General features: G+C 72.2%; 53 protein-coding genes and 1 tRNA gene (2 of these 54 only partly in view). 25 read left to right on the top strand and 29 right to left on the bottom strand.

Features of this window, described 5'->3' with window-relative positions; translation table 11 throughout:
* On the bottom strand, nucleotides 1-538 hold the 5' end (the start) of the coding sequence (locus KME80_RS13835) for a hypothetical protein (protein ID WP_219505015.1). The gene continues 614 nt to the left of window position 1, outside the view; the window shows 538 of its 1152 coding nt (coding positions 1-538); the start codon lies at nucleotides 536-538; its stop codon lies off the left edge, out of view.
* An 85-nt stretch (nucleotides 539-623) separates the two neighbouring features.
* Here KME80_RS13835 and KME80_RS13840 point away from each other — a divergent pair, with 85 nt between their 5' ends.
* A complete protein-coding gene (locus KME80_RS13840) occupies nucleotides 624-2588 on the top strand; it encodes a thioredoxin domain-containing protein (RefSeq protein ID WP_219505016.1) in 1965 nt (654 codons plus the stop codon).
* Nucleotides 2589-2735: 147 nt separating this feature from the next.
* Here KME80_RS13840 and KME80_RS13845 read toward each other — a convergent pair whose 3' ends face one another.
* Together KME80_RS13845 and KME80_RS13850 are read right to left on the bottom strand one after the other, a co-directional pair.
* On the bottom strand, nucleotides 2736-4847 hold the full coding sequence (locus tag KME80_RS13845; RefSeq protein WP_219505017.1) for a transglycosylase domain-containing protein: 2112 nt from the start codon (nucleotides 4845-4847) through the stop codon (nucleotides 2736-2738).
* A 77-nt stretch (nucleotides 4848-4924) separates the two neighbouring features.
* Nucleotides 4925-5410: an Lrp/AsnC family transcriptional regulator gene (locus tag KME80_RS13850; RefSeq protein WP_219505018.1), complete on the bottom strand. Its 486-nt coding sequence runs from the start codon at nucleotides 5408-5410 to the stop codon at nucleotides 4925-4927.
* A gap of 96 nt (nucleotides 5411-5506) precedes the next feature.
* Here KME80_RS13850 and hppD point away from each other — a divergent pair, with 96 nt between their 5' ends.
* The 5 genes from hppD (at nucleotide 5507) to KME80_RS13875 (ending at nucleotide 10181) form a co-directional block, all read left to right on the top strand.
* Nucleotides 5507-6616 (top strand): 4-hydroxyphenylpyruvate dioxygenase, encoded by a 1110-nt coding sequence (gene hppD, locus KME80_RS13855; protein WP_219505019.1) that lies wholly within the window; start codon nucleotides 5507-5509, stop codon nucleotides 6614-6616.
* Between the two features lie 74 nt (nucleotides 6617-6690).
* Nucleotides 6691-8094, top strand: a complete 1404-nt coding sequence (locus KME80_RS13860; RefSeq protein ID WP_219505020.1) for a M1 family metallopeptidase — start codon at nucleotides 6691-6693, stop codon at nucleotides 8092-8094.
* A 40-nt stretch (nucleotides 8095-8134) separates the two neighbouring features.
* The gene (locus tag KME80_RS13865) at nucleotides 8135-8470 is read left to right on the top strand and encodes a PadR family transcriptional regulator (RefSeq protein ID WP_219505021.1); all 336 of its coding nucleotides are present in this window, start codon (nucleotides 8135-8137) and stop codon (nucleotides 8468-8470) included.
* Nucleotides 8467-9357 carry a hypothetical protein gene (locus KME80_RS13870; protein WP_219505023.1) on the top strand — a complete coding sequence of 297 codons (891 nt, stop codon included), beginning with the start codon at nucleotides 8467-8469 and terminating at the stop codon, nucleotides 9355-9357. Before KME80_RS13865 ends, KME80_RS13870 begins: the two co-directional genes overlap by 4 nt.
* Nucleotides 9354-10181, top strand: coding sequence for a hypothetical protein (locus tag KME80_RS13875; protein WP_219505025.1), 828 nt, complete (start codon nucleotides 9354-9356; stop codon nucleotides 10179-10181). The genes KME80_RS13870 and KME80_RS13875 overlap by 4 nt, the downstream gene beginning before the upstream one ends.
* Here KME80_RS13875 and KME80_RS13880 read toward each other — a convergent pair.
* Both KME80_RS13880 and KME80_RS13885 read right to left on the bottom strand, forming a co-directional pair.
* Nucleotides 10178-11116: an ROK family protein gene (locus tag KME80_RS13880; protein WP_219505027.1), complete on the bottom strand. Its 939-nt coding sequence runs from the start codon at nucleotides 11114-11116 to the stop codon at nucleotides 10178-10180. The two genes, KME80_RS13875 and KME80_RS13880, sit on opposite strands and share 4 nt — an antisense overlap.
* Entirely contained in the window at nucleotides 11113-12285 is a 1173-nt protein-coding gene (locus tag KME80_RS13885) for an FIST signal transduction protein (RefSeq protein ID WP_219505112.1), read from the bottom strand. The genes KME80_RS13880 and KME80_RS13885 overlap by 4 nt, the downstream gene beginning before the upstream one ends.
* Before the next feature lie 122 nt (nucleotides 12286-12407).
* Here KME80_RS13885 and KME80_RS13890 point away from each other — a divergent pair, with 122 nt between their 5' ends.
* The 3 genes from KME80_RS13890 to KME80_RS13900 all read left to right on the top strand — a co-directional run bounded on the left by KME80_RS13890 (nucleotide 12408) and on the right by KME80_RS13900 (nucleotide 16652).
* Entirely contained in the window at nucleotides 12408-13847 is a 1440-nt protein-coding gene (locus KME80_RS13890) for a sigma 54-interacting transcriptional regulator (RefSeq protein ID WP_219505029.1), read from the top strand.
* 63 nt (nucleotides 13848-13910) lie between these two features.
* The gene (locus tag KME80_RS13895; RefSeq protein WP_219505031.1) at nucleotides 13911-14651 is read left to right on the top strand and encodes a hypothetical protein; all 741 of its coding nucleotides are present in this window, start codon (nucleotides 13911-13913) and stop codon (nucleotides 14649-14651) included.
* 27 nt (nucleotides 14652-14678) lie between these two features.
* Nucleotides 14679-16652: a vWA domain-containing protein gene (locus tag KME80_RS13900; protein WP_219505033.1), complete on the top strand. Its 1974-nt coding sequence runs from the start codon at nucleotides 14679-14681 to the stop codon at nucleotides 16650-16652.
* On the opposite strand, the gene KME80_RS13905 is transcribed toward KME80_RS13900, so the two are convergent.
* The gene (locus tag KME80_RS13905) at nucleotides 16649-17071 is read right to left on the bottom strand and encodes a DUF6292 family protein (protein ID WP_308125750.1); all 423 of its coding nucleotides are present in this window, start codon (nucleotides 17069-17071) and stop codon (nucleotides 16649-16651) included. The genes KME80_RS13900 and KME80_RS13905 overlap by 4 nt on opposite strands.
* 156 nt (nucleotides 17072-17227) lie before the next feature.
* On the opposite strand from KME80_RS13905, the gene KME80_RS51800 reads away from it, so the two are divergent.
* Both KME80_RS51800 and KME80_RS13910 read left to right on the top strand, forming a co-directional pair.
* Nucleotides 17228-17353 carry a hypothetical protein gene (locus KME80_RS51800; RefSeq protein WP_281426989.1) on the top strand — a complete coding sequence of 42 codons (126 nt, stop codon included), beginning with the start codon at nucleotides 17228-17230 and terminating at the stop codon, nucleotides 17351-17353.
* Nucleotides 17354-17363: 10 nt separating this feature from the next.
* Entirely contained in the window at nucleotides 17364-17798 is a 435-nt protein-coding gene (locus tag KME80_RS13910; protein ID WP_219505036.1) for a DUF2269 family protein, read from the top strand.
* On the opposite strand, the gene KME80_RS13915 is transcribed toward KME80_RS13910, so the two are convergent.
* On the bottom strand, nucleotides 17795-18934 hold the full coding sequence (locus KME80_RS13915) for a cystathionine gamma-synthase (RefSeq protein WP_219505038.1): 1140 nt from the start codon (nucleotides 18932-18934) through the stop codon (nucleotides 17795-17797). The two genes, KME80_RS13910 and KME80_RS13915, sit on opposite strands and share 4 nt — an antisense overlap.
* Complete coding sequence (locus tag KME80_RS13920) at nucleotides 18931-19125, bottom strand: hypothetical protein (RefSeq protein WP_219505040.1); 195 nt, start codon at nucleotides 19123-19125, stop codon at nucleotides 18931-18933. Before KME80_RS13920 ends, KME80_RS13915 begins: the two co-directional genes overlap by 4 nt.
* A gap of 119 nt (nucleotides 19126-19244) precedes the next feature.
* On the opposite strand from KME80_RS13920, the gene KME80_RS13925 reads away from it, so the two are divergent.
* Complete coding sequence (locus KME80_RS13925) at nucleotides 19245-20381, top strand: sensor histidine kinase (protein ID WP_219505042.1); 1137 nt, start codon at nucleotides 19245-19247, stop codon at nucleotides 20379-20381.
* Between the two features lie 11 nt (nucleotides 20382-20392).
* Here KME80_RS13925 and KME80_RS13930 read toward each other — a convergent pair whose 3' ends face one another.
* Entirely contained in the window at nucleotides 20393-23458 is a 3066-nt protein-coding gene (locus KME80_RS13930; protein WP_308125751.1) for an AfsR/SARP family transcriptional regulator, read from the bottom strand.
* 62 nt (nucleotides 23459-23520) lie between these two features.
* Between KME80_RS13930 and KME80_RS13935 the strand changes: the two genes are divergently transcribed.
* On the top strand, nucleotides 23521-24378 hold the full coding sequence (locus KME80_RS13935) for an NAD(P)-dependent oxidoreductase (RefSeq protein WP_219505044.1): 858 nt from the start codon (nucleotides 23521-23523) through the stop codon (nucleotides 24376-24378).
* On the opposite strand, the gene KME80_RS13940 is transcribed toward KME80_RS13935, so the two are convergent.
* Nucleotides 24375-25745, bottom strand: a complete 1371-nt coding sequence (locus KME80_RS13940) for a cystathionine beta-synthase (RefSeq protein WP_219505045.1) — start codon at nucleotides 25743-25745, stop codon at nucleotides 24375-24377. The genes KME80_RS13935 and KME80_RS13940 overlap by 4 nt on opposite strands.
* 124 nt (nucleotides 25746-25869) lie before the next feature.
* Between KME80_RS13940 and KME80_RS13945 the strand changes: the two genes are divergently transcribed.
* The 3 genes from KME80_RS13945 to KME80_RS13955 all read left to right on the top strand — a co-directional run bounded on the left by KME80_RS13945 (nucleotide 25870) and on the right by KME80_RS13955 (nucleotide 29619).
* Complete coding sequence (locus tag KME80_RS13945) at nucleotides 25870-26853, top strand: SGNH/GDSL hydrolase family protein (protein WP_308125752.1); 984 nt, start codon at nucleotides 25870-25872, stop codon at nucleotides 26851-26853.
* Nucleotides 26854-26913: 60 nt separating this feature from the next.
* Nucleotides 26914-28254: an outer membrane protein assembly factor BamB family protein gene (locus KME80_RS13950; RefSeq protein ID WP_308125753.1), complete on the top strand. Its 1341-nt coding sequence runs from the start codon at nucleotides 26914-26916 to the stop codon at nucleotides 28252-28254.
* A gap of 147 nt (nucleotides 28255-28401) precedes the next feature.
* The gene (locus KME80_RS13955; protein ID WP_219505047.1) at nucleotides 28402-29619 is read left to right on the top strand and encodes an acetyl-CoA C-acetyltransferase; all 1218 of its coding nucleotides are present in this window, start codon (nucleotides 28402-28404) and stop codon (nucleotides 29617-29619) included.
* A gap of 52 nt (nucleotides 29620-29671) precedes the next feature.
* On the opposite strand, the gene KME80_RS13960 is transcribed toward KME80_RS13955, so the two are convergent.
* The 18 genes from KME80_RS13960 to mfd form a co-directional block, all read right to left on the bottom strand.
* Nucleotides 29672-30082 (bottom strand): PPOX class F420-dependent oxidoreductase, encoded by a 411-nt coding sequence (locus KME80_RS13960; RefSeq protein WP_219505048.1) that lies wholly within the window; start codon nucleotides 30080-30082, stop codon nucleotides 29672-29674.
* A gap of 101 nt (nucleotides 30083-30183) precedes the next feature.
* Complete coding sequence (locus tag KME80_RS13965) at nucleotides 30184-30417, bottom strand: DUF4287 domain-containing protein (RefSeq protein WP_101788372.1); 234 nt, start codon at nucleotides 30415-30417, stop codon at nucleotides 30184-30186.
* 164 nt (nucleotides 30418-30581) lie between these two features.
* Nucleotides 30582-31370 (bottom strand): Bax inhibitor-1/YccA family protein, encoded by a 789-nt coding sequence (locus KME80_RS13970; protein ID WP_219505050.1) that lies wholly within the window; start codon nucleotides 31368-31370, stop codon nucleotides 30582-30584.
* A gap of 168 nt (nucleotides 31371-31538) precedes the next feature.
* A tRNA-Leu gene (locus tag KME80_RS13975) sits at nucleotides 31539-31611 on the bottom strand.
* 49 nt (nucleotides 31612-31660) lie between these two features.
* The gene (locus KME80_RS13980) at nucleotides 31661-32185 is read right to left on the bottom strand and encodes a peptide deformylase (RefSeq protein WP_219505052.1); all 525 of its coding nucleotides are present in this window, start codon (nucleotides 32183-32185) and stop codon (nucleotides 31661-31663) included.
* Nucleotides 32182-32694 (bottom strand): glycine cleavage system transcriptional repressor, encoded by a 513-nt coding sequence (locus tag KME80_RS13985; protein ID WP_219505053.1) that lies wholly within the window; start codon nucleotides 32692-32694, stop codon nucleotides 32182-32184. The genes KME80_RS13980 and KME80_RS13985 overlap by 4 nt, the downstream gene beginning before the upstream one ends.
* A 78-nt stretch (nucleotides 32695-32772) precedes the next feature.
* A complete protein-coding gene (locus KME80_RS13990; RefSeq protein WP_219505055.1) occupies nucleotides 32773-34089 on the bottom strand; it encodes an NAD(P)/FAD-dependent oxidoreductase in 1317 nt (438 codons plus the stop codon).
* 91 nt (nucleotides 34090-34180) lie between these two features.
* Entirely contained in the window at nucleotides 34181-34975 is a 795-nt protein-coding gene (locus tag KME80_RS13995) for a uracil-DNA glycosylase (RefSeq protein ID WP_219505057.1), read from the bottom strand.
* 18 nt (nucleotides 34976-34993) lie between these two features.
* Complete coding sequence (locus tag KME80_RS14000; RefSeq protein WP_219505058.1) at nucleotides 34994-35902, bottom strand: serine/threonine-protein kinase; 909 nt, start codon at nucleotides 35900-35902, stop codon at nucleotides 34994-34996.
* On the bottom strand, nucleotides 35895-36224 hold the full coding sequence (locus KME80_RS14005) for a PadR family transcriptional regulator (RefSeq protein ID WP_219505061.1): 330 nt from the start codon (nucleotides 36222-36224) through the stop codon (nucleotides 35895-35897). Before KME80_RS14005 ends, KME80_RS14000 begins: the two co-directional genes overlap by 8 nt.
* A gap of 80 nt (nucleotides 36225-36304) precedes the next feature.
* A complete protein-coding gene (locus tag KME80_RS14010) occupies nucleotides 36305-37708 on the bottom strand; it encodes a hypothetical protein (RefSeq protein ID WP_219505063.1) in 1404 nt (467 codons plus the stop codon).
* 175 nt (nucleotides 37709-37883) lie between these two features.
* Nucleotides 37884-38828, bottom strand: coding sequence for a Ppx/GppA phosphatase family protein (locus KME80_RS14015; RefSeq protein ID WP_219505065.1), 945 nt, complete (start codon nucleotides 38826-38828; stop codon nucleotides 37884-37886).
* Entirely contained in the window at nucleotides 38819-39307 is a 489-nt protein-coding gene (locus KME80_RS14020) for a DUF501 domain-containing protein (RefSeq protein WP_219505067.1), read from the bottom strand. The genes KME80_RS14015 and KME80_RS14020 overlap by 10 nt, the downstream gene beginning before the upstream one ends.
* Before the next feature lie 7 nt (nucleotides 39308-39314).
* Entirely contained in the window at nucleotides 39315-39806 is a 492-nt protein-coding gene (locus KME80_RS14025) for an FtsB family cell division protein (RefSeq protein WP_219505069.1), read from the bottom strand.
* Between the two features lie 67 nt (nucleotides 39807-39873).
* Nucleotides 39874-41151, bottom strand: a complete 1278-nt coding sequence (gene eno, locus KME80_RS14030) for a phosphopyruvate hydratase (RefSeq protein ID WP_219505077.1) — start codon at nucleotides 41149-41151, stop codon at nucleotides 39874-39876.
* 41 nt (nucleotides 41152-41192) lie between these two features.
* Nucleotides 41193-42131, bottom strand: a complete 939-nt coding sequence (locus KME80_RS14035; RefSeq protein ID WP_219505079.1) for a nucleoside triphosphate pyrophosphohydrolase — start codon at nucleotides 42129-42131, stop codon at nucleotides 41193-41195.
* Nucleotides 42132-42133: 2 nt separating this feature from the next.
* Nucleotides 42134-42739 carry a SurA N-terminal domain-containing protein gene (locus tag KME80_RS14040; protein ID WP_219505081.1) on the bottom strand — a complete coding sequence of 202 codons (606 nt, stop codon included), beginning with the start codon at nucleotides 42737-42739 and terminating at the stop codon, nucleotides 42134-42136.
* A 26-nt stretch (nucleotides 42740-42765) separates the two neighbouring features.
* Nucleotides 42766-46254: a transcription-repair coupling factor gene (gene mfd / locus KME80_RS14045; RefSeq protein WP_219505083.1), complete on the bottom strand. Its 3489-nt coding sequence runs from the start codon at nucleotides 46252-46254 to the stop codon at nucleotides 42766-42768.
* Nucleotides 46255-46425: 171 nt separating this feature from the next.
* Between mfd and KME80_RS14050 the strand changes: the two genes are divergently transcribed.
* The 3 genes from KME80_RS14050 to KME80_RS14060 all read left to right on the top strand — a co-directional run bounded on the left by KME80_RS14050 (nucleotide 46426) and on the right by KME80_RS14060 (nucleotide 49301).
* Nucleotides 46426-47142 (top strand): class I SAM-dependent methyltransferase, encoded by a 717-nt coding sequence (locus tag KME80_RS14050; RefSeq protein ID WP_219505085.1) that lies wholly within the window; start codon nucleotides 46426-46428, stop codon nucleotides 47140-47142.
* 66 nt (nucleotides 47143-47208) lie between these two features.
* Nucleotides 47209-48423 carry an adenylyl-sulfate kinase gene (gene cysC / locus KME80_RS14055; RefSeq protein ID WP_219505087.1) on the top strand — a complete coding sequence of 405 codons (1215 nt, stop codon included), beginning with the start codon at nucleotides 47209-47211 and terminating at the stop codon, nucleotides 48421-48423.
* Entirely contained in the window at nucleotides 48420-49301 is an 882-nt protein-coding gene (locus tag KME80_RS14060) for a sulfite exporter TauE/SafE family protein (RefSeq protein ID WP_219505090.1), read from the top strand. Before cysC ends, KME80_RS14060 begins: the two co-directional genes overlap by 4 nt.
* Here KME80_RS14060 and KME80_RS14065 read toward each other — a convergent pair.
* Nucleotides 49246-50277: a glycoside hydrolase family 26 protein gene (locus tag KME80_RS14065; RefSeq protein ID WP_308125754.1), complete on the bottom strand. Its 1032-nt coding sequence runs from the start codon at nucleotides 50275-50277 to the stop codon at nucleotides 49246-49248. The two genes, KME80_RS14060 and KME80_RS14065, sit on opposite strands and share 56 nt — an antisense overlap.
* Before the next feature lie 323 nt (nucleotides 50278-50600).
* On the opposite strand from KME80_RS14065, the gene KME80_RS14070 reads away from it, so the two are divergent.
* The 6 genes in view from KME80_RS14070 to KME80_RS14095 are tightly spaced (at most 5 nt apart) and all read left to right on the top strand, a layout consistent with a single transcriptional unit that may run on beyond the window.
* A complete protein-coding gene (locus tag KME80_RS14070; RefSeq protein ID WP_219505092.1) occupies nucleotides 50601-51923 on the top strand; it encodes a Wzz/FepE/Etk N-terminal domain-containing protein in 1323 nt (440 codons plus the stop codon).
* Nucleotides 51920-53197 carry a hypothetical protein gene (locus tag KME80_RS14075; protein ID WP_219505094.1) on the top strand — a complete coding sequence of 426 codons (1278 nt, stop codon included), beginning with the start codon at nucleotides 51920-51922 and terminating at the stop codon, nucleotides 53195-53197. The genes KME80_RS14070 and KME80_RS14075 overlap by 4 nt, the downstream gene beginning before the upstream one ends.
* Nucleotides 53184-54074 (top strand): hypothetical protein, encoded by an 891-nt coding sequence (locus tag KME80_RS14080; RefSeq protein WP_219505096.1) that lies wholly within the window; start codon nucleotides 53184-53186, stop codon nucleotides 54072-54074. The genes KME80_RS14075 and KME80_RS14080 overlap by 14 nt, the downstream gene beginning before the upstream one ends.
* Before the next feature lie 5 nt (nucleotides 54075-54079).
* Nucleotides 54080-54922, top strand: coding sequence for a sulfotransferase family protein (locus tag KME80_RS14085; protein WP_219505118.1), 843 nt, complete (start codon nucleotides 54080-54082; stop codon nucleotides 54920-54922).
* Nucleotides 54913-56160: a lipopolysaccharide biosynthesis protein gene (locus tag KME80_RS14090; RefSeq protein ID WP_308125755.1), complete on the top strand. Its 1248-nt coding sequence runs from the start codon at nucleotides 54913-54915 to the stop codon at nucleotides 56158-56160. The genes KME80_RS14085 and KME80_RS14090 overlap by 10 nt, the downstream gene beginning before the upstream one ends.
* Nucleotides 56157-56674 carry the 5' portion of a sulfotransferase gene (locus KME80_RS14095; protein WP_219505098.1) on the top strand. It continues 376 nt past the right edge of the window, so the window shows 518 of its 894 coding nt (coding positions 1-518); the start codon lies at nucleotides 56157-56159; the stop codon falls past the right edge of the window. The genes KME80_RS14090 and KME80_RS14095 overlap by 4 nt, the downstream gene beginning before the upstream one ends.

Consider the following 56674-nt stretch of genomic DNA (forward strand, 5'->3'; position numbering starts at 1 on the left):
CGTCGAACGCCGCGAACAGCTCCTCGTCCTGCTCGTCGCTGACCGCGAACCCGGGCACCCGCCCGTCGGCCAGCGGCGTGGCCAGCCACCGCTCCTGAAGCTCCTCGTACGCGCGCCGCGCGCCCTGGTCGCCGGCCGCCAGCGCGTCGGGGTCGATCTCGCCCGAGCGCACCCGCTCCTCCAGGTAGGCCACCAGCCGCCCGAACATCTCCTGCGCCACCGGCCCGCGCTCGTCCTCCTCCGGCCACACGAAGTAGCTCGGCGTCATGAGGATCGGCTCGGTGCCCGTCGACTCGACCCAGCGCTGCACGTCGCCCACCGTGGCGGCGCCCGACTCGATGGAGCTCAGCGCCGATCTGGCCGAGTCCCAGAACCGCGCGGACAGCGGGTTGCCCGCGGCCATCATCGCCCGCCGCAGGTCGGGCAGCGCCACCAGCGCCACCCCGGAGGCCACGGCCAGCAGGGCGCGGGCGACGTCGCGCCGGGTGAGCGCGGCCGGGGCGCGGCCGGCGTGCGCGCAGACGAAGTCGAGATCCACGATCCGTAAACTACGCCCCCGCCGCCTTCGCAAACACCGGTCCGCCGATAACGGGTGGGTCCCGGGCGTGTGAGAGCCTGGCTGTGTGAACAGGCTCGCCGGCTCGACCTCCCCTTATCTGCTGCAGCATGCCGCCAATCCGGTCGATTGGTGGCCGTGGGGAGAGGAGGCGATGAGCGAGGCCCGGCGCCGCGACGTCCCGTTGCTGATCAGCGTCGGCTATTCGGCGTGTCACTGGTGTCACGTGATGGCGCACGAGAGCTTCGAGGACGAGGCCACCGCCCGGCTGATGAACGAGCACTACGTCAACGTCAAGGTCGACCGCGAGGAGCGGCCCGACGTCGACGCCGTCTACATGAGCGCCACGCAGGCCATGACGCAGCAGGGCGGCTGGCCGATGACGGTGTTCGCGACCCCCGAGGGGCATCCTTTCTACTGCGGCACCTACTTCCCGCGCCCGCAGTTCCAGCGGCTGCTGCTGGGGCTGCACCAGGCCTGGACCGAGGACCGGCAGACCGTGCTCCAGCAGGGCGCGAAGGTCGTCGAGGTGCTCGGCTCCGGCACCACGCTGCCCAGCGGCCCGCTGCCGACGGCGCGGACGCTGGAGCAGGCCGTGGCCAACCTGCGCGAGTCGTACGACCCGGTCCGCGGCGGCTTCGGCGGCGCGCCGAAGTTCCCGCCGTCGATGGTGCTGGAGTTCCTGCTGCGCTCGGGCGAGCGCGAGATGAGCGGCCGCACGCTGGAGGCGATGGCCAGGGGCGGCCTGTACGACCAGCTCGGCGGCGGGTTCGCCCGCTACAGCGTCGACGCCGGCTGGGTGGTGCCGCACTTCGAGAAGATGCTCTACGACAACGCGCTGCTGCTGCGCGTCTACACCCACTGGTGGGTCGCCGGCGGCGGCCCACTGGCCCGGCGGATCGCGCTGGAGACGGCCGACTGGCTGCTGCGCGAGATGCGCACGCCCGAGGGCGGGTTCGCCTCGGCGCTCGACGCCGACAGCGAGGGCGAGGAGGGCAAGTTCTACGTCTGGACCCCCGACCAGCTCCGGGAGGTGCTCGGCGACGACGACGGCGCCTGGGCGGCCGGGGTGTTCGAGGTGACGGGCACGTTCGAGCACGGCACGTCGGTGCTGCAACTGCTGTCCGACCCCGCCGACACGGCCCGGCTCGACAGCGTGCGGGCCCGGCTGCTGGCCGCCCGCGAGGAGCGCGTACGGCCGGGCCGCGACGACAAGGTGGTGGCCGGCTGGACCGGGCTGGCGATCGCCGCGCTGGCCGAGACCGGGATCGTGTTCGACCGGCCCGACCTGGTCGAGGCCGCCACCTCGGCTGCCGTGCTGCTCCACGAGGTGCACGTCGAGGGCGACAGGCTGCTGCGCACCTCCCGCGACGGGCGGGCGGGGGCCAACGCGGGCGTGCTGGAGGACTACGCGAACCTGGCCGAGGGCCTGATCGCGCTGCACGGCGTGACCGGTGAGACGCGCTGGTTCCGGCTGGCGGAGACGCTGCTCGGCACCGTGCTCGACAGGTTCGGCGACGGGACGGGCGGCTTCTACGACACCGCCGACGACGCCGAGCGGCTGTTCCAGCGGCCCCAGGACCCGACCGACAACGCCACCCCGTCCGGCCAGTACGCGGCGGCGGGCGCGCTGCTGTCCTACGCCGCGCTGACCGGCTCGGCCCGGCACCGCGAGGCGGCCCACGCCGCGCTAGGCACCGTGTCGGTCCTGGCCGGCAAGCACGCCCGGTTCGCCGGGTGGGGGCTGGCCGTGGCGCGGGCGGCGCTCGACGGGCCGGTCGAGGTGGCGGTCGTCGGTCCGCCGGACGACCCGCGCACCGCCGAGCTGCACAAGGCGGCCTACCTGGCGGGGGCGCCGGGCGCCGTCGTGGCGCTGGGCTCCGGGTCGACGCCTGACGCCGTGCCGCTGCTCCAGGAGCGCGGGCTGGTCGCCGGGGCGCCGGCCGCGTACGTGTGCGAGGGCTTCGCCTGCAAGCTGCCGGTCACCACGGCCGCCGACCTGCGGGCGCAGCTGGACCGCTCCGGGGGCTGACCGGGCACCAACAGGTTCCCAACACGCGCTCTCTAACGTCGGGGTGAAACGCACCGACGGGGAGAGGCAGCGGATGAGCCGCAGAACGTTCCACAGCGGCCGGAGGGACGCCGGTCCCCACACGATCAGGGCGTGTGGGCGGCCCGGCTAGAGGACGGGTTCCGGGCGGCCGCCGTCGTCGGGCGGGCCGCCCGTGGGCTCGGCCGGCGCCTGCGTCGGCGGGCCCTGCTGCTCGTCCGGGACGGTCGGCGACTGCTCGTCGGGCGTGTCGGGCTCGGTGGTGGGCTCGGGGATCGGCGGCTCGGTGGCGTCGGGCGAGTCGGGCGTCTCCGTCCACTCCTGCTCCGGCCCGTCGGTGGGCAGCGTCTCGGGCCGCCGCTGGTCGTGCCGGGGCTCGCCGTAGTCGGGCTGGTAGCCGTAGCGCGACGGCTCGGGGAAGCGCTCGACCGGCTCGCCCTCCATCGCCTCGGCCACGAACGCCCGCCAGATCCGCGCCGGGAGCTGGCCGCCGAACTGCACGCCGTAGCCGGGGATGCTCACGGTCTTGTTGTCGTCGCGGAACATGTCGACGGCCACGGCGAGCTGCGGCGTGAAGCCGTTGAACCACACCGCGCGGGAGTCGTCGGTGGTGCCCGTCTTGCCCGCGACCGGCCGGTCGTACAGCCGCGCCGCGGTGCCCGTGCCGTACTGGACGACCTGCTGCATCGCATAGGCGGCGTCGGCGGCGGCCTGCTCGTTGACGGCGCGGGTGGCCTCGGGCTTGACGACGTCCTTCATGCCGTCGGCGTCGGTGACGCTCCTGACGACGTGCGTCTCCATGTGGACGCCGCCGTTGGCGAAGGTGGCGAAGCCGGAGGCGTTCTGCACGGCGCTGACCGAGGCCACGCCCAGCGGGAACGTGGCGGCCTGGACGTGCGGGGCGAGCTGGGCGGCCGGGATGCCCATCGCTTCGGCGGTGGCGGCGACCTTCTCGGGGCCGACCTTCTGCGCGAGGTCCACGAACGCGGTGTTGACCGAGTTCTGCGTGGCGGAGACCAGGTCGATCCGGCCGTAGGAGCGGCCGCTGTCGTTGGGGATGGGGTTGTCCGGGTCGGACGCCACCCGCATCGGCGAGTTGCCGTTGACCCTGGTCGACAGGCCGAACCCGTTGTCGAGCGCGGCGGCCAGCGTGTAGGGCTTGAACGTGGAGCCGGCCATCACCTTGGCCGAGAACGCGTTGTCGTACTTGGACTTGCTGGGGCTGCCGCCGTAGAAGGCGACGACCTCGCCGGTGGCCGGGTCGACGGCGGCCAGGCCGGTGCGCAGCTTCTTGGGCAGGTTGTCCGGCAGCGTCTCCTTGACGGCGCGTTCGGCGGCCGCCATGAGGTCCTTGTCGAACGTGGTGACGATCTTCAGGCCGCCGCCGTTGATGTCCTCGTCGGTGTAGCCGCGCCGGTTGAGCTCGGCGGTGACCTGCTCCAGCATGTACTGGGCCTGGCCCTTGAGCTGGAACGGCTTCTTGGGTGCCTTGAGCTTGGGGAACTTCTGCTCGGCGGCCTGGGCCGGGGTGAGCGCGCGGGTCTCCACCATGGCGTCGACGATCGCGCGCCAGCGGGCCTCGGCGGCGTCGAGGTCGGGGCCCTCGGGGTCGGCGAAGCGGCTCGGCTGCTGGATCACCGCGGCCAGGTAGGCGCCCTGGGCGATGCTCAGGTCCTCGACGTCCTTGCCGAAGTACGCCTGGGCGGCGGCCTGGACGCCGTTGGCGCCGCGCCCGAAGTAGATGGTGTTGAGGTACTGCTCCAGCACCCAGTCCTTGGACTTGGACTGGTCGACCTTCAGCGAGATCATGATCTCTTTGAACTTGCGGGTGACCGACCGTTCCTGGCTCAGGCCGCTGTAGTAGTTGCGGACGAGCTGCTGGGTGATGGTCGAGCCGCCCTGGAGCTGCTGCCCGGTGAGCGTGGACCACAGCGCCCTGGTCGTGCCCTTGACCGAGACGCCGCCGTCCTCGTAGAAGGAGCGGTTCTCGGCGGCGATGACGGCGTCGCGCACGTGCTCGGGCACCTTGTCCAGGGTGACGACCCGGCGGTTCATGCCCTGGCGGGCGATGACGCTCTTGCCGTCGCGGTAGTAGATGACCGAGCCCTGGGCGGTGGCGTCCTTCTGCGTGCTGTCGGGAATGGGCGTCATCGCCCACGCGATGCCGAACAGCGCGGCCAGCACGACGAGGCCGGCACCGGCCGTGATCAGCAGGAATCGCAGCAACCGCCGCTTTCGCATCGTGCCGCCCTCCCCTGGTCCTCGGCGCGAACGTCAAGGGTAAACGATCGATAACGGTGCATCGTCCTGAGCCGATGCTACGACCGTTGACCCTCCCTGCGCGGGACATCGGCCACCAAAGGCAGCACTCGGTACGGAACAGGGGTGTCCAGGGCGATGATCGAAGAAGTCCGGAGAACTCCCTGCACACCGACGATCTGGTCGATGACGCGCTGCAGGTCGGAGTTGGTCCGGGCGACCACTCGGCAGAGCAGGTCGCTGCCTCCGGTGATGGTGTGCACCTCCAGCACCTCGGGGATGAGCGCCAGCCGGTCGGCCACCGGGTCGTGCCCGGCGACCTGCCGGATCTCCATCAGCACGAACGCGGTGACGTCGTAGCCCAGCCCCACGGTCGACACGTCGGGGCCGAACCCGGTGATGACGCCCCGGGCGATCAGCCGGTCGAGCCGGGCCTGCACGGTGCCGCGGGCGACCCCGAGCCGGCGCGAGCACTCCAGCACCCCCAGCCTCGGCTCGGCGGCGAGGAGAGCGATGAGGCGCGCGTCGAGGTGGTCAATAGTCACAGGTTCTCCGGTGCTTCACACCCAGGATTGGGCAGATTGTCCACTCATCTACGTAACTCTTGCACAACTCGCCCAGGTAAATCGAGAGTTAGTGGCATGAGTGATGTCTTTCCGGTCAACGGCATGGATGCAGTGGTCTTCGCCGTAGGCAACGCCAAGCAGGCCGCCCACTACTACTCCACGGCGTTCGGCATGAAGCTGACCGCCTACCGAGGGCCCGAGAACGGCAGCCGGGACGAGGTGGCCTACGTGCTGACCTCGGGCAGCGCCACGTTCGAGTTCCGGGGCGCCGTACGGGCGGGCACCGGGGTGTCCGCGCACGTGGCCGCGCACGGTGACGGAGTCATCGACCTGGCCATCCAGGTGCCGGACGTCGAGGCGGCCTACCAGCACGCCGTCTCGCACGGCGCCCGCGGCCTCGACGAGCCGTACACGGTGGAGGACGAGCACGGCAAGGTCGTGCTCGCGGCGATCGCCACCTACGGCGAGACCCGCCACACGCTCGTCGACAGGTCCAACTACGGCGGCCCCTACCTGCCCGGTTACGTCGCCGCCGAGCCGCTGGTCGCCCCGCCCGCCACCAAGTCCGGCCGGCTCTTCCAGGCCGTCGACCACTGCGTCGGCAACGTGGAGCTCGGCAAGATGGACGAGTGGGTGGAGTTCTACCGCAACGTCATGGGCTTCACGAACATGGCCGAGTTCGTCGGCGACGACATCGCCACCGAATACTCGGCGCTGATGTCCAAGGTCGTGGCCGACGGCACCCGCAAGGTCAAGTTCCCGCTCAACGAGCCGGCCGTCAGCCGCAGGAAGTCGCAGATCGACGAGTACCTGGAGTTCTACGGCGGCCCCGGCGTGCAGCACATCGCGCTGGCCACCAACGACATCCTGACCACCGTCGACCACATGCGGGCGGCCGGGGTGGAGTTCCTCGACACCCCCGACTCCTACTACGAGGACCCGGAGCTGCGGGCCCGCATCGGCAACGTGCGTGCGCCGATCGAGGAGCTGCACAAGCGCAAGATCCTCGTCGACCGCGACGAGGACGGCTACCTGCTGCAGATCTTCACCAAGCCGGTGCAGGACCGCCCGACGGTATTCTTCGAGCTCATCGAGCGCCACGGCTCGCTCGGTTTCGGCAAGGGCAACTTCAAGGCGCTGTTCGAGGCCATCGAGCGCGAGCAGGAGCGCAGGGGCAACCTCTGAACCGGTGGTGATCAGCGGCTCCTTCGTGGATGCTTACGTTACGTAAGTTGACGATCACGAAGGGGAGCCGCGTCATGAGGCACACCAGGAGGCGGGCCGCGGCGCTGGCCGCCCTGATGAGCGTGCTCGCGTGCGGGCCGTCCGACGGGGCGGCCCGCGACGAGGGCCCGGCGGGGGCCCGGGCGGGCGCGGCGGGCATCGGCGACGCCGACTTCCCCACCGACGGCAACGGCGGCTACGACGTCGCCCACTACGCGCTCAAGCTCGGCTACACGCCCGCGAGCAAGCAGCTCGACGGCGAGGCCACGATCCGCGCCACGGCCACGGCGCCGCTGTCGCGGTTCAACCTCGACCTCAGGGGCCTCACCGTGCACGGGGTCTGGGTCGACGGGACCGCCGCCACGTTCACCCGGGCCGGCGACGAGCTCACGGTCGTCCCGGCCCGCCCGCTGGCCCGCGGCGTGCCGTTCATCGCCAGGGTCTCCTACTCCGGAGTGCCCGAGCCGGTGCGCAACTCCACCAACCTGGGCACCTACGGCTTCGTCCCGACCCCCGACGGGGCGTTCGTGGCGTGCGAGCCCAACGGCGCCAAGACCTGGTTCCCCGGCAACGACCACCCCGCCGACAAGGCGGCCTTCGACTTCGAGATCACCGTGCCCGAGGGCGTGACCGCGCTGGCCAACGGCGAGCTGCGCGGCGAGCCGCGCACCAGCGAGGGCAGGACGACGTTCCGGTGGCGCGAGACGCACCCGATGACCACCTACCTGGCCACCGCCACCATCGGGAAGTTCCACCTCAAGAAGGGCACCACGACGGGCGGCATCCCCAACCTGGCGGCCGTCGACCCCAGGTTCCGCTCCACGCTGGAGAAGTTCCACCGGGTCTCGGGCGAGATCACCGACTACTGGAGCACGGTCTTCGGCCCCTACCCGTTCGGCTCGACCGGGGGCGTGGTCGACGACTTCTCCGCCGGCTACGCGCTGGAGAACCAGACCAAGCCGATCTACGGCGGCTTCGAGCCCGACGACGGCATCATCGCGCACGAGCTGGCCCACCAGTGGTTCGGCAACAGCCTCAGCATCAAGCGGTGGAAGGACCTGTGGCTCAACGAGGGCTTCGCCACCTACGCCGAGTGGCTGTGGTCGGAACACAAGGGCCGGCGCACCGCCGACGCCCTGTTCGCCTCCTACCACGCCCGCCCGGCCACCGACCCGATCTGGTCCTACCCGCCCGGCCGGGCCAGGCCCGCCGACCTGTTCAACGAGTCCGTCTACACGCGGGGCGGCATGACGCTGCACGCGCTGCGCCGGGCCATCGGCGACCGGACGTTCTTCACCCTGCTCAAGACCTGGGCCGCCGAGCACCGCTACGGCAGCGTCACCACCGAGCAGTTCGTGGCGCTGGCCGAACGCCTGTCGGGCAAGCAGCTCGACGCGCTCTTCGACGCCTGGCTCTTCCAGCCGCGCCGCCCGGCATGATCTTCTTGCCGCACTTCGGGCATCGAAGTATGGTGCCCGCATGCCGAAGGGATCGACGGGCCTGAGCGAGCAGGCTTACTTCGTGCTCGCCTCGCTCCTCGACGGGCCGCTCCACGGGCACGCGATTCTCAAGCGGGTGGTGGAGCTGTCCGACGGCCGGATCACGCTGGCGGTCGGCACCCTCTACGGCGCGCTCGACCGGCTCGCGGCCAACGGCGTCATCGAGGTCGAGCGCGAGGAGATCGTCAACGGCCGCAAGCGCCGCTACTTCCGCATCACCGACGACGGCACCGGCCTGGTCCAGGCCGAGGCCCGGCGCATGCAGCAGGCCGCCGCCGTGGTGACCCGGCGGCACCTGGGGGCGACGGCGGGATGAGCCCGCTGGAGCGGCACTACCGGTTACTCCTGCGGGCCTACCCTTCCGGCTACCGCTCCGACCACGGCGACGAGCTGCTCGACGTGCTCCTCGACGCCGCCGGACCGGGCCGGGCCCGCCCGCCGGCGCGCGAGGCGGGCGCCCTGCTGCTGGGCGGGATGCGCGCCCGGCTCACCGAGTCGGCCGTCGGCCCGGCCTGGGCCGACGGCCTGCATCTCGGCGTGCTGGCGCTGTCGCTGGTCAACCTGGCCGCGCTGATCCCGTACACGGCCGAGACCGGCCTGTGGACGGCGCTGGCGGCGCTCGGCTTCCTCGCCGTCCTGCGCGGCCGCGTCGGGCTCGCGCTGCCGGTCATGATGCTCACCGGCAGCAAGGCCGTGGCGGTCACGCTCGGGCAGCCCTGGCTCGACCGCACGCTCCTGCCGGTCTTCCCGGGCGGCCCGTGGGCGGACGGCCCCGCCCTGTACGGCAACGCCGGGCCGGTCGCCACGGCCACCTCCGGCGCGCTGGTGGTGCTGGGGCTGCTCGTGCTGGCCGCACGAGGCGAACGGCCACGGCCGCGGTCGTGGTGGTGGCTGGCCGTCCTGCCGGTGGCCGCCGGGCTGGACCCCGGCTGGGACGACCTGGCGAGCCCGAGCGCGCAGACCGTCGTCCGGGTCGTCCTGGAGACGGCCCTGCTGGTGACCGCCGTCTACGCGGGCCGCCTGACACGCGACGGCCGCTGGGCGATCGCCGCCGCCGTCTACCTGCTGCCGGCCACGGCGGTGCTCGGCGAGCACCTGTCCCTGGCCTCCCGCCAGGAGATCGCCCACTGGGCGCTGCTGGCCGTCCTCACCGCGGCCTCGGCGGTCGCCCCGGCGACCGCGCGGCGAAGGCTCGTCCTGTGAGGGTCCTCGCGCTCGTCGTGCTCCTCGCCCTGGCCGGCTGTGCGGTCTCCAGCGCCGAGGCCGGCGGCACCGGCAAGCGGTGGCGCTGGGAGAGCCTGAAGGCCGCCTGCATGGCCGAGCGCGGCTTCAAGTACGAGATGTGGGTGCCGGACCGCACGCTGACGGCCGAAGCCCTGAGGCGCGCCGACGGCCACTACGCGTCGATGCGGCGGCACCGGGAGAAGTACGGCCACGGCGTCTTCTCCGGCTACGTCCACCGCACCACGCAGGAGGCCGGGGGTGTGGACCTGCACCCCTCCTTCCCCAACGACCGGTACATCTCGGCCCTGTCCGCCAGCCAGCAGACGGCCTACCACCAGGCCGACCAGGAGTGCTTCACCCGCGCGGTCAAGGCCGTGCTCGGCAGGGACGTCACCGCCGTCGACGACCTGCACCGGCTGCACGGGGCGGCGCACCGGGCCCTCGACGAGCGCGAGTTCGACAGCGACCCCCGGCTCGTGGCCCTGGCCCGCGACTACGCGGCGTGCCTGCGCGCGAAGGGATACCCGGTGTCCACGGAGAAGCCGAGCCAGATCAGCCACCTGGAGGAGGAGCGCTTCCGGGCCAAGCTGTCGGCGCTGGGCCGGGAGCAGAACCCCGGCGCCGAGCCCGGCATGGAGTTCATGCCTGCGCTCACCCGCGAGGAGGCCATGCCCTACCTGCGCGAGGAGATCGACTCCGCGCTCGACGACCTCGAATGCGGCAAGGAGTTCTTCCCCGCCTACCACCCCCGGCACCGGGCCGCCACGGACCGGCTCCGGGACGAGTGGGGTCTGGGCTCCTAGCGCTCCTCCGTCAGCACCAGGGCCGCCGCCCCCACCAGCCCGGCCTCCTGGCCGAGCGCCGCGGGCAGGACGCGCAGGCGGTGGGCGAAGGCCATCCTGGCGTGCTCGCGCAGCGCCTCCTCCAGCGGCCCGAACAGCGGCTCGCCCGCCTGGGACAGCCCACCGCCGATCGTGACCAGGTCCAGGTCGCACAGGTGGGTGGCGGAGGCGATGGCGATGCCGAGCGCCCGCCCGGCCCGGCGCATCGCCGCGAGCGCCACCTCATCCCCGGCCAGGGCGTCGGCGGCCAGCGCCCGGCCGGTCACCGCGCGGTCCTCCCGGTAGAGGCCGTCGCCTGCGGAGGCGGTGCCGGGCGTCCAGCCGCGGGCCAGCGCCCACTCGGTGAGGGCGGGGCCGCGCGCGACGGCCTCCAGGCAGCCGTGGCCGCCGCATCCGCAGGGCGGGCCGCCGTCGGGTTCGACCACGATGTGGCCGATGTGCCCGGCGTTGCCGGTGCCGCCGTCGATGAGCCTGCCGCCGAGGATGAGGCCGCCGCCCACGCCGGTGGACACCACCATGCCGAGCATGTCGGCGACGCCCCGGCCGGCGCCTCGCCAGTGTTCGGCCAGGGCCACGCAGACGGCGTCGTTGTGGATGCGTACGGGAAGGCCGGGGAAGCGGCCGGAAAGCCGGGCGCGCAGCGGGAAGTCGCGCCAGCCGGGGATGTTGAGCGGTGAGACCTCGCCCGAGGGCCAGGTCATCGGGCCGCCGCAGCCGATGCCGACGCCGGTCACGCCGGCGGCGAGCGGTTCGACGAGGCCGGCGAGGGTCTTCCACAGGGTCTCGGCGTCGGCGTCCTGCGGGGTGGCCGCGCGGAGGGTGCGCAGCACGGCGCCGTCGTGGTCCACGTGTGCGGCGGCCATCTTGGTGCCGCCGATGTCGAGGGCGAGGATCACCCGCCGCTCGCCGAGGAGAAGACCAGCACGGAGGCGGTGAAGCCGTGGACGTGGTTGTGGCCGGCGACCGGGCCGACCTCGCCGGCGGCGAAGAAGCCCGCCACGCCGATCGGCCCGAGCGTGTCGCGCAGCGCGACGGGGTCGTGGTCGGCAGTGCCGAACATCGCCGATCCGCGCCCGTTGCAGGAGAACAGCAGCGCCCCGTCGACGCGGCCGAGCTCTTCCCGGTGCGCGTCGAGGACGTCGTACAGGTCCTCGTCGGCGGTGGCGGCGTCGCGCACCTGGAAGCGGACGGTCCGCCCGATGTCCACGATGTCGCCGATGGCCACGGCCTCCCGCTCCGGGTCGATACCGATCACGCCCCTGATGAGGAAGTCGCCGCGTTCGTGCCGTTCGGCGTACTCGTCCATGGCGAGGCCGATCTGCAGCCCGGCGGCGACCAGTTCGCGGTCGTCCTCGTCCAGGTCGCTGACGATGTCCTCCAGTCGGGACAGGGCGGGCTGGCCGGCGAGCTCCAGCAGCAGGTTCTCCTCGCAGCGGGTGACGACCATGCTCGGCCCGATCGGGCGGCAGCCCTGGCTGACCACGGTGCTCACCCGGATGGCGCCGCTGATGAGCACGCCGATGGCGCCCTCGGTGTAGACCTCGCCGTCGGCGAACAGGCGTACCGATCCCCTGCCCTGGAGGCCGTTGGCCAGTCCGCCGACCAGCGGCAGGTCGCCCAGCACCTCCGACGAGCGCTCGACGAACGCGTCGGTGGGGAAGGAGTACGGGTCGGCGAGCAGGATCGCCACGTGGTCGTCGGCCGTCCGCTCGGGCAGCCCGACCACCACGAACCTGTCCTCGGCCGTGAGCGTCTCCAGCGCGAACGTGGTCAGCTCGGCCCCGTCGAGGGTGGCCGCCCACGCGCTCACGGCGGGCGTCAGCTCCACGCCCTGCCCGTCGCCGATCACGCCGGTGGCGCTGCAACCGATCACGTGCGCCTCGGGGGCCATCCGCATCGCCCGCTCCCCCGCCCTGGCGACGTCCTCGGGATCGTCGCCGCAGATGAAGAAGCAGACCAGGTCGGCCTGACCGCTGAGCCTCGCCAGGGCCTGGCCGACAGCCCTCTCCGCGGCTTCGACCAGGTCGGAATCCACGGCGAGGCCGTCGGCGAAGCGGCTCGTCATGACTGCCACGCCTCTCGCCTCCCTCGGCAGGTCCAAGTTCCCTAGGCCCGATTCTCCCCACTAAAGGGACAAGCACGCACACGAACCGCCACGCAATGGTCAAGATCCGAAATCTCCGCCAGATGCGAAACCCCTGCCACTTCGCGCGCCGGGGACGTAGGGTCGATCCCGTGCATCAGCCTCGTATCCTCCGCGAGTTGCGAGAGAGCGGCCACGTTCATCGCACCGTCAAAGCCGAGGTCCGCGAAAACCTGCTGGTCAAGCTCAGAGCGGGCGAGCCCCGTTTTCCCGGCATCGTGGGCTTCGACGACTCCGTCCTGCCCCATCTCGAACGCGCCCTGCTCGCCGGGCACGACCTGGTCCTGCTCGGTGAGCGCGGCCAGGGCAAGACCCGGCTCATCCGCACGGTCACCGGCCTGCTCGACGAGTGGACCCCGGTGGTCGAGGGCTGCGAGATCAACGACCACCCGTACGCGCCCGCCTGCGGACGCTGCCGGGCCCTCGCGGCCGAGCTGGGCGACGAGCTGCCGGTGGCGTGGAAGCACCGCGACGAGCGCTACGGCGAGAAGCTCGCCACCCCCGACACCTCCGTCGGCGACCTGATCGGCGACATCGACCCGATCAAGATCGCCGAGGGGCGCAGGCTGGGCGACCCCGAGACCGTGCACTACGGCCTGGTCCCGCGCACCAACCGGGGCGTCTTCTCCGTCAACGAGCTGCCCGACCTGGCCGAGCGCATCCAGGTGTCGCTGCTCAACGTGCTGGAGGAGCGCGACATCCAGGTCCGCGGCTACAACCTGCGGCTGCCGCTCGACATCCTGCTCATCGCCAGCGCCAACCCCGAGGACTACACCAACAGGGGCCGGATCATCACCCCGCTGAAGGACCGCTTCGGCGCCGAGATCCGCACCCACTACCCGCTCACGATCGAGGACGAGCTGACGCTGATCCGGCAGGAGTCCATGCCGGACATCGGCGCCGACGTCCCGGAGCACCTCGTCGAGGTGATCGCGCGCTTCACCCGGCTGGTCCGCGAGTCCACGGCCGTCGACGCCCGCTCCGGCGTGTCTGCGCGCTTCTCGATCGCCGCCGCCGAGACCGCCGCGGCCTCGGCCGTGCGCAGGGCCGCGATCACCGGCGAGGACCAGGCCGTGACCCGGGTGTGCGACCTGGCGCCGGTCGTCCACAGCCTGCGCGGCAAGGTGGAGTTCGAGGTCAGCGAGGAGGGCAGGGAGACCGAGATCCTGGCCCACCTGCTGCGCCGCGCCACGGCCGAGACGTTCCGCACCCGGCTGGGCGCGATGGACCTGTCGCCGCTGACCGACAAGTTCGCCGAGGGCGCCCAGGTGGAGTCGGGCGAGCTGGTCGCCGCCGGCGAGCTGCTGCGCCGCATCGGCCCCGTCGACGGCCTGGCCAAGATCATGTCGAAGCTCGGCATGGGAGCCGGCGACGAGTCCCCCGGGCACGCGGCGGCGGCGCTGGAGTTCGCGATGGAGGGCCTCTACCTCATGCGCCGGCTGTCGAAGGACGACCTCGACGGAGTCGCCGTCTACCGGACGTGAACATTCGGGCGGTTCCGCACGTCGTAATGGACGACTGACCGTTTCGTCCGGGGGGAACCGCCCATGCGACTGCTCGCCAGCGCCACCACCGCCCTCGCCCTGTGCGCCCTGAGCGCCTACGCCATCCCCGCCTCGGCGGAGACCTCTCCTCAGGTCGTGTACGGCTACGCCTGGTCCGATGGCGCCGGCCACTTGCGCATCCTGCCGCAGTCGGCCACGGCCGTCCGCAAGAGCTACCGGCTCAAGGCCATCCGTGGGGCCAAGGAGCTGCGCCTCGGCTACACCAAGGCCGCCTACCTGCGGGTCGCGGTCGCCTGCGGCCTGAAGGAGACCGAGGGCCGGGTCGCGCTCGACGCCAAGAACTTCGGCCGGACCCGGTGCGGGGCCGCCGACCTGTCCGACAGCCTCGCGTCCGGCCCCGTCGCGGTACGCGTCCACCACACCGGCGGCCAGGCGGTCAAGGTCACCGAGTTCCTGCCGTACCCGTCGAAGCTCAGCGTCGTGCGCGGCACGGTCAAGCGGGCCGGCGACCGGACGCTGCTGTTCACCAGGGGCGGCACGACCGTCAAGCTCGGCTACACGCACGCGCTCGCCTTCAGCCGCGTCACCTCCCGGTGCGGCGCGGGCTGGCTAACCGGCAGGCCGGTCAACGCCGACCGCGACGGCCTGGGCACCAAGCACTGCGGCGCGGGTGACTTCACCGCCGCGCTGAAGAAGCTGCGCCACCCGGTGCTGGTCCAGATCGACTATCAGCCGCGCAGCGGCCAGGTGTTCCAGGTGTGGGAGGTGTTCGGCGACGCATAGCAGGGCATCTCGGGTTAGCGTGGGTGCGTGACGGCCTACCGCTATGGCGAGTACCACGATGGCCCCGACCCCCTGGCCCCGCCGTACGACGTGCGCGCGGCACTCGACGAGATGGGCGACGCCATCCTGTCCGGCTCCACGCCCGTCCACGCCCTGCGCGACCTGCTCAAGCGCGGCCTGCCGGGCGCCCAGGACCGGCGCGGCCTGGACGACATGCTCAGGGAGGTCCGGCGGCGCCGCCGCGACCTTCGTGAGAGCGGCAGGCTCGACGGCACGCTGGAGAAGGCCAGGGCGCTGCTGGACAAGGCCATCGGGCAGGAGCGCGCCGAGCTGTTCCCCGACCCGGCCGACGACGCCCGGCTGCGCGAGGCCGAGCTCGACGCGCTGCCGGACGACACGGCCGGGGCCATCCAGGAGCTGAGCACCTACCGGTGGCGCTCGGAGGCCGCCAGGCAGACCTTCGAGGAGCTGCGCGACCTGCTGCGGCGCGAGGTGCTGGACGCCCAGTTCAGGGGGCTGCGCGAGGCGCTGGCGAACCCCGACCCGGCGGCGATGGAACGGGTCCGCCAGATGATGGCCGACCTGAACGACATGCTGGAGAAGGACGCCCGTGGCGAGCACACGCAGGCGGATTTCGACTCCTTCATGGCGAAATATGGTGACCTCTTTCCGGAGAAGCCGCGCAACCTCGACGAGCTCGTCGACATCCTCGCCCGGCGGGCCGCCGCCACCCAGCGCATGCTCGCCTCGATGACCCCGCGCCAGCGCGAGGAACTCGGCAACCTCATGAGCCAGACCCTCGACCAGGCCGGGCTCGCCGACCAGATGCGGCGGCTCGGCGAGGCCCTGTACGCGCGCCGCCCCGACCTCGCCTGGGACGCCACCGAACGGCTGACCGGCGAGGAGCCCCTGGGCATGGGCGACGCCGTCACCGCCCTGGAGGAGCTGGCCGACCTCAGCGGGCTGGAGAGCGCGCTGCGCCAGGACTACCCCGGGGCCCGGCTCGACGACATCGACGAGGCCGCCGTGCGCCGCGCCCTCGGCCGCTCGGCGGTCGACGACCTCGAAGCGCTCAAGCGCATCGAACGGGAGTTGGAGGAGCAGGGCTACCTGCTGCGCCGCCGCGGCAAGCTGGAGCTCACGCCCAAGGCGGTGCGGCGGCTCGGCGAGACCGCGCTGCGCCGCGTCTTCTCCTCGCTCGACGCCGGCCGCCGCGGCGACCACGACCAGCACGACGCGGGCTCGGCGGGCGAGCTCACCGGGTCGTCCCGGCCGTGGCGCTTCGGCGACGAGCAGCCCGTCGACGTCGTCCGCACCCTGGTCAACGCCGTCCGCGCCGGCGGCCTGCGTACGGACCCGGCAGGCGGAGGGCGTACGGCGGTGAAGCTGTCCGTGGACGACTTCGAGGTGGCCGAGACCGAGCGGCGCAGCGCCGCCGCCGTCTGCCTGCTCGTCGACCTGTCCTACTCGATGGCCCTGCGCGGCACGTGGGCCGCCGCCAAGCAGACCGCGCTCGCCCTGCAGGCCCTGGTCGCCTCCAAGTTCCCGCAGGACGCCGTGCAGATCATCGGCTTCTCCAACTACGCCCGCGTGCTGCAGCCCGACGAGCTGGCCGGGCTCGACTGGGACATGGTCCAGGGCACCAACCTGCACCACGCGCTGCTGATCGCCGGGCGGCACCTCGACCGCCACCCCGACTTCGAGCCCGTCGTGCTCGTCGTCACCGACGGCGAGCCGACCGCGCACCTGCTGCGCAACGGCCGCTCGGCGTTCGAGTGGCCGCCCTCGCCGGAGACGCTGGAGCTCACGCTGGCCGAGGTCGACAAGATGACCAGGCGCCGGGCCACGATCAACGTCTTCATGCTGGCCGGGGACGACCGGCTCAAGGAGTTCGTCGACGAGGTGGCGCGGCGCAACGGCGGGCGCGTCTTCTCGCCCAGCGCCGACCGGCTCGGCGAGTACGTGGTGAGCGACTTCCTGCGGGTGCGACGGGCGCGTTAGGCCTCGACGAGCCGCGCGTAGAAGTCGAGCGCGACGTCGAACCCGTCACGGCAGTTGCGGTGCGAGCGGTAGCAGGGCCGCCAGGCGCTGCTCGCGCCCACCCCGGCGCGGGCGTCCGCGAGCGCCGCGGGCACCCGCTCCGGCCGGGGCAGCAGCCCGCCGCCGAGATAGCGGACGCCGGACAGCTCCGTGTGCTGACCCGGGGCGCCGGAGACGAAGCGGCCCAGCCGCCAGCCGCTCTCCTCGTCCCACACCAGCGCGGCGCCGTCGGCGAGCCTGACGGTCGCCTCACGCGGCTCGCACGGGCCCTCCCACCAGCCGTCGGCCTCGGCGCCGAGCAGCCCGACGACCCGGCGCACGTAGCAGACCGGCTGCTGCAGCCACTCGTCGGAATACGGCTCGACGTGCTTGATGGCCACGGACGGCACCCCCTTGTGCCCAAACGGTAAGGAAAGACCAGCGGCCATCCACCTTACCCGGGGCGAACTTATTCCGTTGCCAGGCCGTCTAGTCATTACGGACGATATTTACGTCCGGCGGATTCACATCCGGCAGGGGGAAAGGAGGGGTGTCCCATGCTCGCCATGATTGTCCTGATCCTGGTGATGGTCGTCACCATCGCCGTCACCGAGCTCATCATGCTCGGCTCCCCTGACGGCAAAGAGAGTGTCGAGTCCCCCACCGAGATCGTCGGCGACTAGTCTCTTCCGCATGACGGACCTGCTTCTGTGGCTGCACATCGGTTTCGCGATCTTCACGATCGGGCCGATCACCGCCGCCACCCACGCCGCGCCGCGCGCGATCCGTACGAAGAACGTGCCCGTCGTCCGCACCATCCAGCGCATGACCAGGATCTACAGCGTCGGCTCGCTGGGCGTGCTGGTCTTCGGCATCGTGCTCGGCGTGGTGATGGGCGGCGGGCTGCTCGGCGCCTGGTACATGACGGCGTCGATGACGCTGTTCATCGTCGCCATCGTGCTGCTCGTCATCGTCGACCGCGACCTGCGCGGCGCCGTCCAGGCCCTGGAGAGCGAGGCCGCGGACGACGACGCGAAGGTGCAGGTCGGCCGGATCGCCGCCATCAGCGGCCTGCTGACCGTGATCTGGCTGGTGATCCTCTTCCTGATGGTCGTGCCGGGCAGCTAGCCGAGCGCCCGCGTCAGGTCGGCGAGCAGGTCGTCGATCGTCTCGATGCCGACCGACAGGCGCACCAGGTCGCCGGGCACCTCCAGGGGCGAGCCCGCCGCCGAGGCGTGCGTCATCCGGCCCGGGTGCTCGATGAGCGACTCCACGCCGCCCAGCGACTCGCCGAGCGTGAACAGCTCGGTCCGGTCGCAGATCGCGACGGCCTCCTCCTCACCGCCCGCCACCCGGAACGACACCATGCCGCCGAACCGCTTCATCTGCTTGGCGGCGATCTCGTGGCCGGGGTGCTCGGCCAGCCCCGGATAGAGCACCTGCGTCACGCGCGGGTGCGCGAGCAGCAGGTCCACGACCCGCTCGGCGTTGTCGCAGTGGCGGTCCATCCGCACGCCCAGCGTCTTGAGCCCGCGCAGCGTCAGCCAGGCGTCGAACGGCCCGGCCACCGCGCCCATCGCGTTCTGGTGGTAGGCGAGCTCGTCGCCGAGCCCCCGGTCGCGGGCGATCAGCGCACCGCCGACGACGTCGGAGTGGCCGCCCACGTACTTGGTCGTCGAGTGCACGACCACGTCCGCGCCCAGCGAGAGCGGCTGCTGGAGGTACGGCGAGGCGAAGGTGTTGTCGACGACCAGGAGCGAGCCGTTGTCGTGGGCGAGCTGGGCGAGCGCGGCGATGTCGGCGATGCCGAGCAGCGGGTTGGTCGGCGTCTCGACCCACACGACCCGCGTCTTCTGCGTCATCGCCGCGGCCACCGCGTCGAGGTCGCCCAGCGGGACCGGGTCGTAGTGCAGGTCCCAGCGCTCGTTCACCTTGGCGAACAGCCGGTAGGTGCCGCCGTAGGCGTCGTTGGGGATGATCACGTGATCCTGGGGCTTGCACACAGCGCGCAGCAGCGTGTCCTCGGCGGCCAGCCCGGAGGCGAACGCCAGCCCGCGCGCCCCGCCCTCCACTGCGGCCAGCGCCTCTTCCAGGGCGGTCCTGGTCGGGTTGGCCGACCTGCTGTACTCGTAGCCGGAGCGCAGGCCGCCCACGCCGTCCTGCTTGTAGGTGGACGTGGCGTATATCGGGGGCACCACGGCGCCGGTCACGGGGTCAGGCTCCTGACCTGCGTGGATCGCCAGGGTTTCGAAACCGTTGGTCATACGGCCACGGTAACGGACGCGGCGCGCCGTTCCTCCTCCCGCTCCTGGGGTGGGGCGACGTGGATGTGCCTGCCGCTCTGCCCCTGGGCTTCCTCGCCGTTGATGCGCGACAGCAGGACCGGGTCCGACAGCGCCAGCAGCACCCCGATGACCAGCCCCACACCCAGCAGTACGAATCCGATGAAGACCATGCCTCCATGCTGCGCCGCGCGCCCCCGCCGCCACCTCGGCTGAAGGGCCGGTCCCTCGGCCCCGGGGTCGGCCGATCGGTCGATACGAGCTGTCCGACTTGCGGCTTAGGCTCAAGGCCGTGGGGGAATCCAAACGCGCCGTCTACTGGATCCGCCGGCTGAGCGAGATCGCGATGCTCGGCTGGCTGGGCATGATGCTCATGCTCGACCTGGTCATCGCCGTCGGCGCGGGCGGGCTGCAGTTCCTCGCCGTGCTGTGCGGCGTCGCCGGCATCACCGCCGTGGTGCTGCGCCGCCGCTACCGCATCGAGTCCTACGCCGCCCTGCTCGGCCTGTCGTTCCTGTCCTCGCTGATCCTCTCGCTCGACGGCGTCCAGGGCGTGCCCGGCACCGCCGAGACCGGCGCGATGCTCATCCTGATCATCGGCGTGCTCCGCCATGTCGAACCCGTGCGCAACGCCGCCATCCTCGCCTGCGCCGGACTGGTCGTCCTGATGGCCGAGACGATCTGGCGCTCCGGGGGCAACGAGGCGTTCGTCTTCTCCTTCATGCTGTTCGTCGGCTGGTCGACGGTCGCGGGGGCCGGCGGCTACCTGCGCTTCCAGCAGGAACGCCGCAACGAGGCCGTCCACTCCGTACGCCGCGCCGAACGGCTGGAGCTCGCCCGGGAGCTGCACGACCTGGTCGCCCACCACATCACCGGCATCGTCGTGCAGGCCCAGGCCGCCCGCACCGTCGCGCAGACCAGCCCGGACGCCGTCGTGCCCGCCCTCGACGCCATCGCATCCGCCGGCAGCGAGGCGCTCACCTCGATGCGCCGCATGGTCACGGTCCTGCGCGCTGAGGAGGCCTCGCGCACCCCCGGCACCTCGCTGGGCGACCTGCGGCTGCTCACCGAGCGGTTCTCGGCGGAGGGGCCGAAGGTCGCCTTCGAGATCGGGCCCGGGCTCGGCGACGGCACGCTGGCGCCCGAGGTGATCACGACGCTGCACCGGGTGCTGCTGGAGGCGCTCACCAACGTCCGCAAGCACGCGCCGCACACGCGGTGGATCGAGGCGTCGCTCAAGCGGTACGAGGCCGCCGTGGTGCTGCGGGTGCGCAACTACGGCTCCGCCGCCGACCCCCGCGTGGCCCGGCTGGGCGGCGGCTTCGGGCTGGTCGGCATGGCCGAGCGCGTCGAGGCTCTCGGCGGCCGCCTCCGCGCCGGCCCCACCCCCCAGGGCGCCTGGGAAGTCCTGGCCGAGTTCCCCACCTGAGCCCCCGGGCCTCACGCCCTGCCTGGCTCAGCACGCGGGGCGCGGGTGGCTCCGGCGGCGTGTGCGTGGCGGAAGCGGTCATCGCCCAGGGCGGCCCGGGCCGTGGCGGTGATGCGGTCGACGTCGAAGCGCTCCCCCGCGGCCAGCGGCGTGCCGACCGACCGCCTGAGGGCCGCGGCCTCGCCGAGCAGCTCGGCGGCCCGTACGGCGTCGCCCGCCAGGGCCTCGGCCCCGGCCAGCCCTTCGAGCGCCAGCGCGACCGCCCGCGGGTCGCCCGACGCCCGCGCCGCCGCGTGGCCCGCCCGCTGCCGGGCCGCCGCCGTCTCCGCGTCGCCGCGCTGCTCGGCGGCGAACCCCAGCTCCGCCAGCACGAACGCGATCCCCGGCGTCCCGCGCACCTCCTCCAGCCAGCCGAGCCAGGGCAGCAGCAGCGCCTCGGCCTCCGCGTGGCGTCCGCGCCGCCGGGCGCTCATGGCCAGCCCGAGCACGGCGTGCTCCTCGGCCGACTTGTACGACTGCTCCACGGCCAGCCTGCGGGCCCGCTCGTGGTAGTCGTCGGCCCGCGCGTAGTCGCCCTCCAGCAGCGCCACCCGGCCCACCGCCGACAGCCGGAACGCCACCTCGAACCCGAGCTCCTCGGCCAGCTCCAGCGCCTCCTCCCGCAGCCGGGCGGCCTCGGCGTAGTCGCCGCGCATCTCGGCCAGCCGGTCGAGCGCGTCCATGGCCTCGATGCGCCCCCACCCGTCGCCCAGCTCGCGGAAGATCGCCAGGCTGCGCTCGCCGTCGCGCCGCATCGCGTCCAGGTCGGAGCGCACGGCCGCGAGCTTGGCCCGTAGCTGGAGCGCCGCCGCGACGCCCCAGCGGTCGCCGAGCTCCTCGAACGCGCGCAGCGCCCGCTCCACGGCCTCCTCGTGCGCCCGCTGGTCGCCGTACGCCCAGCGCACCTGTGCCGGGAGCCAGTCGGCCAGCGCCCGCCCCGCCCGGTCGAGCCCGTCGCGGCGGATGGCGGGCGCCGACTCCCCGATGGCCAGCGTCATCCCGGCCAGCCACACGGACGCCACGGCCGCCTCCCGTTCCTGCTCCGGCCCGGCGCCGGGCGGCGTGGCGGCCAGCGCGGCGGCGATGGACCTGCGTGCCTCGCCGAGCCTGCCGCGCAGGAACCAGTACCAGGCCAGCGCGTTGACCAGCCGCAACGGCCGCGGCCCGGCGAGCGCGAGCCGGAAGTTGGCCGCCTCCCGGTCGAGCCGGTCCAGCCATTCGCGCTGGCGGCTCCCGCGCAGCTCGGCCCGTTCGGCGAGAGCCGTGTAGTAGCGCGCGTGCCGCTCGCGGATCGTCTCCTGCTCCCCGGCCTCCCGCAGCCGCTCGGCGCAGTAGGCGGCCACGGACTCCAGCAGCCCGTAGCGCGGCCCCGGCGTGACGAGCGACCGGTCGACCAGCCGGGCGAGCGCGTCGAGCACGTCCACGCCCGGCTCCGCGCACACCTCCTCGGCCGCCTCCAGCGTGCACCCGTCGGCGTGCGCGGCCAGCCGGCGCAGCACGATCCGCTCGTGCTCGGGCAGCAGCTCCCAGCTCCAGTCGAGGGTCGCCCGCAGGGTCCGCTGCCGGGCGGGCGCGTCGCGCATGCCGGCGGTCAGCACCCGGAACCGGTCGTCCAGCCGGTGGGCCACCTCCTCCACGCCGAGCGCCCGCACCCGCGTGGCGGCCAGCTCCAGGGCGAGCGGGATGCCGTCGAGCCGCCGGCAGATCGTGGCGACGGCGGGCCCGGCCTCGATCCCGGCCCGCGCCGTGAACAGCCGCACCGCCGCCGCCTCGGTGAGCGGCTGTACGACGCGGACGACCTCGCCGGTGACGCCGAGCGGCTCCTGGGCCGTGGCCAGCACGCGCAGCCCAGGCGCGGCCCGCAGCAGCGCGGACACCACCTCGGCGGCCTGCTCGACCAGGTGCTCGCAGTTGTCCGCCACCAGCAGGGCGTCCTTGCCCGCCAGCGCCCCGGCCAGCCGTTCCACCAGCCCGGCCGCGCCGTCGTCGCGCACGCCCAGCGTGGCGGCCAGCGCCTCGCCCACGTCGGCGGCCCCGGCCAGCTCCACCAGCCATGCCTCCCCGGCCGTCGGCGGCCGTACGCCCCGGGCGGTCTCCAGGGCGAGGCGCGTCTTCCCCACCCCGCCGGGCCCGGTCAGCGTCACCAGCCGGTGGGCGGCCAGCAGCCCGGCGACCTCGGCCACCTCCGCGTCCCGCCCGATCAGGTCCCCCACCGGAGCGGGCAGGTTCCCCCGCCCGGGCGGTCCGGCGGCGGGGCCCGGTTCGCGCGCGGCCGGCCCGCGTCCCGTGGGCGGGGCCGTGCGGGCCGTGCCGTCGGCTTCGGAGGGGAGGGCGGGGTCCTGGCGGAGGACGGCCTGGTAGAGGGCCGAGAGAGCGGGTGAGGGGTCCACGCCGAGCTCGTCGGCCAGGCGTTCGCGCAGCGCGGTGAACGCGGCCAGCGCCTCGCCCTGCCGCCCGCCCCGGTAGAGGCTGCGCATGTGGGCGGCGACGAGCCGTTCGCGCAACGGGTGCGCGGCGACGAGCCCGCCCAGGTCGACGCGTGCCCCGAGCGCGAGCCGTACCTCCGCCTGCTCCTCCAGCGCCGTGAGGCGCAGCTCCTCCAGGCGGGCGATCTCCGCCTGGGCGAACCCGTCGTCGGCGAAGTCGGCGTACGCGGCCCCCCGCCACAGGCTCAGCGCCTCGTCGAGCTGCGCGGCGCGCTCCTCGGCCCCGGCGGCCTGCCGCAGGCACAGCTCGCGGAAGCGGTCGGCGTCGACGTCGGCGGCGGCGAGCCGGTAGCCGGCGGGCCCGTGCACGACGAGCCGGGGGTCGCCGAGCGCGCGGCGGAGCTGGGAGACCCGGGCCTGGAGGGTGCCGGCGGGGTTGCGCGGCGGCCGTTCGCCCCACAGGTCGTCGACGAGCCGGTCCACCGGCACGGGCGCGCCGCCGTGGACGAGCAGGTCGGCGAGCAGCGCCCGGACCTTGGCCTCGGGCACGCGCACCGTACCGCCGTCGTCGTCCCACACGGCCAGCGGGCCGAGCACCCCGAATCGCACCACGTCAGTGCCAACCCGTAGCGGACCGGAAGGAATTCCGAAGCGCCTGCGGTCAGGGTGAACCCATGAGTGAAGTGACGATGATCGGCCTCGGGCCGATGGGCGCGACGATGGCCGAGACGTTCCTGGCCGCGGGCCATGACGTGACGGTGTGGAACCGTACGGCGAGCAAGGCGGACCCGCTGGTGGCCCGGGGGGCCAAGTGGGCGGACTCGCCGGTGACGGGCGAGCTGCTGGTGGTGAGCCAGATCAGCTATCAGGCGATGTACGACAGCTTCGGCGACGCCAGGCTGGACGGGAAGGTGGTGGTCAATCTCTCCTCGGACACGCCGCAGGCGTTGCGGGAGGCGGCCGAGTGGGTGGCCGGGCGGGGCGGCACGCTGGTGACGGGCGGGATCATGGTGCCGCCGCCCGGCATCGGCAAGCCCGGCGCGTACGCCTTCTACAGCGGCCCCAAGCCGATCCTCGACCGGCACGCGAGCACGCTGGAGGCGCTGTCTGAGGTCACGTACGTGGGCCACGACCAGGGCCTGGCGATGATGTACTACCAGGCGCAGCTGCTGGTCTTCTGGTCGTCGCTGACGAGCTACATGCACGCGATGGCGCTGCTGCGCACGGCCGGGGTGGCGCCGTCGGAGTTCGTGCCGTTCGCCCGGGAGACGTTCACCGGCCTGGGCTCCGACGGGCCGATGGGCTTCGCGAAGATCCTGGCCGAGGAGTTCGAGGCCGGCGTCTACCCGGGCGAGCTGAACAGCCTGCACATGCAGGCCGAGGGGCTCGGCCACGCCGTGGCGGCGCTGGAGGATGCAGGGCTGGAGACCACGGTGCCGCAGGCCCTGCGCCGGCTGTTCCAGCGCGCCGACGCCGAGGGGCGCGGCCATGAGGGCCTGGGCACCGTGATCAAGTCGATCATGAAGCCCTAACGGCCGGCCAGGAACGCGAGCAGGTCCTGCCGGGTGAGCAGCCCGGCGGGCTTGCCGTCCTCCAGCACCACGGCGGCGTCGGCCTTCTCCAGCACCTCGACCGCGCGGGACACGGGTTCGCCGCTGCCGATCATGGGCAGTGGCGACGACATGTGCTGCGAGATCAGGTCGTCGGAGGAGAGCTTGCCGTGGTAGAGGGCCTCCAGCAGGTCGCGCTCGACGATGGAGCCGACCACCTCGGCCGCCATGACGGGCGGCTCCTCCTTCATGACCGGGAGCTGCGACACCGAGTATTCGCGCATGATCGAGATGGCGGTGCCGACGGACTCGTGCGGGTGGGCGTGCACGAACTCCGGCAGCCCCGGCCCCTTGCGGGCGAGCACGTCGCCGACCCGGCCCTCCTCCGAGGCGGTGGTCAGGAAGCCGTAGTCGGCCATCCAGTCGTCGTTGAAGATCTTCGACAGGTAGCCGCGCCCGCCGTCGGGCAACAGCACCACGACGGTGTCGTCGGGCCCGGCCTTGGCCGCCACCTGGAGCGCCGCGACCACGGCCATCCCGCACGAGCCGCCGACGAGCAGCCCCTCCTCGCGGGCGAGCCTGCGGGTCATGTTGAAGGAGTCGCGGTCGGACACCGCGATGATCTCGTCGCAGATATCCGTGTCGTAGGTGGCCGGCCAGATGTCCTCGCCGACCCCCTCGACCAGGTACGGCCTGCCGGAGCCGCCCGAGTAGACGGAGCCCTCGGGGTCGGCGCCGATGATCCGGACGCGGCCGTCGGACACCTCCTTGAGGTAACGGCCGGTGCCGCTGATCGTGCCGCCGGTGCCGATGCCCGCGACGAAGTGCGTGATGCCGCCGTCGGTCTGCTCCCACAGCTCGGGGCCGGTGGAGTGGTAGTGGGACTCGGGGTTGTTGACGTTGGAGTACTGGTCGGGCTTCCAGGCGTTGGGGATCTCGCGGGCCAGCCGGTCGGAGACCGAGTAGTAGGACTCCGGGTGGTCGGGCGAGACCGCGGTCGGGCACACGACGACCTCCGCGCCGTAGGCCCGCAAGACGGAGATCTTGTCACCGGCGACCTTGTCCGGCACCACGAACAGGCACCGGTAGCCCTTCTGCTGGGCCACGATGGCCAGGCCGACGCCGGTGTTGCCCGAGGTCGGCTCGACGATCACGCCGCCGGGGCGCAGCTCGCCGGACGCCTCGGCGGCCTCGATCATGCGGACCGCGATCCGGTCCTTGACCGATCCGCCGGGGTTGAAATATTCGACCTTGGCGAGCACCTGGGCCGGCAACCCCGCCGAGACCTTGTGCAGCCGGACGAGCGGAGTGTTGCCCATCAGCTCGACCAGGGAATCATAAACGCGCACCGAGGTGTTCACCTTCTTTACCGAAGCTTGGTCAGCTGGTCCGGGGCCGAGATCCCGTACGGTTGGCAGGCCCTCGGCTAGTTTCATGCAAACGCTACCGCCGAGTTCGGTTGGGAGGACACACGTGGTCTGGCCAGCGGGCATGGCGCGTGCGGCGCGCAGGATCGCGACAGCCGCCGCGCTGGGGGGAGGAGGCCTGACGGCGCTCGGCGCGACCGCCTACGGCCTGCTGATCGCGGAGGGCATGCTGGCCCGCAAGACGATCGGGCGCCCGCACGGCATGGACGGCCCGTTCTCCGACGGCGACTACGGCGACTTCCCCGGCGAGCCGCTCAAGCTGGCCATGCTGGGCGACTCCACCTCTGTCGGCCTGGGCCTCACCGATCCGGGCAAGACCCCCGGGGTGCTGATCGCGTGCGGCCTCGCCGCCGTCGCCGAGCGTCCGGTACGGTTGCGCGTCGTCGGCAAGTCGGGCGCGGCCTCGGCCGAGCTGGCCGAGCAGGTGGACGCCGCGCTCGAACTCCGCCCCGACGTGGCCGTGATCTTCGTGGGCGCCAACGACGTCATCACCCAGACCTCGCCCGCCACCGCCGTGCGCCACCTGACCAAGGCCGTCAGGCGGCTGCGTGAGGCCGGGGCCGAGGTGGTCGTCGGCACCTGCCCCGACCTGGGCACGGTCCGGCCCATCGCGCAGCCGCTGCGCTGGGTGGCGCGGCGGTGGAGCCGCCAGATCGCCGCCGCCCAGACGGTCGGCGTGGTCGACGCGGGCGGCCGTACGGTGGCGTTCGCCGACCTCCTCGGCGAGGAATTCCACGCAAATCCGGGCGAAATGTTCGGACCGGATCGTTTCCATCCATCTGACCGAGGTTACGCCCAGGCCGCTTACGCGGTGCTACCTTCTGTATGCGCCGCGCTAGGACTGTGGCCCGAGCCTCGGCCCGCGCGCGGCGAAGGACTGCAACCGATCTACCTTGCGGCGGCCACGGCCGCGGAGGAGCCCGGCACCGAGGTTTCCGCGACCCGGGTCGACGGGCGGGCCAGCGGCACCCACGGCAAGTGGGCCAACCTGTTCCGCCGTCGCCTCGGGGAGGGGCTGAACGACGCCTGAACCCGGTCACCCTCCGAGCCGGGGCCGTCACTCGTCGTCCACCTTTGGAGTGAATTGCCCGTGCTCCGGCCTCTCGCGAAACCGGCTCTCGCCCTCGCCGGAACCCTGGCCCTGGCCGGCTGTTCCAACAGCGATGCAGCCACAGCCAGCTTCCCGACCTGGCACAACAACGAGATCAACGCCGTCAGCCGGATGGCCGCCGCCGGCGGGGTGGTCACCACCACCGCCATGAAGCCCGACGGCACGCTGGAGACCGTCACCCTCGACCAGGCCAGCGGCAGGAAACTCTGGGCCCACCCCGCCACCATGGCGGGCCGCCTGCCCGGCATGGGCGTCTCGCCCCCCGCCCTCGTCGACACCGGCAAGGGCGCCGTCATCGCCGCACTCGACCCCGCCAAGAAGGGCCGCTGGAACGCCACCCTCATCACCCGCGACGCCCGCACCGGCAAGCAGCTGTGGACCCGGCCCATCCACTCCACCTTCGGCCCCCAGCGCTGCGGCCCCTACCTCTGCCTGTCGGAGCACACCGCCCTGTCCAAGGCCCGCGTCGTCGTCCTCGACCCCGCCACCGGCAAGCTCATGTGGAAGCTGCCCGGCATCGCCGAGGTCGAATGGTCCGACGCGAGCCGGGTCCTCATGCTCCGGCTCGCCGCCAACCCCATGATCGAGTCGTACGACCTCAAGACCGGCAAGCTCCAGTGGCAGCAGCCGATCGAGCAGGCGCTCGGCCCCGGCATCGACATGTCCGGCGGCTGGGCGTTCGGCTCGACCGGCGACAACCTGATCGGCTACGTCGCCCCCTACACCAACCCCAAGACGAAGAAGGTCTCGGCGTTCGGGCTGTTCTCCATCAAGATCGGCGACGGCACGATCAACTGGATGCGGCCCTCCGTCGTGCGCGTCTACCCCTCGGGCAGCCCCGGCTTCGCCCCCGTCGTCCGGCCCGTCGACCAGCAGGGCGCCTACGGCGGCTTCGCCCGGCTCGACTCCGAGACCGGCCGCGTCGTCGGCCAGATCACCGCCTCCGACGTGCCCGGCTCCGGCTGGTGGCTGGCCTTCCCCAGCCGGATGGAGAAGCTCGGCTTCCTCAAGCACGGCCACAAGGGGTCCGCCTTCGACCTCGTCACCGGCAAGTCCGTCCCCGTCGACGACCAGCGCGGCTGGTCCTTCTGCGTCACCGACCCCAAGCCCCTCCCGCTGCGCGGCCAGGCCCCGGGCTTCTACTCCACGGCCGCGCTGTGCGAGTACGACCTGGCCACCGGCAAGCGCGTGCGCGGCGCGGCGACCCCGCCCGCCTGGTACACCGGCAGCCAGGACGGCTGGCGGCTCTGGCGCGACGAGAAGGGCCACGTCCACGCCACCAACGACCGCACCGCCACCGCCCCCGGCATGTACGGCTGACCTTCCCGCCCGACCCCTTGACGCCCCGCTCCCCGAAGAACCGGAGGGCGGGGCGTGATGATTCGCCCCCCGAAACCGGCGGGCGGGCGTGATGACTCGGAGGTATTGGAATATAGTTCTAGTCACTGTGCTGACAAAGGAGGGGCCATGCCCGAGGCAGTCATCGTCGCAACCGCCCGCTCGCCCATCGGACGGGCCGGCAAGGGGTCGCTCAAGGAGATCCGCCCCGACGACCTGACCGTCCAGATGATCAAGGCCGCGCTCGCCAAGGTGCCCCAGCTCGACCCGGGGACGATCGACGACATCATGCTCGGCTGCGGCCTGCCCGGCGGCGAGCAGGGCTTCAACATGGCCCGCGTCGTGGCGGTGCTGCTCGGCCTGGACGGCGTGCCGGGCACCACGGTCACCCGCTACTGCTCCTCGTCGCTCCAGACGACGCGGATGGCGTTCCACGCGATCAAGGCCGGCGAGGGCGACGTGTTCATCTCGGCCGGCGTGGAGACGGTGTCGCGGTTCGCCAAGGGCAACTCCGACGCCTGGCCCGACACGATGAACCCGCTGTTCGGCGAGGCGCGGGCCAGGACGAAGGCGTTCGCCGAGGGCGGCCGCACCTGGCACGACCCGCGCGAGGACGGGACGGTCCCCGACATCTACGTGGCGATGGGCCAGACGGCGGAGAACCTGGCCCAGCTCAAGGGGATCAGCCGCAAGGAGCAGGACGAGTTCGGCGTGCGGTCGCAGAACCTGGCCGAGAAGGCGCTGGCCGACGGCTTCTGGCAGAAGGACATCACGCCGGTGACGCTGCCCGACGGCACCGTGGTGAGCAAGGACGACGGCCCGCGTGCCGGCACCACGTACGAGAAGGTCGCGGCGCTGCAGCCGGTCTTCCGCCCCGACGGCACGGTCACGGCGGGCAACTGCTGCGCGCTCAACGACGGCGCGGCGGCGGTCGTGGTGATGAGCGACGTGAAGGCGGCCGAGCTGGGCATCACGCCGCTGGCCCGGATCGTGTCGACGGGCGTCACGGGCCTGTCGCCGGAGATCATGGGGCTCGGCCCGGTGGAGGCGAGCAAGCAGGCGCTGGCACGCGCCGGCATGGCGATCGAGGACGTCGACCTGGTCGAGATCAACGAGGCGTTCGCCGCCCAGGTGATCCCGTCCTACCAGGACCTGGGCATCGACCTGGACCGCCTCAACGTCAACGGCGGCGCGATCGCCGTCGGGCACCCGTTCGGCATGACGGGCGCCCGCATCACCTCCACGCTGATCAACAGCCTCCAGCACCACGACAAGAGCATCGGCCTGGAGACGATGTGCGTCGGCGGCGGCCAGGGCATGGCGATGATCCTGGAGCGCCTGAGCTGACCCGTCCGGCGGGCGTCCTCGCGGCGCCCGCCGGATCTCCGGTACGGGACGGTCAGCGGTGGACGTCGGGGCCGGCCCGGTCCAGGGTGATGCGCATGACGACGCGGCGCTCGCGCCTCATCGCCTCGCGGTAATCGTCCCAGTCGGGATGCTCGCCCGAGATCCCCCGGTAGTAGGCGACCAGGTCGTCCATGGCCTCCGGCAGCGAGACGATCTCGGCGGCGCCTTCGACCTGCACCCATTCGCCGAAGAAGCCGTCGGTGAAGGCGCAGACGGCGACCCTGGGGTCGCGGCGGGCGTTGCGCGTCTTGGCGGCGGCCTCCCTCGTGCTCACGACGACGCGCCCGGCGTCGTCGACCCCCACGACCACCGGCGACATCTGCGGGCGGCCGTCGGCGTGCGTGGTCAGGAGGATGGCCCGGTGGTTGCGGGTCAGGAAGTCACGTGCTCTGTCGAGGTCCATGCGGCCATGATCGCGCGCCGGCTTCCGTGGGTGCCAGCACGCGGGGCCGTGTCATGGGTCCGCGCCCGTGCGGGGCACGGGCGCGGGTCGACGACGAGGGCTTAGATGAAGCCCATGCGGTTACGGCGGTGCCGCTCGTGTTCGTGCACGATCGCGGCGGCGTAGCCGTGGGTCAGCCCGTGCTCGTCGGCGAGCCAGTTGGCCCGCTCGTCACATCTCAGGAACGACGGGCCGTTGTCGATGGCTTGGAACCACTCGGGGAGTTCGCGTCCCGTGATGGCAGGGACTCTGGCGATGAGCTTGGTCTGCGTCTCCGGTGAGTGGTTCAAGGACATGGGCACCTCCACGGATTAAGGCCTTTTGTTGACACTGCAACACAGGCAGAGATATGGCAAGGCCCCAAGCCCGGAGGATCTTGTCACGGCGGGTAGATTTCCGGTCGCGCAGCGAAAGGGCCCCGCCGGTCACCGGCGGGGCCCTTTCCGTGACGGTCCGGGGGTCAGTCGCTACTGGTGAAGTAGGACAGGAACCGGAGCACCTCCAGGTAGATCCAGACCAGGCTCAGCGTGAGCCCGAAGGCGCACTGCCAGGCGAACTTCTCCGGGGCGCCCTGCTTGACGCCCTGCTCGATGGCGTCGAAGTCGAGGAGCAGGAAGAAGCAGCCGAGCAGGATCATCGCGGCGCTGAACACGTAGCCGAGCGGGCCGGCCTCGCGCAGCCCGAGCCCGCCCTCGACGAAGAAGCCGGCCAGGAGGTTGACCAGCACCAGGCCGAGCGCGGCGATCGCGGCGGCGATCACGAACTTGACCATCTTGGGGGTGACGCGGACGATGCGCAGCGTGTAGACGGCCAGCATGCCGGCGAACGCCATCGCGGTGCCCAGGACCGCCTGCACCACGATGCCGCTGATCGCGCCCTCGAAGACCCGGCTGAGCGCGCCGAGGAAGACGCCTTCGAAGACGGCGTAGCCGAGGATCAGCGCCGGGTTGGTGCTCTGCTTGAACGAGGCGATGAGGCCGAGCACCAGCGCGACGATGGCCGCGCCGATGGCCACGCCCATGGACACGTTGAGATACCACGCCGCGCCGGCCGCCACGACGAGCGCGCCCAGCGTCATGAAGCCGCGGACCACGACGTCGTCGATCGTCATCGTGCGGAAGGCCGGGGGCGCCGGCGGGGTGTACGACGGAGCGTCGTACATGTGCTGCAGCTGGTCAGGGGTCGGCGCCTGGCCTCCCCAGCCGGTCTGCTGCCGCGATCTGCTGAATACGGGGTTCTTGCTCTCCATCGCTGCCTCCTGTGCGCCGAGCCTATGGGACCGGACGGCACCTAGGTCAACTCGCGCTCGGATCTATGTAGTTTCGAGACTTCAGCCGGGAGGTCAACGAACGCCGCGCCGCGGAAGTTCCCAGGCCGCCGCAGCCGAAAAAGAAGCATTTCCCATGGTAGAAGCCGGTGCCCCCGGCGGGATTCGAACCCGCACGTCAACCCTTTTAAGGGGTTTGCCTCTGCCATTGGGCTACGGGGGCGCCGCAATCATACGAAACGGACCATGCTTCCGAGGAGCACAACTTCGCATCAGGCGTCACAAGTGTGAAGTCTGCGGTGAAGTGATAGGGCTCCAGACACTCTGTCCAGGAAGAGTACGCCGTCCAGATGGTCCAGTTGGTGCTGAATACACCGAGCTTCGAATGCATCCGCTTCGATGGTGACGGGCTTCCCGGTTCCTGGCAAACGCCCATGTACGGTGATACGCGACGCTCGCCGTACATCTCCTAAAAGGCCCGCTATGGAGGCGCAGCCCTCGCGGCCGCGGTCCCAGTGGGACGCCCCCGTGAGGCGAGGGTTGACGATGACGAGCTCCCCGGCCGACGAACGGCTCCGAGGGTGGCGACCGGCGTCGAAGGCGATCAGCCGCCAGCTCAGCCCGATCTGGGGAGCCGCCAGGCCGGTCCTGGCGGGCTCGTGACGCAGCGTGGCGAGAAGGTCGGCCGCGGCGGCGACGACCTCGGGAGCGGTGGGGTCGACCTGTTCGGCGGGCGACGACAGCAGCGGGTGCGGGGCGCCGAGGAGCGTACGGGCGGTCCCCGGCCGTACTTTCACAGCAGGTCCGGTTCGACGGGACGGAAGGTGATCTCCGAGTCGAGGCCCGCGCCGACGTTGGCCAGCCTGCGCATGAGCGCGGCCACGTCCACCTTCTCCGGCAGCTCGACGTCGGCGATGAGCACGTACAGGCGGCCGGACAGGCGGGTGCTCATGCCGGTGATGTTGCCGCCGTCGGCGGCCAGCACGGCGCTGATCGCCGAGATGATCCCCGGCCGGTCGGGGCCGTGCACGGTGAGCACGTAGCCGATGCCGTTGGTGTGGGCGCGGAAGTAGCGCCTGGCCTCGACGGCGGAGGCGGTCACCACCGCGTCGGGCACGCACAGCCTCTCCAGCAGGTCGTCGGAGCTGAGGTCGCCGGAGACGAGCAGCATCATCGCGACGTGGCCGCCGAGCAGCGTCATCGTCGAGTCGTGGATGTTCGCCCCGCAGTCGGCGAGAGCGCCGGTGACCTCGGCGATCACGCCTGGCCTGTCGACGCCGAGCACGGTCACCGCTGATAGCCCCACCGGCGGCACCCCTTTCTAGTTCCGTCAGCGGGTGCCGAAACGCCCCGGCGGGACCGCCGGGGCGCTGCCGTGCCTGGGCTAGCGTCGCATGGTGGCGACGGCTGCCCTGAACCCCTCGCGCGGGTGCTCCATCTCACCCAGCGAGATCGTCTCGCGCTTGAAGAACAGGGCCAGGGTCCAGTCGACGACGACACGGACCTTGCGGTTCAGCGTAGGCACCCGCGACAGATGGTAGGTGCGGTGCATGAACCACGCAGGGAATCCGCGAAGCTTGACGCCGTAGACGTTCGCGACACCCTGGTGCAGGCCGAGACCGGCGACCGATCCGACGTACTTGTGGCGGTAATCGACCAGTTCCTGCCCGCGAAGGTGGCGGACGATGTTGTCGCCGAGCACCTTCGCCTGACGGACGGCATGCTGGGCGTTGGGCGCGCAGTACTGGCCGGGGTTGGTCACGTCGGGCACGCCGGCCGCGTCACCGGCGGCGAACGCGTCGCGGGTGCCGGCGAGCGTGAGCTTGGTCGTGGTCTTCAGCCGGCCGCGCTCGTCGAGCGGCAGGTCGCTGTCGGCGACGACCGGGCTGGGCTTGACGCCCGCGGTCCACACCAGCGTCTCGGCCTCGAACTCCGAGCCGTCGCTGAGCACCACGTGACCGCCGACGCACGATTCGAGCCGGGTGTCCAGCTTGACGTCGATGCCGCGCTCGCGGAGCTGCTCCAGCGTCCACTTGCCCATCTCCGGCCCCACCTCGGGCAGCACCCTGTTGGTGGCCTCGACGAGCACCCAGCGGATGTCCGAAGGCTTGATGTTGCGGTAGTAGCGGGTCGAGTGCTTGGCCATGTCCTCCAGCTCGGCCAGCGCCTCGACGCCGGCGAAGCCCGCCCCGACCACCACGAACGTCAGCGCCCTGCGGCGCACCTCCGGGTCCTCGGTCGACTCGGCCACGTCGAGCAGGTGCAGCACCCGGTTGCGCAGCGCGATGGCCTCGCCCACGGTCTTGAAGCCGATGCCGATGTCGGTGAGCCCGGGGATGGGCAGCGTGCGCGAGATCGAGCCCGCGGCCATGACGATGACGTCGTAGGCGACCTCACGCGGCGCGCCCTCGGCGGGCTGGAAGGTGACCGTGCGGGCCGCGTGGTCGACCTTGGTCACCCGGCCGTTGAGGATGCTCACCTTGGGCAGCACCCGCCGCAGCGGGGCGACCATGTGCCGGGGCGACAGGTTGCCCGCCGCCGCCTCCGGCAGGAACGGCTGGTAGGTCATGTAGGACTGGGGGTCGATGATCGTGATGCGCACCTCGCCGGCGCGCAGCTCCCGGGAGAGCTTGCGCTGCAGACGCAGTGCCGTGTAGAGACCGACGTAACCGCCGCCGACGATCAAGATGTGCTTGTTCATGGCCCCATCCCTCGATGGATAGCTTGTGAAAGCATTCACAAGCTTACGCCACGCTTATCCGCGAAGGCCAACGCGGGGATGGTGCAACGCGTCACACCGAGAGCTCGACCGCCCGCGCGAAGATCCCGTCGAGCATGTCGGCCGTCACCCTGCCGGTGAACGTGTTCTGCTGGCTCGGGTGGTAGCAGCCCAGCAGCGTCACGGGCGCGCTCCCGTACGTGACCTCGACCTCGGCGCCGTGCCCGAACGGCGGCCTGCTGCGCGGCAGCGCGTAGCCCGCCTCCCGCAGGGCCGGCCACATCGCCTGCCAGGCGTAGCCGCCGAGCGCGACGACCACCCGCACGCTGCCGGCCACCATCGCGATCTCACGGGCCATCCACGGGAAGCAGGTGGCCTTCTCCTCGGGCAGCGGCTTGTTCGCGGGCGGCGCGCACCGCACCGACGCCAGCATCCGCGTCCCGACCAGCTTCTGCCCGTCACCGGCGTACGTGCTCGTCGCCTGCACCGCCAGCCCGGTGCGGTGCAGCGAGGCGAACAGCCAGTCGCCGCTGCGGTCGCCGGTGAAGATCCGGCCGGTCCTGTTGCCGCCGTGCGCGGCCGGAGCCAGGCCGACGAGCAGGATCCGCGGGTGCTCCTCGCCCCACCCGGCGATGGGCCGCCCCCAGTAGGTCTCGTCCGCGAACGCCCGCCGCTTGACGTCGGCCACCTCCTCGCGCCAGGCCACCAGGCGCGGGCAGGCCCGGCAGACCGACTGCCGGGCGGTGAGGTCGGCCAGGTCGCGGCTGGAGTCCGCCAGCGCGCGCACGTCCGAGGGACCGGCGGCCACGGGCGTGGCGGGGGTCGCGGGGTCGTCGGGCCAGCCGGTGCCGGGAGGTACGTAGCTCATGACACCGATGGTGCCCGATCAGCGCGGCTCGGACGTCGCGCAGGCCGACGGCGCGGGCACCACGTCGGACTTGCCGCCCTCCAGCTCGCGCAACCGCCTGGCCTCGGCCTCCTCGGCGGTCACCAGGGGCAGCGGGTAGCGGTTGCGGATCACGTCACCGCACGCCGGGTCGATCTCCAGGCCGTGCTCCTCCGGCGACAGCACGAGCGGCCTGCCGTCCTGGTCGTAGACGTCCACGCCCACGAGCGCCTTGCCGTCCTTGTAGAGCCGGATGTTGGTGACGGCGGCGGCGAACGGCGATCCCGAGCCGACCAGCACGACATCGGGCCGCACCGACTGCGGCGTCGGGGAGAACGCCTGCTCCGGGACGGGTGCGGCGCCCGCCAGCATCCCCGCCAGCAGCGCCACCGCGGCCGCCGCGTTGGCGGCGACGGCCAGCGAGAGGGCCGGCCATCCCCCGCGGCGCCGCCCCAACCACACCGACGCCGCCACGGCCACGGCGACCACCAGGATCTCGACGGCGCCGCCCGGCACGAGTCCGGGACCCTCGGCCGCCGGGCCCGGATTGAGCGCCAGCGCCGCCATGCCCAGCGCGTAGCCCCGCAGCACCCACCAGCCCGGCCGCAGCTCCCGCAGGAAGCCCGTGGCGCCCCCGTAGAGGCTGTGCCGCCGCACCCGGGCCACGAACCCTGCGGCCATCTCACGCGGCCTCCTGCGGCCGCTGACGGCCTCGGGGCGGCCCGCGTAGGCGGCCCGGAGCTCCTCGGCGTAGGCGTCGGGCGGGCCGAGCCGGTCCTCCAGCGACGCGTCCGACTCGGCGGCGATCTCCGCCAGATGGTCGTCCAGGTCCTCCAGCAGCTCCTCGCGCTCGGGATGGCGTGCCAGAGCCTCGCGCACGGCCCGCGCGTAAGCATCGTGATCAGTCATGCGGCCCCTCCTTCAACAGGGAGTCCATGGTGGCGGCGAACGAGGTCCAGGTCGCCGCCGACGAGGCGAGCTGCCGGCGTCCGGCGTCGTTGAGCCCGTAGTACTTGCGGTGCGGCCCCTCGTCGGAGGCGACCACGTACGAGGTCAGCGCGCCCGCCTTGAACAGGCGGCGCAGCGTGCCGTAGACGGACGCGTCGCCGACCTCGGTGAGCCCGGCCTCCCTGAGGCGGCGGACGACGTCGTAGCCATAGCCGTCGCGGTCGTCGAGCACCGCCAGGACGGCCAGGTCGAGCACGCCCTTGAGCAACTGGCTGCTATCCACGCCATGCACACTACTGTGCAAAGCGTAATAGCGGCAAAAGGAAAACCGGGCGGCGCCAGGCGCCACCCGGTTCAGCGATCTCAGACCTTCTTGCAGGGCGCCTGGAAGGAGGCCGGGACCGCCTTCAGGAGCTTGCCGCTCGGGTCGAAGATCTTCAGCTCGGCCACGCCGTCCTTCGTCAGCTCGTTGAAGTTCTGCGAGAAGGAGACCGTGGTGGAGCCGTCACCGATGTTCGCGGAGCCGAGGTGCGTGCCCTCGTACGTCCACACGGCCTGGCCCTTGAAGCCGTTCTTGCCGGTCACCGTGGCCGAACCGGACAGGGTGCCGGACGGGCAGGTGTTCTCGCTCGCGCTCACCGAAGCGCCGGAGACCTCGTAGGAGGGCTCGGGCTTGGGCTCGTCACACGCAGCGTAGGACTGCGTGATGGAGTCGCTGTTGTTCGGGCCGTAGACCGACAGCGTGATCTTGCCGCCGTTCTTCGCGGCGCCGTGCAGCGCCCGCTGCGAGAGCGAGACGTTCTTGGTGCCGCTGCCGAAGTAGCGCGAACCCTGCTCGACCGCCTGGCCGTTCACGGACCAGACCCACCGGACGTCGGCGGCGCGGTTGAGGTTGATGTTGGCGTGCGCGCTGACCTTGCAGCCGTCGTGGTTGGTCGCCGTCACCAGGTCGGAGGCGGAGACCTTCACAGCCGGGGCCGGCGGGGTGTAGTCCTTGCACCAGACCTTGTAGTAGGCCCGGTTCGAGTACTCACGGTCCGGGCTCAGGATCTGCAGGACCGCGGAGCCGCGCTGGCTGTGACGGGCGGTGATGCCCGCGTAGACCTTGCGGGAGTCCCAGACCTTGACCTTGCCGTAGTCCACGACGTCACCGTTGACGACCCAGCGGTAGCGCACCCAGGCCGGGCGGTTCACGGTGATCCGGCCGGCGAAGTGGATCCGCTTGCCGGGGTCGCACGAGCCCACGTAGTGGGACGGGCTCGCCCAGGCGCGCGCGGAGACCCGCACGTCGTCGCGGGTGCCCTCGAGCTTCATGCAGTTGACCGAGAAGTAGCTCTTCTTCGAGGTCACCGTGCGCGGGCCGAGGACCTGCAGGGCCTGCCAGCCCTTGACGTCGCCCTTGAAGGTGACCTTCTCGGTGACCTTCACGGACTTCGTGCCCTTGACCTTGACGGTCTTGACCTTGCTCTTCGAGCCGTCGCCGTGGAGCCAGCGGTAGGCCAGCGTGGTCTTGGCCTTGCTGGAGACCTTGACCGTGGCGGAGAACGTCACCGACACCGGACAGGCGCCGACGTAGTCACGCTCCGACACCTTCGGCGTGGAGACGGAGACCTTGGCCTTCGTCTTGGCGGCCGCTGCCCCAGCGGTCGCGGAGGAGGCCGTGGCGGCCTGAGCGGGGCTGGACACCAGCCCGGCCACCAGGCCGGCCAGCACGAAAGTGGAGGCGCCGAACGCCGCCACCTTCCGCGCTAACACAGAGGACTTCATGAATGAGGCTCCATTCCGTGAGGGAAGAGATGCGCTCGGGAACGGTTGCCACGCCGACAGCCCTCTTGTGTCGCGCAATATGGCAAAGCCCCCGTTATGCACGATCACTAAAGCACAGAACTGATTGCGCGCTCAACACGAACGCAAGCGAGTTATGTCCCGATTTAGCCACTTTTCAGGCCAGGGACCACGCAATTCCATCGAGAATGTCATGCTCACTCACTACTACCTGCGCAAATGTGAACCGCCTCACGATGCGGTCCAGGATGAGCGCCCCCGCGCCGATGACGTCCACCCGGCCCGGATGCATCACGCCCAGCGCCGCCCGCTCACCATGCGTCATCGCCAGCAGCCGCCGCGTCACCTCGTGCACCTGCTCGGCGGAGATGCGCGAATGGTGAATGCGCGCCGGGTCGTACTCCGGGAGCCCGAGCGCGACGCCCGCGACCGTCGTCACCGAACCGGCCAGCCCCACCAGCGTGTGCGCCTGGCGCACCGGGACCTCGGCCTCGACCCGGTCGAGCGCCTTCTCGACGTCGGCCACCACCGCCTCCAGCGCCTCGGCCGACGGCGGGTCGCCCGCGTCACGCAGGTGGCGCTCGGTCAGCCGCACGCAGCCGATGTCGACGGAGATCGCCGCCTCCGCGTGACGGGAGCCGACCACGAACTCGGTCGAGCCGCCGCCGATGTCGACGACCAGATAGGGCGGCAGCGGGCCCTGCGGCACCTCGGTCTCCGGCGACAGCCGCAGCAGGCCCCGCGTCGAGCCGGTGAACGACAGCTCCGCCTCCTCCGCGCCCGTCACCACCTCCGGCGCGACGCCGAAGATCTCCCGGACGCCGTCGGTGAACCGGTCGCGGTTGTCGGCGTCACGGGTGGCGCTGGTCGCCACCACCCTCGTGGCGACGGCCCCGTGCCGGTCGATCAGCTCGCGGTAGCGCAGCATGGCGCCGAACGTGCGCTCCAGCGCGTCGGGCGACAGCCGCCCGGTCCGGTCCACGCCCTCGCCGAGCCGGACGATCTCCATCCGCCGCTCGACCTCGGTCAGCGAGTCGTCGCCGACGTCGGCGATCAGCAGCCGCACCGAGTTGGTGCCGCAGTCGACGGCGGCTACGCGCATGGTCCCTCACTCCACCAGTCGGGGAGCGCGTCCAGCGCCTCCCTGCCGAACGGGTTGCTGCCGGGCACCGCCAGCTCGTGCGCCACGAGCGCGTGCAGGCACTTGACCCGCAGCGGCATGCCGCCGGTGCTCTGCATGTCACGCGGGAGCGGCTCCAGGCCCTCCTCCTCGGCGGCCTTGTCACGCCGGGCGACGTAGTCGTCGTGCGCCGCCTGGTAGGCGGCGGCCAGCTCGGGGTCGTCGGCCAGCCGGTCCTGCATCCGGCGCATCAGCCCGGAGCCCTCCAGCGTGCCAATCGCGGAGGCGGCCCGCGGGCAGGTCAGGTAGTAGAGCGTGGGGAACGGCGAGCCGTCGGGCAGCCGCGGCGCGGTCTCGACCACGTCGGGGTTGCCGCACGGGCAGCGGTGCGCCACCCCGCGCAACCCTCGGGGAGGCCGCCCCAGCTGCCGCTGGACCGCCTCGACGTCACTGCTCTCCAACGCTCTCCTACTCCCCCTCGCCGGCCGTGCCGGCCTCACCGGTCTTGTCAGTCTCGCCGGTCTTGCCGGCCGGGTCGGCTTCGCCGGACGTGTCGGCCGGGTCGGTCACGCCCGCCCGGCGGCCGGTGCCGTCGTCGGCGGCCTGCACCGACTCCCAGAGCGTCTGGTACCACGGCGGCGCCGCCGCCGGCCGCTTGACCGCCGTCCTGCCCTTGCCCGGATCGGCGTCCATCACCACGTAGCACTTCTCGCCCGGCCCGCAGTAGTGCAGCCGCTCCTTGGCCGTGCGCTTGATCCAGTTGGGGTCGCGCACCTGCTGCGCCTCGGCGAGCAGGCGCTGGCGCTCGGCCTCGACCCGCGCCTTCTCCTCCCGGAGCTCGGCGATGTTGCGCCGCTGGGCGATGTACTCGCGCACGGGGTAGGCCAGGCTCATGGCGATCGCGCACACCACGATCGCCAGGATGGCGGCTCGCCCGGTCAGCTGCGGTCTCTTCGCCAACGCACTACCCCCTCAGACGGCGACGGGACCCGCGGCAGGACTCGCCCACCGCGGGCCGTACCCGAAACTAGCGCTGGAACCGCGGGAAAGCGTCACGACCCGCGTAACGGGCGGCGTCGTCGAGGATTTCCTCGATGCGCAGCAGCTGGTTGTACTTGGCCACCCGGTCGGAGCGGGCCGGCGCGCCGGTCTTGATCTGGCCGCAGTTGACCGCCACGGCCAGGTCGGCGATCGTCGTGTCCTCGGTCTCGCCCGAGCGGTGGCTCATCATGCACTTGTAGCCGTTGCGGTGGGCCAGGTCGACGGCGTCGAGGGTCTCCGACAGGGTGCCGATCTGGTTGACCTTGACCAGGAGCGCGTTGGCGGTGCCGGCCTTGATGCCGCGCTCCAGCCGCTCCGGGTTGGTGACGAACAGGTCGTCGCCGACGAGCTGCACCCGGGAGCCGAGCGCCTCGGTGATCGCGCGCCAGCCCTCCCAGTCCTCCTCGTCGAGCGGGTCCTCGATGGAGACGAGCGGGTAGTTGTCGACCAGGTCCTGGTAGAAGGCGATGAGCTCCTGGGCGGACAGGCCCTTGCCGTCGATGGTGTAGACGCCGTCCTTGTGGAACTCGGAGGCGGCCACGTCGAGCGCGAGCGCGATGTCCTCGCCGGGCCGGTAGCCGGCCTTCTCGATCGCGACGAGGATCAGGTCGAGGGCGTCGCGGTTGGACGGCAGGCTGGGCGCGAACCCGCCCTCGTCGCCCAGGCCGGTGGCGTAGCCCTTCTCCTTCAGCACGGACTTGAGCGCGTGGTAGACCTCGGTGCCCATGCGGACGGCGTCGCGGAACGTCGGCGCGCCGATCGGCGCGATCATGAACTCCTGGATGTCCACGTTGGTGTCGGCGTGGGCGCCGCCGTTGAGGATGTTCATCATCGGCACGGGCAGCACGTGCGCGTTGGGGCCGCCCACGTAGCGGAACAGCGGCAGCTCGGCGCTGTCGGCGGCGGCCTTGGCCACGGCCAGCGAGACGCCCAGGATGGCGTTGGCGCCCAGCTTGGCCTTGTTGGGCGTGCGGTCCAGGTCGATCATGATCTGGTCGACGATGCGCTGGTCCTCGGCCTCGACGCCGTGGATCTCGTCGAAGATCTCGTCGGTGATGGCGAGGACGGCCTTCTGCACGCCCTTGCCGTTGTAGCGATCGTCGCCGTCGCGCAGCTCCACGGCCTCGAACTGGCCGGTGGACGCGCCGCTCGGCACCGCGGCGCGGCCGGTGCTGCCGTCGTCGAGGATCACCTCGACCTCGACCGTCGGGTTGCCCCGGGAGTCGAGGATCTCGCGCGCGTATACGACCTCGATGGTAGCCACGGGATGCGCTCCTAAATCGAAAGGCAATATGGGTCTAGAGCCTATCGGCCCTCTCGCGACTCCCAGGCGCGCACCCTGTCGCGGTAGGCGCGTGCGGCGGCACGCAGCTCGGCCTCGGCGTCGACCCCGGCCTCCTGGGCGCGTCGCACCAGGTCCCACAGCTCGCGGGCGACCCCCTGGCCGACGGCGGCGGCCAGGCTCCCGGGCGCCCCGCCGCGCTCGGCCCGCCGGACGAGCTGGGCCGCCAGCGAAAGCGCGGGCTGGCCCAAGGGCACCCCGTCGAGCAGCGACTCGCCGCCCTTGGAGGCCCGCTCGGCCGCCTTGATGGCCTCCCAGTTGTCGTTGACCTGGTCGGCGGTCTCGGCCCGGACCGAGCCGAACACGTGCGGGTGGCGCCGCACCAGCTTGTCGACGATGCCGGCGGCCACGTCGTCCATGTCGAACCCGTCGGCCACCCGCGCGTGGAACACCACCTGGAGCAGCAGGTCGCCGAGCTCCTCGCGGAGCGCCGGGTAGTCGGACTCCTCGATGGTCTCCAGCACCTCGTACGCCTCTTCGAGCAGGTACGGGACCAGCGACTCGTGGGTCTGCTTGCGGTCCCACGGGCACTCGACGCGCAGCCGGTCCATGACCGCGACCAGGTCGAGGACGCGGGCGCCCGGCAGGTCGTAGGAGCCGGGCACGACCTCGATCAGGGGCGGGTCGGCCAGCGCGACGGCGGCGTGGCCGAGCGCGCGCATGAAGTCCTCGTCGTCACCGGAGGCGAGCCACACGACGGTGTCGGTCACGGCCCGCCTGGCCAGCGAGGCCGGGTCCGGCGTCACCACGTCGACCTCGACCCCGGCCTCGGCCAGGTAGGGGAGCTGCGGGTGATCGGCGGAGCCGGTCAGCACCGGGCCGGAGCGCAGCGCCTGCCACGCCTGGTGGCTCAGCAGCCCCGGCGCGACGCGCGGCGAGGTGGTGACGACGACGAGTGGCATGCCTAGCCCTGCGGCTGCTGCTGCGGCTGGGCGGGCTGCAGCGGCTTGCCGAAGCGGCCCGGGTCGACGAAGCCCTGGTCCTGCTGGAAGGTGCCGTAGCGGGGGCTGAACTGCGTCTTGATGGAGTTGTACTCCTCGGCCCACATGGCCGCGGCCTGCTGGCTCTGGGTGCCGCCGAACTTCTCGATCAGCTTGGCCGCGCCCAGCTCGGCGCGCAGGTAGGGGCGCGCACCGGCCGGGGCGACGCCCTTGGACAGCAGGTTCATCTCGGGCGACTGCTGCTGGCCGGGCTGCTGGAGCGCGGCGTCGACCTCGGTCTCGGTGACCGTGATGCCGTGCTTGGCGGCGAGCTGCTGGTAGCGGGCCTGGTTGGTCATCCGGAACAGCACGAACTGGGTGACCGGCACGCCGAGCTGCTCGGGCGTGATGTTGGCCTTCTTCAGCGCGGCCTCGAACTCCTGGACGTTCCGGGTGAGATCGCTGGCCGAGATCCGCTGGTTGCCGACCACGGCCGCCGCGCCGGCCTCGACAGGGGTAGAGCAGGCGGTCAGCGCGAGGACGCTGGCTCCCGCCGCGGCAGCGACCAAAACCGCTCGTATCGACTTCACGTGCATCCCTTCGACAAAAATCGCCGCTAGCTTACCCGCGCCGGCTCGAGGAACATCGCCTCCACCAGGTCGCCACACCATTTGAGCAGGTCCAGGTCCCGCAGCAGCTGCCCGCCCAGCGGCTTGGTCTTGGGCACCGGCACCAGCAGCGTCTCGGCCGCCTGCTTGTAGACGGCCTTCTTGTAGAGCCGGTCGAGCCGGACCTGCTGCGACTCCTTCAGCACGGCCGGGCCGAACTTGATGTTCTGCCCCTGGAGCGTGACGTCGGTCAGCCCCGCCTGCCGCGCCTTGATCCGGAACCTGGCGACCTCCAGCAGGTTCTCCACCTCGACGGGCGGCTTGCCGTAGCGGTCGGTCAGCTCCGCGCGCACCTCGTCGATGTGGATGGGCGCGGAGATCGCCGCGATCCGCTTGTACGCCTCCAGCCGCAGCCGCTCGGAGGTCACGTAGTCGTGCGGGATGTGCGCGTTGATCGGCAGCTCGACCTTGACGTCGTGCACCTCCTCGGCCGGCTCGGCGCCCGACAGCTTGGCCTTCTGCTCCTGCACGGCCTCGGCCATCAGCCGCACGTACAGGTCGAAGCCGACACCCGCGATGAAGCCCGACTGCTCGGCGCCGAGCACGTTGCCGGCGCCGCGGATCTCCAGGTCCTTCATCGCCACGTACATGCCGGCGCCCATCTCGGTGTGCTGCGAGATCGTGGCCAGCCGCTCGTGCGCGGTCTCGGTCAGCGGCTTCTCCGGCGGGTAGAGGAAGTACGCGTAGCCGCGCTCGCGGCCTCGCCCGACCCGGCCGCGGAGCTGGTGGAGCTGCGACAGGCCGTAGTTGTCGGCCCGGTCGACGATGAGCGTGTTGGCGTTGGGCACGTCCAGCCCCGACTCCACGATCGTGGTCGAGACGAGCAGGTCGTACTCGCGCTCCCAGAAGCCCACCATGATCTTTTCGAGCTGGTGCTCGTTCATCTGGCCGTGCGCCACCGCGACGCGCGCCTCGGGCACCAGCTCGCGCAGCCGCGCGGCCACCCGGTTGATCGAGGCGACCCGGTTGTGCACGAAGAAGATCTGCCCGTCGCGCATCAGCTCGCGCCGGATCGCCGCCGCGATCTGCTTCTCGTCGTACGGGCCGACGAAGGTGAGGATCGGGTGGCGCTCCTCCGGCGGGGTGAGGATCGTGGACATCTCCCGGATGCCGGTCAGGCCCATCTCCAGCGTGCGCGGGATCGGCGTGGCCGACATCGCCAGCACGTCGACCTGGGTGCGCAGGTGCTTCATGGCCTCCTTGTGCTCGACGCCGAACCGCTGTTCCTCGTCGATGATGATCAGGCCCAGGTCCTTGAACCTGACCTCGGGGCTGAGCAGCCGGTGGGTGCCGATGACCACGTCGACGGCGCCGGTGCGCAGGCCGTCGAGCGTGCCCTTGATCTCGGCGTCGGTCTGGAAGCGGGAGACCGGCTTGAGCGTGACGGGGAAGCTGGAGAAGCGCTCGGTGAACGTCGACATGTGCTGCTGCACCAGCAGCGTGGTCGGCACCAGCACGGCCACCTGCTTGCCGTCCTGCACCGCCTTGAAGGCCGCGCGCACCGCGATCTCGGTCTTGCCGTAGCCCACGTCGCCGCAGATCAGCCGGTCCATCGGGACGCCGCGCTCCATGTCGCGCTTGACCTCGTCGATGGCTTCGAGCTGGTCACCGGTCTCGGCGTAGGGGAAGGCGTCCTCCATCTCGCGTTGCCACGGGGTGTCGGGGCCGAAGGGGTGGCCGGGCGAGGCCATGCGCGCCGAGTAGAGGCGGATGAGCTCGCCGGCGATCTCCTTGACCGCTTTCTTGGCCCGCGACTTGGCCTTGGCCCAGTCGGCGCCGCCCATCCGGTTGAGCGTGGGCGCCTCGCCGCCGACGTAGCGGGTGACCTCGTCGAGCTGGTCGGTGGGCACGTAGAGGCGGTCGCCCTTGGCGTACTCGATGACCAGGTATTCGCGGGTGGCGCCCTGGACGGTGCGCTGGACCATCTCCACGTAGCGGCCGACGCCGTGCTGCTCGTGCACGACGTGGTCGCCGACCTTGAGCTGGAGCGGGTCGACCATGTTGCGGCGGCGCGAGGGCAGGCGGCGCATGTCCTTGGTGGACGCCTTCTGGCCGACCAGGTCGAGGTGGGTGAGGACGGCCAGGCCGGGGGTGACGAAGCCGTGCTCCAGGAGGCCGGTGGTGACGTGGACGACCTTCGGCTCCGGCGCCTTGTCCAGATATTTCGTGAGACGGGCGGGGACGTCGACGCCCTTCAGCACCTCGACCATGCGCTCGGCCGGGCCGTGCCCCTCGCTGAGCAGCACGACCGCCTTGTCCTCGGCCAGCCAGCCCTTGACGTCCTCCAGCGCCTTGCGGGTGTCGCCCCGGTAGGCCTCGGAGTCGTGCGCGGCCAGCTCGACGCCGGTGCCGAACGGCGCCATCGACCACCACGGCTGCCCCAGGGAGCCGGCGTGGTCGCGGATCTCCTCCAGCGAGCGGAACGCGGCGGCCCCGAGGTCGATCGGCGCCTCGCCGCCGGCGGCCGCGTTGATCCAGGACGCCTCCAGGAACTCCTGCGAGGTGCGCACCAGCTCCTCGGCCCGGCTCCTGATCCGCTCGGGGTCGCAGACGAACACCGCGGCCCGGTCCGGCAGGTGGTCGATCAGCAGGTCCATCTCCCCGGCCAGCGCCGGGGCGAACGCCTCCATGCCCTCGACCGGGGTGCCCTCGGCGAGCTGGTCGAGCACCTCGGCGAGCGCCGGGTGCCGCTCGGCCAGCTCCCGCGCCCTGGCCCGGACCTCGCCGGTCAGCAGCAGCTCGCGGCAGGGCGGCGCGAACAGCCCGTCCTCGGCCGCCTCCAGCGAGCGCTGGTCGGCCACCTTGAACCAGCGGATCTCCTCGACCGTGTCGCCCCAGAACTCCAGCCGCAGCGGGTGCTCCTCGGTGGGCGGGAACACGTCGAGCAGCCCGCCGCGCACCGCGACCTCGCCGCGCTTCTCCACCATGTCGACCCGGTGGTAGCCGTTGCCCACCAGGTTGGCCACGACCTCGTCCAGATCGGCGTCGTCGCCGGCCCGCAGCCGGATCGGCTCCAAGTCGCCCAGGCCCTTCATGATCGGCTGCAACAGCGCCCGGATCGGCGCGACGATCACGTTGAGCGGCCCGGCGGCGATGTCGCCCTTGACCGGGTGCGCCAGCCTGCGCAGCACGGCCAGCCGCTGGCCGACCGTGTCGGAGCGGGGCGAGAGCCGCTCGTGCGGCAGCGTCTCCCAAGCCGGGAACACCGCGACCGTGCTGGGCTCGATGAGGCTGGTCAGCGCCGCCGCCAGGTCCTCGGCCTCGCGGCCCGTCGCGGTGACGGCCAGGACCGCGCGCTGGTCGTGCCCGGCCAGCGCGGCCACGCCGAAGGGCCGCAGCGCGGCGGGCGCGACGAGGGCCACGTCGCCGCCCTGTTCGAGGGCGGCGGCCAGGCTCGGGTCGGCGGAGACAAGGTCAAGCAGTCCGGAAAGACTCATCAGTCAGCCCCATGGCAACACGACTACCCCCGGCCGAACGGCAGCGGGGGTGTGGTCGTTCCAGACTACTGGCCGGGTGCCCCTCACCCGTCCGCCGCCAGCACGCGCGGAAACGCTCGCGAGGGACCGATGTCCCTTACTCTTCGACAGTTATTGATTACTGTGGGTCACATGTCTGACGTGCGGTCGGTCGCCCAAGGGGGCGATCTCTTTGTTCAGCGGATCCGCGAGCAGTGGACCGGTCAGCTCGGCCGGCGCCTCGACGTGCTGGTCGCCGGGTGCGCCCACGACGAGCCGCTGGCGCTGGGGCGCATCGACGTCCGCGTCACGGGGGTCGACGAGGACCTGCCCGCGATACGCAGAGTGGTCGAGGAGCGGGCCGACCTGGTCGCCTGGACGCTAGGCGACCTGCGCTCGGCGGCGCTGCCGCCCCGGGCCTACGACGTGATCCAGCTCTCCTTCCTGCTGGAGCGCATCGAGCACGCGGAGCTGGTCTTCGACCGGCTGCTGCAGTCACTGCGGCCGGGCGGCCTGGTGCTGCTGCGGATGCGCGACAGGAACTCGGCCTACGCGCTGCTGGAGCGGCTCACGCCGGCCTGGGTGCGGCGGCTGCTGTGGCGGCGGCTGGTCGTGCCGGGCACCCCGGGGCCGCTCCCGGTCGTGCACGGGCCGCTGGCCTCGGCCGACGGGATGCACGCGTTCTGCCTGACCCGGGGCCTGCTGATCACCGACGAGGAGACCGCGACCAGCGGGCCCGCGATGGGCCGGGTGGGCGGCGCGCTCGTCGGCCTGGCCTCCCGACTGACCCGCGGGCGATACCCTGCCACCCACGACGAGATCACGATGGTCATCAGGAAGCCCGAGTATCACTTCGCCCGTCTGATCTAGCGGCCACACCGAGTACAGTGGTATTTTTTCCTACCAATGTAATCGGGATAGTTGGGATGAACGATCGTGGAGTGGACCCCCGACGCGCGCGAGCTGGCCGATCTTGAGCTGCTGCTTTCGGGGGCGTTCCAGCCGCTGACGGGGTTTCTCGGCCACGACGACCTCCACACGGTGCACGAGCGCGGCACGCTGGCCGACGGCACCCCGTGGCCCGCGCCCGTCACGATCACCCTGCCCGACGAGGTGACCCCGGGCGAGGAGGTCACGCTGCTCGACCCCGAGGGCGTGCCGCTGGCCGTGCTGAGCGTGACCGAGCGGGGTCACGACGGGCTGGCGGCCGGCCCGGTGAAGGGCCTCGGCGCGCCCGAGCACGGCCCGTTCGCGCGGCTGCGCCGCACGCCCGACGAGGTCCGCGTCGACCTGGGCGGGCGCGACGCGCTGGCCGTCACGATGCGCGGGCCGCTCGACGACCTGGGCGAGATCGTCGCCACCGCCAAGGAGCTCGGCGCCGTCATCCTGCTGCTCCCCCTCGCGTACGGCGAGGCCGGGCCGGGCGTCGTCAGGGCCGCGCTGCGGGCCAGGGACCAGCTCCCCGAGGGCACGATGGTGGTGCCGGTGCCGCTGGCGCCGCGCGACGAGCCCGAGATCGACCTGGAGCTGCGCGAGCACGTCGCCTTCGCCTACGGCGCGAGCGAGCACCTGGCCGGGCCCGACCCGGTGCGCATCCCCGGGCCGCCGCACCGGCGCGGCCTGGTGGTGTTCTTCACCGGCCTGTCGGGGTCGGGCAAGTCCACGATCGCCCGCGGCCTGCGCGACGCGCTGCTGGAGCTGGGCACCCGCACGGTCACCTACCTCGACGGCGACGTGGTGCGCCACCTGCTGTCGAAGGGGCTGACGTTCTCCAAGGCCGACCGCGACCTCAACATCCGGCGGATCGGGTTCGTGGCCGCCGAGGCGGCCCGCCACGGCGGCCTGGCCATCTGCGCCCCCATCGCCCCCTACGCGGAGACGCGGGCCGAGGTGCGCGAGATGGCCGAGTCGGTCGGCGCCGACTTCCTGCTCGTGCACGTCGCCACGCCACTGGAGGAGTGCGAGCGCCGCGACCGCAAGGGCCTGTACGCCAAGGCGCGGGCCGGCCTCATCCCCGAGTTCACCGGCGTCTCCGATCCGTACGAGGAACCGGACGACGCCGACCTGACGATCGACACCACGCACCTGTCGGTCGAGGCGGCCGTCGGGCGGGTGCTCGACACGCTGCGCGGCGGCGGGTGGGTGCGATGATCGACCTCCCGCTCATCGCCGGGTCGTTCCTGGTGGCGATCGTCGTCGGATTGACCGGCATGGGCGGCGGCGCGCTGATGACGCCGATGATGATGCTGTTCTTCAACGTCCCGCCGCTGGCCGCGGTCTCCAGCGACCTGGTGGCCTCGGCGGTGATGAAGCCGGTGGGCAGCGTCGTCCACCTGCGCCGGGGCACGGTCAACCTCAAGCTGGTCGGCTGGCTCTGCGCGGGCTCGGTGCCGACGGCGTTCTGCGGGGTGTTCCTGGCGCGGGCGTTCGCGGTGGGCGACGGGGTCAAGTACGCGCTCGGCGTCGCCCTGCTGCTCGCGGTCGCCGGGCTGGCCGCCAAGGCGTGGCTGGGCGACCGGGGCGGAACGGCGGAGGCCCGGGAGATCGTCGTGCGCCCAATACCGACCCTACTGGTCGGTATGGTAGGCGGCCTGGTCGTCGGAGTGTCGTCCGTGGGCTCCGGGTCGCTCATCATCGTGGCGCTGATCGCGCTCTACCCGGCGCTCAAGGCCAACCAGCTCGTCGGCACGGACCTGGTCCAGGCGGTGCCGCTGGTCGTGTCGGCGGCGCTCGGCCACCTGCTGTTCGGCGACTTCCAGGCCGACCTGACGCTCTCGCTGCTCGTCGGCTCGATCCCCGGCGTCTACCTGGGCGCGCGGATCTCCTCGCGGGCGCCGGGCGGGCTGATCAGGGCGATGCTCGCGATCGTGCTGCTGGCCTCGGCGCTCAAGCTGCTCGACGTGCCCAACACGGTCACCGTGATCGCGCTGGTGGCGGCGACGGCGGTCGTCGTGGCGGGCTGGCGGTGGCGGGTCAGGGCCGCGGCACGCGAGTCGCGCGGAAGTGCGGATCTCTCGCGAGCTCGGTGAACGCCCGGTCGGCCGTCGGCTCGGTGTCGAAGCTGGTGTTGCCCCTCGGGGCGTGCGGCGAGTCGAAGTAGACCAGCGCCTTGATCTGCGGATAGCGGCGGATCTGCCGGCGCACCGACTCGTAGAAGGCCCGCTTGAACGCCGGGTCGTCGGCCCGCTCGAACACGCCCCACTCCGCGACCATGACCGGTTTGCCGGGGAAGCGCCACTGCATCCACCGGTAGAAGCCGGGCCACTCGTCGAAGTCCTCGCGTGTCTTGTTGACCAGCGTGCCGAAGTCCTGCACCCGGCCGTCGGCGTAGGGGTCCATGGCCACCCAGTCGACCACGTCGTCACCCGGGTAGAGCTCCTCGAACCACGGCTTGGACGCCCAGTTGGGCGCGCCCATGTAGGTCATCACGGTGACCGCGTTCTTCACCCCGCGCTCGCGCAGCCGGAGCACGACGTGGCGGAACATCTCGGCGTAGTCGCCGGCCCGCATGCCGGAGCCGGCCGCGGCGTCGACGTCGTTCTCCGGCTCGTGGTAGATGGTCAGGAAGAATCGCTCGGGGAACGTGCGCCGCAGGTAGCGGGCCAGCCGGTCGATCCGGGAGTCGATGGCCCCGTCGGCGATCTCCGCCCAGGTGTGGCCGAACGACGGCTTCCAGTTGACGAGCAGCAGCCGGGGCCTGGCCGGGTCGCGGGCGAGCCGGATCTCCTCGTCGGTCGGGAACAGCTCCCTGCCCCGGTGGTAGACGTGCAGGATGTCGGCCTTGGCGCCCATGCGGTGCTCGGCGTTCTCCAGGGCCCGGGTCACGCCCGCGCCGGTGAAGATCTCCGGCGCGATCCCCCACCAGGCGCCGCAGGACGGGATGAGCCTGCTGGTGACGGCGCACTCGGGCGGGGTCGCCACCACCGGCGGCAGGCTCGCCCGGGCCGCGACCGGCGTCTCGTCGGCCGCCGAGCAGGCGGACAGCACGACGACCAGCGCCGGCACCAGAGCCCACGCGATGATATGTGGCGAATTATGCGGCAAAATGACCCGCCCCCCTCATTCAAGCCCCCGCCCGTCAACCCTGAACCATGCCACGCCCATGCCGGATCGTCAGCCGAGACCGCAGATCAGGGGCGGTACGGCCGCCGTACATATCCCTTTATCGCCGGTTATTGAAGGACGAATTCCCGCCCGTACGGGAGAAAATCTTGGGTAATCGACCTGGGTAATATCCGGCCCGCCTATAGTGGGCGCACACCTCGGCACGTGACGCAGAGTCGCAGAAGCGCGACAATCCGCTACGCACTTCAGGGAGACGCGCCTCCATGAGCTCGACGCCGGACTGCCCGGCCCACCGCTCCGGCACCGAGCTGGGGGCGCACCTTTCGCTGCTCCGCAGGCGCTGGCTGCTGTTCCTGGGCTGCTTCCTGGCCGGCGGCACGATGGGGCTGGCGCTGATGCGGCTCACCCCGCCCGCCTACACCGCCACCACCCAGGTCCTCGTCACCCCGGTGGGCGTGCCCGAGCAGGGCAACCAGGTGACCGCCAGGCAGCGCGAGCAGCTCAACCTCGACACCGAGGCGCAGATCGCCCGCTCCGGCGTCGTCGCCGCTGCCGCCGCCCAGATCGCCGGCATCGCCGAGCCGGAGCCCGTCGAGGTCACGGTGCCGCCCAACTCGGCGGTCCTCCTCATGACCGTCACCGCGCCCGACCCCGTCGCCGCCGCCACCCAGTCGCGCGCCTACGCCGACGCCTACCTGGCCCACCGGGCCGACGGCGCGCAGGCCGCCATCACCTCCCAGCAGAAGCTCATCCTGGCCAAGCTCAAGCAGGTCAACGCCGCGCTCGCCAAGGCCGTCACGCAGCTCGGCGGGCTGCGCCGCGGCACCGCCGAGCACACGCTCGCGCTCCACCGGCAGGGCGTGCTCAACCGGCAGGCCAGCAGCCTCACGCTCAAGTACGACGCGCTCAAGACGGTCCCGGTGACGCCCGGCTCGGTCATCAGCCCGGCCGAGCCGCCGTCCGCGCCCAGCTCGCCCAGCCTGCCGCTCCACCTGGCCTCCGGGCTCGTCGCCGGGCTGCTGGCCGGGGCCGGCGCGGCGAGCCTGCGCGACCGGCTCGACACCCGGCTGCGCACCGCCGCCGACGTCGAACGGCTGACCGGGCTGCCCGTCCTGGCCGACCTGGCACGCCCGGCCGAGCTCGCCACCTCCGTCGTCTCCGCCTGCCCCGGCAAGTGGCTGCTGGTCAAGGCCGTGCCCGCCGAGCTCGGCACCGCGTCCGTGATCGCGCCGCTGGCCGCCAGCGCCCCGCTGTCGGTGCTCAACGGCGCCGAGGTGGGCGACCTCGGCCGGGCCGACGCGGCGGTGCTGCTCGTCGGGCTGGGCGAGGCCACCGCCGAGCAGGTCGCGGCCGCCGTACGACAGGTCGGCCGGCACCGCGTGCCCGTCATCGGCGTGGTGACGACGACGGACCTGACGCCCGCGCCCGTGCCCGAGCCGCGCCGGCCCAACACGCTCGGCAAGCTGGTCGCGAGCGGCGAGCTCGCCGAGAGCGGCGCCCTGACGACGCCGATGAGCACGCCTGTGCATACCCCCGCGCACAAGCCCGTGAACCGCCCGGTGGGCTCGCTGGGCAAGCCGACGTGAAAGGGCCCGCCTGGCCCATCGGCGCGCTGCTGCTCGGCTATCCGGTCTGGTGGGCGCTCGGCTTCGGCGGGCTGTCGGTGGTCGTGCTGGCCGTGCCCATGGCCGTCATCCTGTTCCGGCGGCGGCCGGTGCGGGTGCCGCGCGGGTTCGGGCTGTGGGCGCTGCTCATCGGCGGCTACCTGATCAGCGCGCTGATGCTGGGCGAGATGCCGCCCGGCACCTACGGCGAGCTCGGCGCGGGCCGGCTGGCCGGCTACGGGATGCGGCTGGCGCTCTACCTGTCGCTCATGATCATGGTGCTCTACCTGGGCAACCTCACCGAGCGGGAGCTGCCGCAGCTCCGGCTGGTGCGGATGCTCGGCGTGCTGTTCGTGACGACCGTGGCGGGCGGGCTGCTCGGGCTGCTCGCGCCCGGATTCTCCTTCACCTCGCCGGTGGAGATGCTGCTGCCCGACTGGCTGGCGGGCAACCCGTTCGTGCAGAACCTCATCCACCCGACCGCCTCCCAGACGCAGAAGGTGCTCGGCTACTCCATGCCGCGCCCGGAGGCCCCCTACGAATGGGCCAACGCGTGGGGCAGCAACGTGTCGGTGCTGCTGGTCTGGTTCGTGGTCGGCTGGTGGGTGTACGGGTCGCGCCGCCGCCGGGTGGTCGCCGTGGCGCTGGTCGCGCTGGCCGCCGTGCCGATCGTCTACTCGCTCAACCGCGGCCTGTGGATCGGGCTCGGGCTGGCCGTCGCGTACCTGATCGTCCGGGTGGGCGGCCGGACCAGGCTCATGCTGTGCGCCGGGGCGGTGGCGGCGGCGCTGGTGTTCGCGCTCAGCCCGCTGGCCGGGCTCGTCATGCAACGCCTGGACAAACCGCACTCCAACGACATCCGGGCGTTCACCGTGTCGGCCACGATCGAGGCCGCCACCCACTCCCCCGTCGCCGGCTACGGCAACACGCGCAACGCGCTCGGCAGCCATCGCACGATCACCACCGGCAAGACCGGCTGGTGCGCGGGCTGCGGCCATCCGCCGCTGGGCGCCGACGGGCAGCTCTGGCTGCTGATGATCACCCAGGGGTTCACCGGGGCCGTGCTCTACGTGGCGTTCTTCGCCGGGGCGATCCGCCGCCACTGGCCCGACCGGACGCCGGTCGGGCTGGCCGGGGTGCTCGTGATGTGCCTGGTGCTGCTCTACATGTTCGTCTACGACGGGCTGGTCACGCCGCTGAGCCTCTACTTCATCTCCTTCGCCCTCCTGTGGAGGAACACGCATGCACGACCATAGGATCCGGCTGCGCTATCTCGGCGACACGCTCGACCTGCTCTTTCCCGGCACCGGGTCACCGCGCCCCTACACGGTGCTGCCCCACCCCTACCTGCCCCGGCGACTGGCTCCGCGCCGCTGGTGGCATCCGGGGCCGAGGGTGATGCTGCCCGCCGAGGGATCGATCGGCGACCACCTCGGCGAGGTGTTCGGCACGCCGGTCGAGCTCGTCGTGCACGTGCGGCCCGCCCGCCGGGCCAACCGCAAACCGGTCCTGGAGGCATACTCGGCGAGGGCGCGGCTGGCGTACGTGAAGATCGGCGACAGCGAGCGGGCGCGCGCGCTGGTCGCCAACGAGGCCGCCGTGCTGTCCCGGCTTGCCGACCGGCCGCTCAAGAGCGTCGTCGCGCCCAGCGTGCTCTACCACGGCACCTGGCGCGGGCTCGGCGTGCTCGCGCTGTCGCCGCTGCCCGCGCGGCGCGGCCGGGTGCCCGAGCCGCTGCTCGTCCGCGCCGTCAAGGAGATCGCCGCCACCGGCGACGGCGCGTGGCACGGCGACCTGGCGCCGTGGAACATCGCACCCGCCGCCGACGGGCGGCTGCTCGTGTGGGACTGGGAGCGCTACGCGACCGGGGTGCCGCACGGGTTCGACGCGATGCACCACTTCTTCCAGCGGGCGCTGCGGCGCATGGACCCGCCCACCGCCGCGCGCGCCTGCCTCGCCCAGGCGTTGCGGGTGCTGGCGCCCTACGGGCTCTCGGCGGCCCAGGCCAGGCGGACGGCGCTGCTCTACCTCGTCGCGCTGGCCGACCGGCACGCCACCGACGGGCACGAGCCGCTGGGGCCGCCGCAACGCTGGCTGTCCCCGCTCGTCGACCACGAGGAGCCGATCCTGTGAAGCCGATGAAGCGGCCCGTGCTGTCGGTTTCGCGCGGGGCCGGGCGGTTCACCTCGGGGGCGCGCGTGCTGCCGTCGTTCCTCATCATCGGGGCGCAGCGGTGCGGCACCACCTCGCTCTACCGGGCGCTGGCACAGCACCCGCTGCTGCTCAAACCGGTGCTGCACAAGGGCGTCCACTACTTCGACACCGGCTACCGGCGTGGGCTGCCGTGGTACCGGGGGCACTTCCCGCTGCGCGTGGGGGCGGCACTGTTGGCTCGCCGCCACGGGGCCCCGGCGCAGGCGTTCGAGTCGTCGCCCTACTACCTGTTCCACCCGCTGGCCGGCGAGCGCATCGCCGCCGACCTGCCGGGGGTCAAGCTGATCGTGCTCGTGCGCGACCCCGTCGAGCGGGCGTGCTCGGCACACGCCCACGAGCTCGCCCGCGGGTACGAGACCGAGTCCAGCTTCGAGTACGCGCTCGAACTGGAGGAGCGGCGGCTGGCCGGGGCCGAGGAGAGCCTGCGGGCACGGCCGTACTCGGTGCACCATTCACACCGGCACCACGCCTACGTGGCGCGGGGCCGCTACGCCGCGCAGCTCGACCGGCTGGAGCCGCTGTTCGGGCGGGAGCGCATCCTGGTGCTCGACAGCCACCGGTTCTTCGCCGAGCCCGAGCCGGTCTACGACCGGGTGCTGGACTTCCTGGGCGTGCCCCGGCTCGGCTACCCGGCGTTCGAACGGCACAACGGGCGGGCGCTGCCGAGGCCGCTGCCCGCGTCGCTGCGGCGGGCGCTGCGCGAGCGGTTCGAGGCGGACGACGCGCGGCTGGTGCGCTGGCTGGGGGGTGCGCCGTCGTGGCGGTGACGGGTCTGGCCCGCAGCGGCGCGGCGGGGCTGGCCGGAGCCGCGGTGGGGGCGCTGGCGCAGTTCGCGCTCGTGGTCGTGGTGACCAGGGGGCTGCCTGCCGCCCAGGCGGGCGAGTTCTTCGCGGTGACCGCGCTGGCGTTGCTGGCCGCCGGGGTGGCCAAGCTGGACGCGGGGAACGGGCTGGTGTACTTCATCGCGCGGGCCGGGACGTACGGCTATCTCGGCGTTTCCGGATATGTCAGGGCAGCGGTGGTGCCCGTCGCCGTGGTCGCCACCGCGGCCGGGATCGCCCTCCACCCGCAGCTCGGGCCGCTGGCCTGGGCGCTGCCCGCGATCGCCGTGGCCGACGTGCTGCTCGCGGCCACCCGCGGGTTCGGGGCGATGCGGCCCACCGTGCTGCTCGACGGGATCGTGCTGCCCGTCGGCCAGCTCGCCCTCGTCGCCGCCGCCCTCGCCCACGCCTCCGCGCTGCCCCTCGCCTGGGCCGCCCCGTACCTGATCGTGGCCGTGCTGGCCGGGCTGGCGCTGCGCGGACGGGCGCCCCGCACGCCCTACCTGCCCGGCACCGGGCGCGACCTGTGGCGTCACACCGCGCCCCGGTCGGCGGCAGGCGCCGTCCAGGCCGTGTTCCAGCGGCTCGACATCGTGCTCGTCGCAGCGCTCGGCGGGCCCGTCCAGGCCGCCGTCTACACCGCCGCCACCCGGTTCAAGGTCGTCGGGCAGCTCGCCAACCAGGGGCTCTCCCGCGCCGCGCAACCCCGCCTGGTGAGCGCGCTCGCCGACGGCGACCTCGCCCGCGCCCGCGAGCTCTACCAGGTCACCACCATGTGGCTGGTGCTGCTCACCTGGCCCGTCTGGCTCGGCTACGCCGCGCTCGCGCCCTGGCTGCTCGACCTGTTCGGCGCCGGCTACGACGCCGCCGCGCCCGTCGCCCTGGTGCTCGCCGCCGCCATGATGGCGGCCACCGCGTGCGGCATGGTCGACGTCGTCCTCACCGCCGCCGGGCACACCACCGGCAGCCTGCTCAACCTGCTCGCCGCGCTCGGCGTCACCGTGCTGCTCGACCTCGCGCTCATCCCCGCCCACGGCGCGCTCGGCGCCGCGCTCGGCTGGGCCGGCGGGCTGCTCGTCAAGAACGCCCTGCCGCTCTGGCAGCTCCACCGCCGCTACGGGCTGCGCCCCTTCGGCCGCCACAGCCTCGGCGCCCTCCGCCTCCGCGCCTGGGCCGCCGCGTGAACCCGCCCGTGCTCGTCACCGGGCTGCCCAGAAGCGGTACGAGCTGGACCGGCAAGATGCTGGCCGCCGGCGGCGAACTCGTCTACGTCAACGAACCGCTCAACCCGCAACACCCGCCCGGCCGCTCCCCCGGCGTGCTGCGCGCCCACGTGACCCACCGGTTCCAGTACATCTGCGACGACAACGCCGGCGCCTGGCTGCCCGCCTTCCGCGACACCGTCGCCCTGCGCTACCGCTGGGCGGCCCAGCTACGGGCCAACCGCACCCCGTACGACCTGGCCCGCATGATCCGCTACGGCGCCGCGTTCGGGCTCGGGCGCCTGACCGGGCGGCGGGCGCTGCTCGACGACCCGTTCGCGGTGCTGTCGGCCGGCTGGTTCGCCACCCGGCTCGGCTGCCGCGTCATCGCGCTCGTCCGCGACCCCGTCGCCTTCGTGGCAAGCTGGCAGCGGCTCGGCTGGACCGTCTACTTCCACGAACTGCTCGAACAGCCCCTCCTCGTCCGCGACCACCC

The sequence above is a fragment of the Nonomuraea ceibae genome (assembly GCF_019396325.1).
Classification (GTDB): domain Bacteria; phylum Actinomycetota; class Actinomycetes; order Streptosporangiales; family Streptosporangiaceae; genus Nonomuraea; species Nonomuraea ceibae.

What these genes read in the sequence shown, in the direction of transcription:
- KME80_RS13860 (WP_219505020.1), top strand. Translation starts at nt 6,691, where the DNA reads ATGAGGCACACCAGGAGGCGGGCCGCGGCGCTGGCCGCCCTGATGAGC.
- KME80_RS14070 (WP_219505092.1), top strand. Translation starts at nt 50,601, where the DNA reads ATGAGCTCGACGCCGGACTGCCCGGCCCACCGCTCCGGCACCGAGCTG.
- mfd (WP_219505083.1), bottom strand. Translation starts at nt 46,254, where the DNA reads ATGAGTCTTTCCGGACTGCTTGACCTTGTCTCCGCCGACCCGAGCCTG.
- KME80_RS14050 (WP_219505085.1), top strand. Translation starts at nt 46,426, where the DNA reads ATGTCTGACGTGCGGTCGGTCGCCCAAGGGGGCGATCTCTTTGTTCAG.
- KME80_RS13965 (WP_101788372.1), bottom strand. Translation starts at nt 30,417, where the DNA reads ATGTCCTTGAACCACTCACCGGAGACGCAGACCAAGCTCATCGCCAGA.
- KME80_RS13990 (WP_219505055.1), bottom strand. Translation starts at nt 34,089, where the DNA reads ATGAACAAGCACATCTTGATCGTCGGCGGCGGTTACGTCGGTCTCTAC.
- KME80_RS13865 (WP_219505021.1), top strand. Translation starts at nt 8,135, where the DNA reads ATGCCGAAGGGATCGACGGGCCTGAGCGAGCAGGCTTACTTCGTGCTC.
- KME80_RS13910 (WP_219505036.1), top strand. Translation starts at nt 17,364, where the DNA reads ATGACGGACCTGCTTCTGTGGCTGCACATCGGTTTCGCGATCTTCACG.
- KME80_RS51800 (WP_281426989.1), top strand. Translation starts at nt 17,228, where the DNA reads ATGCTCGCCATGATTGTCCTGATCCTGGTGATGGTCGTCACCATCGCC.
- KME80_RS14035 (WP_219505079.1), bottom strand. Translation starts at nt 42,131, where the DNA reads ATGCCACTCGTCGTCGTCACCACCTCGCCGCGCGTCGCGCCGGGGCTG.
- KME80_RS13890 (WP_219505029.1), top strand. Translation starts at nt 12,408, where the DNA reads ATGCGAAACCCCTGCCACTTCGCGCGCCGGGGACGTAGGGTCGATCCC.
- KME80_RS13970 (WP_219505050.1), bottom strand. Translation starts at nt 31,370, where the DNA reads ATGGAGAGCAAGAACCCCGTATTCAGCAGATCGCGGCAGCAGACCGGC.
- KME80_RS13935 (WP_219505044.1), top strand. Translation starts at nt 23,521, where the DNA reads ATGAGTGAAGTGACGATGATCGGCCTCGGGCCGATGGGCGCGACGATG.
- KME80_RS13845 (WP_219505017.1), bottom strand. Translation starts at nt 4,847, where the DNA reads ATGCGAAAGCGGCGGTTGCTGCGATTCCTGCTGATCACGGCCGGTGCC.
- KME80_RS13915 (WP_219505038.1), bottom strand. Translation starts at nt 18,934, where the DNA reads ATGACCAACGGTTTCGAAACCCTGGCGATCCACGCAGGTCAGGAGCCT.
- KME80_RS13960 (WP_219505048.1), bottom strand. Translation starts at nt 30,082, where the DNA reads ATGGACCTCGACAGAGCACGTGACTTCCTGACCCGCAACCACCGGGCC.
- KME80_RS14080 (WP_219505096.1), top strand. Translation starts at nt 53,184, where the DNA reads ATGCACGACCATAGGATCCGGCTGCGCTATCTCGGCGACACGCTCGAC.
- KME80_RS13920 (WP_219505040.1), bottom strand. Translation starts at nt 19,125, where the DNA reads ATGGTCTTCATCGGATTCGTACTGCTGGGTGTGGGGCTGGTCATCGGG.
- KME80_RS13895 (WP_219505031.1), top strand. Translation starts at nt 13,911, where the DNA reads ATGCGACTGCTCGCCAGCGCCACCACCGCCCTCGCCCTGTGCGCCCTG.
- KME80_RS13955 (WP_219505047.1), top strand. Translation starts at nt 28,402, where the DNA reads ATGCCCGAGGCAGTCATCGTCGCAACCGCCCGCTCGCCCATCGGACGG.
- KME80_RS14085 (WP_219505118.1), top strand. Translation starts at nt 54,080, where the DNA reads ATGAAGCGGCCCGTGCTGTCGGTTTCGCGCGGGGCCGGGCGGTTCACC.
- hppD (WP_219505019.1), top strand. Translation starts at nt 5,507, where the DNA reads ATGAGTGATGTCTTTCCGGTCAACGGCATGGATGCAGTGGTCTTCGCC.
- KME80_RS14015 (WP_219505065.1), bottom strand. Translation starts at nt 38,828, where the DNA reads ATGCGCGTAGCCGCCGTCGACTGCGGCACCAACTCGGTGCGGCTGCTG.
- KME80_RS13885 (WP_219505112.1), bottom strand. Translation starts at nt 12,285, where the DNA reads ATGACGAGCCGCTTCGCCGACGGCCTCGCCGTGGATTCCGACCTGGTC.
- KME80_RS14000 (WP_219505058.1), bottom strand. Translation starts at nt 35,902, where the DNA reads ATGACTGATCACGATGCTTACGCGCGGGCCGTGCGCGAGGCTCTGGCA.
- KME80_RS13995 (WP_219505057.1), bottom strand. Translation starts at nt 34,975, where the DNA reads ATGAGCTACGTACCTCCCGGCACCGGCTGGCCCGACGACCCCGCGACC.
- KME80_RS14010 (WP_219505063.1), bottom strand. Translation starts at nt 37,708, where the DNA reads ATGAAGTCCTCTGTGTTAGCGCGGAAGGTGGCGGCGTTCGGCGCCTCC.
- KME80_RS14060 (WP_219505090.1), top strand. Translation starts at nt 48,420, where the DNA reads ATGATCGACCTCCCGCTCATCGCCGGGTCGTTCCTGGTGGCGATCGTC.
- KME80_RS13870 (WP_219505023.1), top strand. Translation starts at nt 8,467, where the DNA reads ATGAGCCCGCTGGAGCGGCACTACCGGTTACTCCTGCGGGCCTACCCT.